41 protein-coding genes (1 of these 41 running past the window's edge) are annotated in these 57671 nt (G+C 68.9%); 23 read left to right on the top strand and 18 right to left on the bottom strand.

What is annotated here, in order from left to right; genetic code table 11:
* Positions 1 to 641 carry the beginning of an SDR family NAD(P)-dependent oxidoreductase gene (locus tag ACWGIC_RS13170; RefSeq protein WP_452076135.1) on the bottom strand. 4735 nt of this gene lie to the left of the window's left edge, so only the first 641 of its 5376 coding nucleotides appear in the window; the start codon lies at positions 639 to 641; its stop codon lies off the left edge, out of view.
* Between the two features lie 38 nt (positions 642 to 679).
* Positions 680 to 19528, bottom strand: coding sequence for a type I polyketide synthase (locus tag ACWGIC_RS13165; RefSeq protein WP_452076134.1), 18849 nt, complete (start codon positions 19526 to 19528; stop codon positions 680 to 682).
* Between the two features lie 391 nt (positions 19529 to 19919).
* Between ACWGIC_RS13165 and ACWGIC_RS13160 the strand changes: the two genes are divergently transcribed.
* Together ACWGIC_RS13160 and ACWGIC_RS13155 are read left to right on the top strand one after the other, a co-directional pair.
* Positions 19920 to 20672 (top strand): TylF/MycF family methyltransferase, encoded by a 753-nt coding sequence (locus ACWGIC_RS13160; RefSeq protein ID WP_452076133.1) that lies wholly within the window; start codon positions 19920 to 19922, stop codon positions 20670 to 20672.
* Positions 20673 to 20962: 290 nt separating this feature from the next.
* Entirely contained in the window at positions 20963 to 23809 is a 2847-nt protein-coding gene (locus ACWGIC_RS13155; RefSeq protein ID WP_452076132.1) for an RICIN domain-containing protein, read from the top strand.
* 13 nt (positions 23810 to 23822) lie between these two features.
* Here ACWGIC_RS13155 and ACWGIC_RS13150 read toward each other — a convergent pair whose 3' ends face one another.
* Positions 23823 to 24278: a MarR family winged helix-turn-helix transcriptional regulator gene (locus ACWGIC_RS13150; RefSeq protein WP_452076131.1), complete on the bottom strand. Its 456-nt coding sequence runs from the start codon at positions 24276 to 24278 to the stop codon at positions 23823 to 23825.
* Positions 24279 to 24374: 96 nt separating this feature from the next.
* Between ACWGIC_RS13150 and ACWGIC_RS13145 the strand changes: the two genes are divergently transcribed.
* Both ACWGIC_RS13145 and ACWGIC_RS13140 read left to right on the top strand, forming a co-directional pair.
* On the top strand, positions 24375 to 24704 hold the full coding sequence (locus ACWGIC_RS13145) for a rhodanese-like domain-containing protein (protein WP_452076130.1): 330 nt from the start codon (positions 24375 to 24377) through the stop codon (positions 24702 to 24704).
* Positions 24705 to 24732: 28 nt separating this feature from the next.
* A complete protein-coding gene (locus ACWGIC_RS13140; RefSeq protein ID WP_452076129.1) occupies positions 24733 to 25308 on the top strand; it encodes a YceI family protein in 576 nt (191 codons plus the stop codon).
* Positions 25309 to 25406: 98 nt separating this feature from the next.
* Here the strand turns inward: ACWGIC_RS13140 and ACWGIC_RS13135 are convergent, their stop codons facing one another.
* The 3 genes from ACWGIC_RS13135 to ACWGIC_RS13125 form a co-directional block, all read right to left on the bottom strand.
* Positions 25407 to 28247 (bottom strand): AfsR/SARP family transcriptional regulator, encoded by a 2841-nt coding sequence (locus ACWGIC_RS13135; protein ID WP_452076128.1) that lies wholly within the window; start codon positions 28245 to 28247, stop codon positions 25407 to 25409.
* Between the two features lie 99 nt (positions 28248 to 28346).
* Positions 28347 to 28898: a GNAT family N-acetyltransferase gene (locus tag ACWGIC_RS13130; RefSeq protein WP_452076127.1), complete on the bottom strand. Its 552-nt coding sequence runs from the start codon at positions 28896 to 28898 to the stop codon at positions 28347 to 28349.
* On the bottom strand, positions 28895 to 30130 hold the full coding sequence (locus ACWGIC_RS13125) for an amidohydrolase family protein (protein WP_452076126.1): 1236 nt from the start codon (positions 30128 to 30130) through the stop codon (positions 28895 to 28897). The genes ACWGIC_RS13130 and ACWGIC_RS13125 overlap by 4 nt, the downstream gene beginning before the upstream one ends.
* A 79-nt stretch (positions 30131 to 30209) precedes the next feature.
* Between ACWGIC_RS13125 and ACWGIC_RS13120 the strand changes: the two genes are divergently transcribed.
* Both ACWGIC_RS13120 and ACWGIC_RS13115 read left to right on the top strand, forming a co-directional pair.
* A complete protein-coding gene (locus ACWGIC_RS13120; RefSeq protein ID WP_452076125.1) occupies positions 30210 to 30653 on the top strand; it encodes a MarR family winged helix-turn-helix transcriptional regulator in 444 nt (147 codons plus the stop codon).
* A 55-nt stretch (positions 30654 to 30708) separates the two neighbouring features.
* Complete coding sequence (locus ACWGIC_RS13115) at positions 30709 to 31485, top strand: IclR family transcriptional regulator (RefSeq protein ID WP_452076124.1); 777 nt, start codon at positions 30709 to 30711, stop codon at positions 31483 to 31485.
* 58 nt (positions 31486 to 31543) lie between these two features.
* On the opposite strand, the gene ACWGIC_RS13110 is transcribed toward ACWGIC_RS13115, so the two are convergent.
* Positions 31544 to 31816 (bottom strand): hypothetical protein, encoded by a 273-nt coding sequence (locus ACWGIC_RS13110; RefSeq protein ID WP_452076123.1) that lies wholly within the window; start codon positions 31814 to 31816, stop codon positions 31544 to 31546.
* Positions 31817 to 32017: 201 nt separating this feature from the next.
* Between ACWGIC_RS13110 and ACWGIC_RS13105 the strand changes: the two genes are divergently transcribed.
* Genes ACWGIC_RS13105 through ACWGIC_RS13090 form a run of 4 tightly spaced genes read left to right on the top strand, consistent with a single transcriptional unit; the run spans position 32018 to position 35637 of the window.
* Entirely contained in the window at positions 32018 to 32746 is a 729-nt protein-coding gene (locus tag ACWGIC_RS13105) for a creatininase family protein (protein WP_452076122.1), read from the top strand.
* A gap of 4 nt (positions 32747 to 32750) precedes the next feature.
* Complete coding sequence (locus ACWGIC_RS13100; RefSeq protein ID WP_452076121.1) at positions 32751 to 33629, top strand: amidohydrolase family protein; 879 nt, start codon at positions 32751 to 32753, stop codon at positions 33627 to 33629.
* Positions 33626 to 34528 (top strand): dihydrodipicolinate synthase family protein, encoded by a 903-nt coding sequence (locus ACWGIC_RS13095; RefSeq protein ID WP_452076120.1) that lies wholly within the window; start codon positions 33626 to 33628, stop codon positions 34526 to 34528. The genes ACWGIC_RS13100 and ACWGIC_RS13095 overlap by 4 nt, the downstream gene beginning before the upstream one ends.
* A complete protein-coding gene (locus tag ACWGIC_RS13090; protein ID WP_452076119.1) occupies positions 34525 to 35637 on the top strand; it encodes a mandelate racemase/muconate lactonizing enzyme family protein in 1113 nt (370 codons plus the stop codon). The genes ACWGIC_RS13095 and ACWGIC_RS13090 overlap by 4 nt, the downstream gene beginning before the upstream one ends.
* Here the strand turns inward: ACWGIC_RS13090 and ACWGIC_RS13085 are convergent.
* Together ACWGIC_RS13085 and ACWGIC_RS13080 are read right to left on the bottom strand one after the other, a co-directional pair.
* A complete protein-coding gene (locus ACWGIC_RS13085; RefSeq protein ID WP_452076118.1) occupies positions 35621 to 37207 on the bottom strand; it encodes a N,N-dimethylformamidase beta subunit family domain-containing protein in 1587 nt (528 codons plus the stop codon). The two genes, ACWGIC_RS13090 and ACWGIC_RS13085, sit on opposite strands and share 17 nt — an antisense overlap.
* The gene (locus tag ACWGIC_RS13080; RefSeq protein ID WP_452076117.1) at positions 37204 to 38550 is read right to left on the bottom strand and encodes an MFS transporter; all 1347 of its coding nucleotides are present in this window, start codon (positions 38548 to 38550) and stop codon (positions 37204 to 37206) included. Before ACWGIC_RS13080 ends, ACWGIC_RS13085 begins: the two co-directional genes overlap by 4 nt.
* Before the next feature lie 202 nt (positions 38551 to 38752).
* On the opposite strand from ACWGIC_RS13080, the gene ACWGIC_RS13075 reads away from it, so the two are divergent.
* Complete coding sequence (locus ACWGIC_RS13075) at positions 38753 to 40183, top strand: FAD-binding oxidoreductase (protein ID WP_452076116.1); 1431 nt, start codon at positions 38753 to 38755, stop codon at positions 40181 to 40183.
* A 46-nt stretch (positions 40184 to 40229) separates the two neighbouring features.
* Here ACWGIC_RS13075 and ACWGIC_RS13070 read toward each other — a convergent pair whose 3' ends face one another.
* Positions 40230 to 40676: a VOC family protein gene (locus ACWGIC_RS13070; protein ID WP_452076115.1), complete on the bottom strand. Its 447-nt coding sequence runs from the start codon at positions 40674 to 40676 to the stop codon at positions 40230 to 40232.
* 105 nt (positions 40677 to 40781) lie between these two features.
* On the opposite strand from ACWGIC_RS13070, the gene ACWGIC_RS13065 reads away from it, so the two are divergent.
* The 3 genes from ACWGIC_RS13065 to ACWGIC_RS13055 all read left to right on the top strand — a co-directional run bounded on the left by ACWGIC_RS13065 (position 40782) and on the right by ACWGIC_RS13055 (position 43148).
* Positions 40782 to 41951, top strand: a complete 1170-nt coding sequence (locus tag ACWGIC_RS13065; protein WP_452076114.1) for a winged helix DNA-binding domain-containing protein — start codon at positions 40782 to 40784, stop codon at positions 41949 to 41951.
* A gap of 97 nt (positions 41952 to 42048) precedes the next feature.
* Complete coding sequence (locus tag ACWGIC_RS13060) at positions 42049 to 42204, top strand: hypothetical protein (RefSeq protein ID WP_452076113.1); 156 nt, start codon at positions 42049 to 42051, stop codon at positions 42202 to 42204.
* Between the two features lie 41 nt (positions 42205 to 42245).
* Positions 42246 to 43148, top strand: coding sequence for a S66 peptidase family protein (locus tag ACWGIC_RS13055; protein WP_452076112.1), 903 nt, complete (start codon positions 42246 to 42248; stop codon positions 43146 to 43148).
* Here ACWGIC_RS13055 and ACWGIC_RS13050 read toward each other — a convergent pair.
* Positions 43145 to 43606: a dihydrofolate reductase gene (locus ACWGIC_RS13050; RefSeq protein ID WP_452076111.1), complete on the bottom strand. Its 462-nt coding sequence runs from the start codon at positions 43604 to 43606 to the stop codon at positions 43145 to 43147. The two genes, ACWGIC_RS13055 and ACWGIC_RS13050, sit on opposite strands and share 4 nt — an antisense overlap.
* The gene (locus ACWGIC_RS13045; RefSeq protein ID WP_452076110.1) at positions 43606 to 44403 is read right to left on the bottom strand and encodes a thymidylate synthase; all 798 of its coding nucleotides are present in this window, start codon (positions 44401 to 44403) and stop codon (positions 43606 to 43608) included. The genes ACWGIC_RS13050 and ACWGIC_RS13045 overlap by 1 nt, the downstream gene beginning before the upstream one ends.
* Positions 44404 to 44510: 107 nt before the next feature.
* On the opposite strand from ACWGIC_RS13045, the gene ACWGIC_RS13040 reads away from it, so the two are divergent.
* Together ACWGIC_RS13040 and ACWGIC_RS13035 are read left to right on the top strand one after the other, a co-directional pair.
* Positions 44511 to 45719 carry a cytochrome P450 gene (locus tag ACWGIC_RS13040; RefSeq protein ID WP_452076109.1) on the top strand — a complete coding sequence of 403 codons (1209 nt, stop codon included), beginning with the start codon at positions 44511 to 44513 and terminating at the stop codon, positions 45717 to 45719.
* Positions 45720 to 45780: 61 nt separating this feature from the next.
* On the top strand, positions 45781 to 46677 hold the full coding sequence (locus ACWGIC_RS13035) for a hypothetical protein (protein WP_452076108.1): 897 nt from the start codon (positions 45781 to 45783) through the stop codon (positions 46675 to 46677).
* A 7-nt stretch (positions 46678 to 46684) separates the two neighbouring features.
* On the opposite strand, the gene ACWGIC_RS13030 is transcribed toward ACWGIC_RS13035, so the two are convergent.
* A complete protein-coding gene (locus ACWGIC_RS13030; RefSeq protein ID WP_452076107.1) occupies positions 46685 to 47191 on the bottom strand; it encodes a DUF1453 domain-containing protein in 507 nt (168 codons plus the stop codon).
* A 77-nt stretch (positions 47192 to 47268) separates the two neighbouring features.
* On the opposite strand from ACWGIC_RS13030, the gene ACWGIC_RS13025 reads away from it, so the two are divergent.
* From ACWGIC_RS13025 to ACWGIC_RS13015, 3 genes are all read left to right on the top strand, one after another.
* On the top strand, positions 47269 to 47868 hold the full coding sequence (locus ACWGIC_RS13025) for a TetR/AcrR family transcriptional regulator (RefSeq protein WP_452076106.1): 600 nt from the start codon (positions 47269 to 47271) through the stop codon (positions 47866 to 47868).
* Positions 47869 to 48121: 253 nt separating this feature from the next.
* Entirely contained in the window at positions 48122 to 48802 is a 681-nt protein-coding gene (locus tag ACWGIC_RS13020) for a papain-like cysteine protease family protein (protein WP_452076105.1), read from the top strand.
* Between the two features lie 9 nt (positions 48803 to 48811).
* Positions 48812 to 49594, top strand: a complete 783-nt coding sequence (locus tag ACWGIC_RS13015; protein ID WP_452076104.1) for a hypothetical protein — start codon at positions 48812 to 48814, stop codon at positions 49592 to 49594.
* Here ACWGIC_RS13015 and ACWGIC_RS13010 read toward each other — a convergent pair.
* Together ACWGIC_RS13010 and ACWGIC_RS13005 are read right to left on the bottom strand one after the other, a co-directional pair.
* Entirely contained in the window at positions 49581 to 50447 is an 867-nt protein-coding gene (locus ACWGIC_RS13010; protein ID WP_452076103.1) for a helix-turn-helix domain-containing protein, read from the bottom strand. The genes ACWGIC_RS13015 and ACWGIC_RS13010 overlap by 14 nt on opposite strands.
* Positions 50448 to 50804: 357 nt before the next feature.
* Positions 50805 to 51695 carry a LysR family transcriptional regulator gene (locus tag ACWGIC_RS13005; protein WP_452076102.1) on the bottom strand — a complete coding sequence of 297 codons (891 nt, stop codon included), beginning with the start codon at positions 51693 to 51695 and terminating at the stop codon, positions 50805 to 50807.
* A 107-nt stretch (positions 51696 to 51802) separates the two neighbouring features.
* Here ACWGIC_RS13005 and ACWGIC_RS13000 point away from each other — a divergent pair, with 107 nt between their 5' ends.
* Together ACWGIC_RS13000 and ACWGIC_RS12995 are read left to right on the top strand one after the other, a co-directional pair.
* Positions 51803 to 52192: a hypothetical protein gene (locus ACWGIC_RS13000; RefSeq protein ID WP_452076101.1), complete on the top strand. Its 390-nt coding sequence runs from the start codon at positions 51803 to 51805 to the stop codon at positions 52190 to 52192.
* On the top strand, positions 52189 to 53763 hold the full coding sequence (locus tag ACWGIC_RS12995) for a multicopper oxidase family protein (RefSeq protein WP_452076100.1): 1575 nt from the start codon (positions 52189 to 52191) through the stop codon (positions 53761 to 53763). The genes ACWGIC_RS13000 and ACWGIC_RS12995 overlap by 4 nt, the downstream gene beginning before the upstream one ends.
* 24 nt (positions 53764 to 53787) lie before the next feature.
* Here ACWGIC_RS12995 and ACWGIC_RS12990 read toward each other — a convergent pair whose 3' ends face one another.
* Complete coding sequence (locus ACWGIC_RS12990) at positions 53788 to 54324, bottom strand: dihydrofolate reductase family protein (RefSeq protein ID WP_452076099.1); 537 nt, start codon at positions 54322 to 54324, stop codon at positions 53788 to 53790.
* Positions 54325 to 54415: 91 nt separating this feature from the next.
* On the opposite strand from ACWGIC_RS12990, the gene ACWGIC_RS12985 reads away from it, so the two are divergent.
* Both ACWGIC_RS12985 and ACWGIC_RS12980 read left to right on the top strand, forming a co-directional pair.
* Complete coding sequence (locus tag ACWGIC_RS12985; protein ID WP_452076098.1) at positions 54416 to 54919, top strand: MarR family winged helix-turn-helix transcriptional regulator; 504 nt, start codon at positions 54416 to 54418, stop codon at positions 54917 to 54919.
* 361 nt (positions 54920 to 55280) lie between these two features.
* Positions 55281 to 55769 (top strand): hypothetical protein, encoded by a 489-nt coding sequence (locus ACWGIC_RS12980; protein WP_452076097.1) that lies wholly within the window; start codon positions 55281 to 55283, stop codon positions 55767 to 55769.
* 45 nt (positions 55770 to 55814) lie between these two features.
* Here the strand turns inward: ACWGIC_RS12980 and ACWGIC_RS12975 are convergent, their stop codons facing one another.
* On the bottom strand, positions 55815 to 56951 hold the full coding sequence (locus tag ACWGIC_RS12975; protein WP_452076096.1) for a PucR family transcriptional regulator: 1137 nt from the start codon (positions 56949 to 56951) through the stop codon (positions 55815 to 55817).
* A 71-nt stretch (positions 56952 to 57022) separates the two neighbouring features.
* Positions 57023 to 57553 carry a hypothetical protein gene (locus ACWGIC_RS12970; protein WP_452076095.1) on the bottom strand — a complete coding sequence of 177 codons (531 nt, stop codon included), beginning with the start codon at positions 57551 to 57553 and terminating at the stop codon, positions 57023 to 57025.
* Positions 57554 to 57671: the final 118 nt, after the last annotated feature.

Below are 57671 nucleotides of genomic sequence, written 5' to 3'. Positions count from 1 at the left end.
GCCAGATGCAACGCCACCAGAGAAGACGAACAAGCCGTGTCCACGGTGACCGCCGGGCCTTCGAACCCGTACACGTACGACAACCGCCCGGAGGAGACCGCGCCCGAACTGCCGGTCAGCACATGGCCGTCAGCCTCCGAGTTCCCGGCGAACCCGTTGTCGTAGCCGGAGTGCCCGGCACCGATGAACACTCCGGTCGTGCTGCCCCGCAACGACTCCGGCGCGATCCCCGCCCGCTCGAACACCTCCCACGACGTCTCCAGCAGCAACCGCTGCTGCGGATCCATCGCCAGTGCCTCGCGCGGGCTGATCCCGAAGAACCCGGCGTCGAACTCGGTGGCGCCGTCGACGAAGCCGCCGGTGCGGACGTAGGACTTCCCGGAGCGGTCCGGGTCCGGATCGTAAAGCTCCTCGACGTCCCAGCCGCGATCGTCCGGGAACCCGGTGAGCGCGTCCCGGCCCTCGCGCAGCAACGCCCAGAATTCCTCCGGGGTCCGCGCGCCGGGAAGGCGGCAGCCGAGCCCGACGATGGCGATCGGTTCGTGCTCGCTTTCGCGCAGCTCGCGCAGCTGCCGGCGAGTGTCGTGGAGATCCGCGGCCACTCGCTTGAGGTACTCGCGGAGTTTGCCGTCATTCGACATGGAACCCTGCCTTGTCCGGGGTCGGCTGCGTCTGCTGGTCAGCTGAGCTCGTTGTCGACGAAATCGAAAACCTCCTCGTCCGAGGCGGATTCCAGGAGTTCGGCGGCGGAAAGCTCGCGGGTCTGCGTGCCGTCGTCCAGCGTGCGCAGCAACGCGGTCAGGCGCGCCCGTGCGGTTTCGCGTTGGCCGGCATTGCTCGCCAGCGCGGCGACGGCGTCCGCCAGCCGGTCCAGCTCCGCCTCGACTGCCTGCTCCGGGTCGCCGGCCAGCTCGGCACGGAGCAGCCGGGCGAGCGCGTTCGGGGTCGGCTGGTCGAACACGACGGTCACCGGAAGCGCGAGGCCGGTGGCCGCACTCAACCGGTTGCGCAAATCGACCGCGGTGAGCGAGTCGAATCCCTGGTCCTTGAACGCCAGCTCGGGATCGACCGAGTCCTGCCCGCGATGTCCGAGGACGGCCGCCACCGTCGAGCGCACCAGGTCCAGCAGCAGTTCTTCCTGCTCGCCCGGAGCCATCGTCGCCAGCTGGCTCGCGAGCGAACCGGCGCCGTCGGTGTCAGGCCCGGACGGCTCGGCGGCGGCGAGGATTCGCTGCGCGTCCGGCAGTTCGTCCAGCAGCGGCCGACGCCGGGCCGAGGTGAAGCGCGGCACGAAGCGTTCCCAATCGACATCGGCGACCGCCAGGAACGTCTCGTCCCGGGCCACGGCCTGCCGCAACGCGTCGAGCGCGAGGTCTGGAGACATCGGGAGGACACCGCGTCGGCGCAACTGCTCCTCGGCCGAGCGTTCCGCCGCCATGCCGGTTTCGCCCCACGCACCCCACGCGATCGACGTCGCCACCTGACCGCGGTCGCGCCGCGCTTGGGCGAGCGCGTCCAGGAACGCGTTGGCGGCCGCGTAGGCGCCTTGGCCGCCGCTGCCCCACACACCCGCGTTGGAGGAGAACAGCACGAACGCGTCCAGCTCCCGTTCGCCGAGGAGCGCGTCGAGGTTGATCGCGCCGTCGACCTTGGCGGCCAGCACCTCGGCGAACTCGGCGAGACTGGTCTCGGCCAGCGGAGCCATCGCGACCGCACCGGCGGTGTGCACGACGGCACGGACGTCAGAATGCTCGTCCAACAGGGCCGCGAGCGCCGCCCGGTCGGCCACGTCGCACGCGGCGACAGTCACCCGGGCACCCAGTCCTTCCAGTTCAGCGCACAACTCGGCCGCACCGGCGGCGTCCGGACCGCTCCGGCTGGTCAGCACGAGGTGTTCCGCGCCGTCGCGGGCCAGCGAACGCGCGACCCGCGAGCCGAGCGCACCGGTGCCTCCGGTGATCAGCACGGTTCCGCGCGGCTCCCAGCGCACCACGGGCTCGGTTTCCCGTTCAGGCACCCGTACCAGCCTGCGCGCGAACGTCCCCGACAGCCGCACCGCGACCTCGTCCTCGACCGGGTCGCCAGCGAGCAGGTTCGCGAACTGATCCCGGGCGCGCTGGTCGAACACGGCGGGCAGATCGATCAATCCACCCCAGCTGTCCGGGTACTCCAGTGCGACCACCCGGCCCAGACCCCAGACCTGCGCCTGCAGCGGATGGGGCAACGGCTCCGTCGCGCTGGTGGACACCGCGCCGTGCGTCACGCACCACAGGCGCGCTTTCACTCCGGCGTCGGCGAGCGCTTGGACCGCGAGCGCGGTCGCCGCGAGGCCGAGTTCCACTCGATGCTGCGGATGGTGTCCTTCGGCGAACGCGAGCAGCGACAGCACACCCGCAGGCGGCTCCGCGTCGAGCACGCTGCTGAGCCGATCGGCGAGCGTTACCCGGTCCAGTTCCGTCGCGTCGACCACCACTGGGGTTGTCCTGGCCCCGTGCGCGGACAGCGCGCCCAGCACTGCCGTCACCAGCTCGCTGTCCTCGTGTCCCGAAGGCACGAGCACCGGCCAGCTACCCGACAGCGGATTCGCCGTGGTTTCAGCGACAGGACGCCATTCCACCCGGTACCGCCAGCTGTCCACAGTGGACTTTTGACGGCTTCGTTCGCGCCAAGACCGCAACGCGGGCAAGACGGACTTGAGCGCGGTCTCGTCCACCTCCAGCAGGGTGCCGAGCTGCGCCGGGTCTTCTGCCTCGACGCTTTCCCAGAACCGGTCGTCGGCGAAGGACGGCGCGGCGACCGACGCGACTTCCGGCCAGTACCGCTCGTGCTGGAACGCATACGTCGGCAGGTCTACCCGGCGGCCCGAGAACAACGCGCCCCAGTCGACCGGCATACCGTGGACGTGCGCCTCCGCGAGCGACGCGAAGAACCGTTGGGCGGCACCGTCATCCCGTCGCAAAGAACCCACGACCGTCGCGGAAACTTCCTGTGCGGCCAGGGTTTCCTGGAGCGCGAGGGTCAGCACCGGATGCGGGCTGGTCTCCACGAAGACCCGGAACCCGTCGTCCGCCAGCACCCGGGTCGCCTTCTCCAGTTCCACGGTCTGGCGCAGGTTGCGGAACCAGTAGTCCGCGTCGAGCGCGGTGGTGCCCAGCCAGCCACCGGTCACTGTGGACAGGAACGGCACCGTCGCCGGAAGCGGGGTGATCGAACCGAGCAGCTCGGCCAGCTCCGCGCGGATTTCGTCCACGTGCGCGGAATGCGAGGCGTAGTCCACCGGAATCATCCTGGCTCGGATGTCCTCTCCGGACAGTTCCGCGCGCAGTTCCTCCACCGCACCCGGTTCGCCGGACACCACCAGCGAGCCCGGCCCGTTGATCGCCGCGACGGAAATCCGGTCGTCCCACTTCGCCAGCCTCGGCAGCAGTTCGTCCAGCGGCAGTGCCACCGACATCATCGCGCCCCGGCCGCTCAGCTCGCGCAATGCCTTGCTGCGCAACGCCACGACCTTGGCCGCGTCCGAAAGGGACAGCGCCCCGGCAACGCAGGCCGCCGCGATCTCTCCCTGGCTGTGCCCGATGACCGCGTCCGGTTCGACCCCGCACGCACGCCACAACCCGGCCAGCGACACCATCACGGCGAACAACGCGGGCTGGACGACGTCGACCCGGTCCATCGGCGGCGCGTCCGGCGCTCCCCGCAACACGTCGATCAGCGACCAGTCGACGTACTCCGACAAAGCCGCCGAACATTCCGCGATCCGCTCGGCGAACGCCGGGGAGGCGTCCATCAGATCGAGCGCCATCCCAGCCCACTGCGAACCCTGGCCCGGGAACACGAAGACGCACTTGCCCGCGTCCCGTTCCCGGCCCCGGACCAGACCCGGCGAATCGCCGCCGTCGGCGAGCGCGGCCAACCCTTCGGCGAGTTCGCCGCGATCGGCAGCCACGACCACGGCCCGCTCGGCAAACCGCGTGCGGGCCGCCAGAGTCGCTGCCGCGTCGGAAAGCGCCAGCTCCGGCTGACTGTCCACAAGAGAACTAAGCAGCCGAGCCTGCGCGCGAAGGGCAGCGTCGTTCTTCGCCGACAACACCCACGGCGGGTTCGCGGCGAAAACAGGTGTCGCGACCGGAGTGTCGACCGGCTGCTCCGGAGCTTGTTCGAGGATCACGTGCGCGTTCGTTCCGCTGATCCCGAACGACGACACCCCCGCACGCCGCGGCCGTCCCGCCTCCGGCCACTGCCTGGCCTCGGACAACAGCTCGACCGCGCCGGCCGACCAGTCCACCTGCGCCGAAGGCTCGTCGATGTGCAGACTCTTCGGCAGCAAACCGTGCCGCATCGCCAGCACCATCTTCATCACCCCAGCCACGCCCGCCGCGGCCTGCGTGTGGCCGAGATTCGATTTGATCGACCCGAGCCACAACGGCTCGTCCCGGTCTTGCCCGTAAGTCGCCAGCAACGCCTGCGCCTCGATCGGGTCGCCCAGCTTCGTCCCGGTGCCGTGCGCTTCCACCACGTCCACATCGGACGGTTTGAGCCCGGCGTTCGCCAGCGCCTGCCGGATCACCCGCTGCTGTGACGGGCCGTTCGGCGCCGTCAAACCGTTCGACGCGCCGTCCTGGTTCACCGCGCTGCCGCGCACCACCGCGAGCACTTCATGCCCGTTGCGCTGCGCATCCGACAGCCGCTCCACCAGCAAAACCCCGATGCCCTCGGAGAAACCGGCCCCGTCAGCGGCCGCCGCGAACGGCTTGCACCGGCCGTCCGGAGCCACACCCCGCTGGCGAGAGAATTCGGTGAAAATCCCCGGGGTCGACATCACCATCACGCCGGCGGCCAGCGCCAGCGAGCACTCCCCGGACCGCAGCGACTGCGCCGCGAGGTGCAACGCCACCAGCGACGACGAGCAGGCGGTGTCCACGCTGACCGCGGGCCCCTCGAACCCAAAGAGGTAGGAAAGCCGTCCGGACAGCACACTCGGCGAGTTGCCGGTGCCCACGTGCCCCGCCGATTCCCCGGAGCCCATCGCCATCAGGTTCATGTAATCCTGGCCGCTGGTCCCGGCGAAAACCCCTGCATCGCGCAGAGTCTCCGGAGCGATCCCGGCCCGTTCGAACGCCTCCCAGGAGGTTTCCAGCAGCAACCGCTGCTGCGGGTCCATCGCCAGCGCTTCCCGGGGCGAAATCCCGAAGAAGGTCGCGTCGAACTCGGCCGCGCCGGACAGGAACCCGCCTTCCCGGGTGTAGCTGGTGCCGTCCCCGTCCGGATCCGGGTCGTAGAGGGCGTCGAGGTCCCAGCCTCGGTCCGCGGGGAACCCGGAGATCGTGTCGATGCCGTCGGCGAGCACCCGCCAGAGGTCTTCCGGCGACCGCACGCCGCCGGGGAAACGGCAGGCCATTCCGACGATCGCCAGCGGCTCTTCGGACCTGGCCGCCGCTGCGGCCGGCACGGCGGCGGGCGAATCGTCGCCGAGCAATTCAGTGCGCAGGTACCCGGCTACCGCGACCGGCGTCGGGTAGTCGAAAACCAGCGTCGCGGGCAACCGCAGCCCGGTGACGGTGTTCAACCGGTTGCGGAGTTCGACCGCGGTCACCGAGTCGAAGCCGAGGTCCCGCAGCGCCTGGCGCGGCTCGACCTCCTCCGGACCGGAGTGCCCGAGCACGATCGCCGCCTGAGTGCGGACCGCGTCGAGCAGGAACCGGTCTCGGTCGGCTTCCGGCACGCGGGCGAGCCGTTGCGCGAAGGACGTTTCGTCCGTCCCTGAGTCCTCCGAGGCAGCCTCAGCACGGTCCGCTCGCCGGAGGTCCGGCAGGTCGGCCAGCAGCGGGCTCGGCCGGGTCGCGGTGAACGCGACGTGGAACCGGTCCCATTCGATGTCCGCGACGACAAGGTTCGTCTCGTCGTCACTCAACGCCTGATCGAGAGCGGCGAGCGCGAGGTCCGGCGCCATCTCGGGAACGCCGTGGCGTCGGAACACTTCCCCGACCGAACCGTCCGCCATGCCGCCGTCCGCCCACGGACCCCAGGCGATCGACGTCGCGACCAGCCCGTTCGCCCGCCGGTGCTCCGCCAGCGCGTCCAGGAACGCGTTGCCCGGCGCGTAGTTGCCGAGCCCAGGCGTGCCGACCACCGCCGACGTCGCGGAGAAAAGCACGAACATGCGCAGATCACGGTCTCGGGTGAGTTCGTGCAGGTTGACCGCCGCGGTCGCCTTCGCGCGCAGGACCGCGTTCATCCGCTCCGGGGTCAGCGAGGTGACCACGCCGTCGTCAAGCACCCCCGCGGCGTGCACGATCCCGTCGACCGGGATCCGGCCGAGCAGGTCGGCCGCCGCCTCGCGGTCCGCCACGTCACAGGCCGCGATCGTCACCCGGACGCCGAGCGCGGCGAGTTCCGCTTCGAGCTCGGCGGCCCCTGGTGCCGCAGGACCGCGACGGCTGGTGAGCACCAGATGCTCCGCGCCCCGTCCGGCAAGCCACCGCGCCACCCGTGCGCCCAGAGCGCCGGTTCCGCCGGTCACCAGCACCGTCGACGGTGCCCGCCACCCGCTGTTCCGGGCGGCTCCGGCGCGCACCAACCGGCGTCCGAACACGCCGGACGCGCGCACCGCCACCTGGTCCTCGGTGCCGCCGAGCACCGCCGCCAGCCGGGCGAGCGCACGCTCGTCCAGCGTTTCCGGCAGGTCGATCAGCCCGCCCCAGCGATCCGGATGCTCCAGCGCCGCGACCCGGCCCAGGCCCCAGGCCATCGCCTGCGCCGAGCTGGCCTGCTGGTCGAAGCGATCGACCGACACCGCACCCCGCGTCACTGTCCACAGTGGCGCAGAACTGTCTACTGTGGTCAATGCGCGAAGCACGTTCACCGTTGCGGCCAGCCCGCGCGGCACCGCGTCGAACTCCGCCAGCGGCCGATCGTCCAGCGTGAGCAACGACAACACTCCGGCCACCGGTCCGTCCGCCAGCGCCTCGGCCAGCTGGTCGGCCACCGTCTCCGGATTGTCGACCACTACGCGACGGCCCGAGATTCCGTCCACCAATGCGCTGGCCCATTCGTCGTGCTCGGCCGGGACGACGACCAGCCACGTGCCTCGCGTGGCCGCGGAGATGTCCGGAAGGCGCTTCCATGACACCCGGTAGCGCCACCGGTCCACTGTGGACTCCTGTTGCCGCCGCTGCCGCCAGGACGACAGCACCGGCAGCACCGCCTCCAGCGACTGCACCTCGTCGCCCTCGACCGCCAGTGTCGCAGCTACCGCGTCAAGATCCGCGCGTTCGACGGCCTCCCAGAACTCGGCGTCCACCGGCTCGGCCGTCGCGGGCTCGACCGGTTCCGGCCAGTAGCGCTGCCGCTGGAAGGGATAGGTGGGCAAGTCGGCTTTGCGGGCCCCGGTCCCGGCGAAGAAGACATCCCAGTCGACGGTGCCGCCGTGCGCGAAAACCTCGCCAAGGGAGGCGGTGAACCGGTCCAGGCCGCCCTCGTCCCGGCGCAGCGTGCCTACCGCCGCCGCGGCCGTGCCGTCGATCGTCTCCTGCAATCCGGGAACCAGCACCGGATGCGGGCTGACCTCCACGAACACCCGGTAGCCATCAGCCAGCAGCTTGCGGGTGGCTTTCTCGAACTCCACGGTGTTGCGCAGGTTCCGGTACCAGTACTCCGCGTCCATCCCGGCGGTATCGAACAGTTCGCCCGACACCGCCGAGTAGAACGGCACCTCACCGGACACCGGAGACACCGGAGCCAGCACCTCGCGGAGTTCTTCATGGATCTGCTCGACGTGCGCCGAATGCGAGGCGTAGTCCACCGGGACCTTCTTGGCCCGCACACCATCCCGTTCGCACTCCGCGATCAACTCGTCCAGTGCGTCCGGATCGCCCGACACCACCACGGAGCCCGGACCGTTCACCGCCGCCACCGAGAGCCGGTGACCAAGCCGCGCCCGCACCTTCTTGACCGGCTCAGCGACCGACACCATCCCGCCCTTGCCGGACAGCACCGTCAACGCCTTGCTCCGCAACGCCACGACCCGCGCGCCATCCTGCAAAGACAAACCACCAGCCACCACCGCAGCCGCGATCTCACCCTGACTGTGCCCGACCACCGCAGCCGGACGCACCCCGTGCGCCCGCCACACCTCAGCCAACGAGACCATCACTGCCCACAGGACCGGCTGTACTACATCCAGCCGCTCCAACGAGGATCCGTCCCTAAGGACGTCGAGCAACGACCAGTCCACAAAGGACTCCAGAGCCGCCGCGCACTCACTCAGCCGCTCCGCGAACACCGGACTCGACTCCAGCAACCCCAGAGCCATCCCGACCCACTGCGAACCCTGACCAGGGAAGACGAAAACAACATCCCCAGCCTCCGCAGCCACCTCCGACGGCCGGTCACCCGCAGCCACCGCGTCCAGACCCCGAAGCAACTCGTCCCGGTCACGACCCACCACGGCAACCCGGCGATCCAACGCAGCACGAGCCGTCGCCAACGAAAACGCCACGTCAGTCAGACTCGCCCCGCCCGGCAGCCCAGCCGCCAGCCGACGAGCCTGCTCCCGCACCGCCGCGTCACTCTTGCCCGACAGCACCCACGGCACCACGGCCAACTCACGGCCAGGCTCTGCGACAGACTCGTCCGGAACCTGCTCGACAATCACGTGCGCGTTGGTCCCGCTGATCCCGAACGAAGAGACCCCGGCCCGGCGCGGCCGGTCGTCCGGCCATTCCCTGGACTCCGTCAGCAACTCCACCGCACCAGCCGACCAGTCCACATGCGACGACGGCTCGTCAACATGCAAGCTCTTCGGCAACAAACCGTGCCGCATCGCCAGCACCATCTTCATCACACCGGCGACACCCGCAGCCGCTTGGGTATGCCCGATATTGGACTTCACCGACCCCAGCCACAACGGCTGCTCCCGGTCCTGCCCGTAAGTCGCCAGCAACGCCTGCGCCTCAATCGGATCGCCCAAAGTGGTCCCGGTTCCGTGCGCCTCCACCGCGTCCACATCAGACGGTTTCAATCCAGCGCTGGCCAACGCAGAACGAATCACCCGCTGCTGCGAAGGGCCATTCGGAGCCGTCAACCCATTCGACGCGCCATCCTGGTTCACCGCCGACCCACGCACCACCGCCAGCACGGAATGCCCATTCCGCCGAGCGTCCGACAACCGCTCCACCAAAAGCAGCCCGACACCCTCGCCCCAGCCAGTGCCGTCCGCAGCCTCCGCGAACGGCTTGCACCGGCCGTCCGCGGACAACCCGCGCTGCCGGGAAAACTCCACGAACGTCTCCGGAGTCGACATGACCGTCACGCCACCGGCCAACGCCAGCGAACACTCCCCAGACCGCAACGACTGCACCGCGAGATGCAACGCCACCAACGACGACGAACACGCGGTATCCACCGTCACCGCAGGGCCTTCAAAGCCGAACACATACGACACCCGCCCCGACAGCACGCTCGCGGCGTTCCCGGTCAGCCGGTGCCCCTCGGCCTCGTCGTCAGCCCGGTCGAAGCTTCCGTACCCGGAAGAGCCCGCCCCGACGAACACCCCGGTCGCGCTGCGGCGCAACGATTCCGGGTCGATGCCCGCCCGCTCGAACACCTCCCACGACGTCTCCAGCACCAACCGCTGCTGCGGATCCATCGCCAGCGCTTCCCGGGGAGAAATCCCGAAGAACCGCGCGTCGAAGTCCGTTGCCTCGTAGAGGAATCCACCTTCGCGCGTGTAGCTGGTGCCGCGGTGCTCCGGGTCCGGGTCGTACAGCGTCTCGACATCCCAGCCCCGGTTTCCGGGGAAGCCCGAGATCACGTCGGCCCCGCTGGAAACCAGGTCCCAGAACTGCTCCGGCGAACTCACACCGCCCGGATAGCGGCACCCCATCGCCACGATCGCGATCGGATCGTCAGTGACCGCACCGGCCGAGGCGACCACGGGCGTCTCCGCTTCGGCTCCGACCAGTTCCGCGCGCAGGTGCTCGGCGAGCGCTCGCGGGGTCGGATGGTCGAACACGACCGTGGTGCTCAGCCGGACTCCGGTCACCGCGTTCAACCGATTGCGCAATTCGACCGCGGTCAGCGAATCAGCGCCCAGCTCCCGGAAGGTCTTGCCCACCTCGACCGACTCGGCCGAACCGTGCCCGAGAACCCGCGCCGTTTCCTCCCGCACCAGCCCGAGCAGCAGCCGATCCTGTTCTCCCCGGGACTGGCCCGCCAGCCGCTGTTCAAGCGACGACTCAGTACGACGTCCGGCCGCGGAACGCCGGACCGTCCGCCGGACCAGGCCGCGGAAGATCGAGGCGACAGTCTCCTGGCCGCTGAGATCGACCGGCACCGGCGCGAGAAGCGCGCGACCGCTGCTGAGCGCCACGTCGAACAGCGCGAGGCCTTCCTCGTCCGACAGCGGCCGGATCCCGTCCCGGGCGAGCCGGGCGAGGTCGGTTTTGCCCAGCAGGTCCACCATGCCGCCGGAGTGCTCCCACACGCCCCACGCCAGCGACACCGCCGGCAGTCCCTGTGCGCGACGCTGCTGCGCGAGAGCGTCCAGGAACGCGTTCGCGGCGGCGTAGTTGCCCTGTCCGGGCCCGCCGATCAGGCCCGCGATCGAGGAGAACAGGACAAACGCGCGCAGGTCGTGTTCGCGGGTCAGTTCGTGCAGGTTCAGCGCCACGTCGGCCTTCGGCCGCATGACCGCGGCCAGCCGCTCCGGGGTCAACGATTCGAGGAGACCGTTGTCCAGCGCACCGGCGGCGTGAACGACACCGGTCAAGGGGTGCTCGGCCGGAATCGCGCCCAGCACCCGGGCCAACGCGTCCCGATCCGCCGCGTCGCAAGCCACCGCAGTCGCTTCCGCCCCGAGGGCGGCCAGCTCTGCCGTCAACTCCGCCGCTCCCGGCGCGTCCGCGCCCCGGCGGCTGGCCAGCACGAGGTGCCGGACCCCATGCGCGGTAACCAAATGCCGGGCCACCAGACCGCCGAGCGCACCCGTGCCGCCGGTGATCAGCACCGTTCCCTCGGGAGCCAGCTCGACAGCCGAACCCTCACCAGCCGGTACCCGCGCCAACCTCGGTGCCCGCAGCACACCTTCACGCACCGCGAGCTGCGGTTCGCCCACGCTCAGCGCTTCAGGCAAACGCTCCAGCGAAGCCGGGCTGTCGTCGAGGTCAAGCAACACGAACCGGCCCGGATTCTCCGACTGCGCCGACCGCACCAGTCCCCAGGCCGCGCCCGCCGCGAGGTCCCGGACACCCTCCTCCGGCTCCACGGCCACTGCACCGCGCGTCACCACCACCAGCCGCGAATCCGCGAACCGTGCCGTGCCCAGCCACGTCTGCGCCAGAGCCAAGAAGTCGGCGGCCGGACGGCACTCAATGAACACCACGTCCGGCGTCGCACCGCTGTCGACGAGCGCCGCCAGATCCGGATACCGGTCCGCGTCGATGCCGAGTTCCCCCAGCACCGCCCAATGACCGGTCTCGGCCGCGGCACCCGTCGGCACCTCGGCCCACTCCACCCCGAACAACGACTCCACGAACCCGGCCGGGCGGCCCAGCTGCCCGTCCGCCGGACGCAGCGTCAGAGATTCGATCGAGGCGACCGGCGCGCCCGCCGCATCGGCGAGTTCGACGGAGACCGCGTCCGGACCGAGAGGAGAAAGCTTCACCCGCAAGGCCGACGCCCCCGAGGCGTACACGGTCACGCCCGCCCAGGAAGCCGCCAACTGCGGCCGGTCAGCCCCAGCGGCGAGGTGCAAAGCCGCGTCCAGCAGCGCCGGATGCACCGTGAACGCACCGGCTTCGGTCTCGTCCGGCAACGCGACTTCGGCGAACACCACGTCGTCCTGCCGCCACGCTGCGGTCAAACCCTGGAACATCGGCCCGAAAGCCAAGCCCAGCTCAGCCTGCTGGCGGTAAAAGTCCTCGACCGGCACAGCGGACGCACCTCGCGGCGGCCATTCGGTCAGCTCGAACTCCGGCGCGGCACCACCCGGCGAAACGAAGCCGGTGACCTGCTGGGTCCACGGTTGCTCACCGTCGTCCGGCCGGGCGTACACCGCCAACGGCCGGGCTCCGGTCGAAGCGGGTTCGCCCACCTTGACCTGAACCTGGACCCCGCCGCGCGAAGGCAGCACCAGCGGCGCCTGCACGGTCAGCTCGTCCAGCGTCGCGCATCCGACCTGGTCAGCGGCCCGCACCGCCAGCTCCACGAAACCGGCCGCCGGGAACACCGCCGACCCCAGCACCTCGTGCCCGGCCAGCCACGGATGGGTCTCCACCGACAACCGGCCGGTCAGCACCACCCCGTCCGAATCCGGCAACGCCAGCGCCGCGCCCAGCAACGGATGCCCGGCCGGAGCAAGCCCCATGCCGCGCGCGTCTCCGGCGGTATTCGGCAAGAGCCAGTACCGCTGCCGCTGGAACGCATACGTCGGCAGCGAAACCCGGCGCGCGCCGGTGCCCGCGAAGAACGCCTCCCAGTCCACTGTGGACCCGGACACGAACAACTGGCCGACGGCCTCGGTCAACGCCGCTGTTTCGCCGCGGTCCTTGCGCAGCACCGGAATCAGCGCTGCGTCGGAATCGAGGGAATCCCCGATCATCGCGGTCAGCACACTGCCGGGGCCGATCTCAACGAAGCGCGCGACCCCTTGTGCCGCCAGCTCGCGGACCCCGTCGCCGAACCGCACGGTCTCGCGGACGTGCCGCACCCAGTACTCGGCGGAGAACTCGGCGATCAACTCACCGGACACATTGGACACGACCGGAACGCGCGGTTCGTGGTACTCGACGCTCTCGGCTACCCGGCGGAACTCGGCGAGCATCCCGTCCATCCGGTGCGAGTGGAACGCATGGCTCACCCGCAGGCGTTTGACCCGCCGTCCTCGCGTTTCCCAGTCTCCGGCGATCTCCAGCACCCGGTCCTCATCGCCGGAAACCACCACCGAACCGGGCGCGTTGACCGCCGCGATGCTCGCGCGCGCGTCCGGGCCGGACAGCATCGGCGCCACCTCGGCCTCGTCGGCCTGGATCGCCACCATGGCCCCGCCCGGCGGGAGGGCCTGCATCAACCGGCCGCGCGCGGCGACCAGCGCGACCGCGTCGTCCAGGTCGAGCACCCCGGCGAGATGCGCCGCCGCCAGTTCGCCGACCGAATGCCCGCCCACGAAATCGGGGGTGATCCCCCACGACTCCAGCAGCCGGGCCAGCGCGACCTCGATCGCGAACAACCCGATCTGGGTCCATTCCGTCTGATGCACCAATTCCGCGTCCGGCGAGCCCTCGGCGGCGAACACGACGTCTCGCAACGCCCGTGCCGACGAAGGATCGAACCGCTCGCACACCGCGTCGAACGCCTCGGCGAACACCGGGAACCGCTCGTGCAGCTCCCGGCCCATCCCCGGACGTTGCGAGCCCTGACCGGCGAACACGAACGCGGTCTTGCCTTCGACGGGCGTCCCGGCAGCCACAGAGTCCAGTCCGGCCAGCAGCTCCGCGGTGCTCTCGCCGGTCACGACGGCGCGGTGTTCCAGCGCGGCCCGCCCGGACGCCAGCGAGTACGCCACATCCACCGCCGAGTGTCCGGCAGCGGAGGCAAGTCGGCTGGCTTGTGCCCGCAACGCTTCGGGAGTCTTGGCCGAAAGCACCCACGGCACCACGTCCAGCGTGCGGCTCGGCTCTTTTTCGACCGTCGGCGCTTCCGGAGCCTGCTCGACGATCACGTGTGCGTTGGTCCCGCTGATCCCGAACGAAGAAACCCCGGCCCGGCGCGGCCGGTCGTCCGGCCATTCCCTGGCCTCGGACAACAACTCCACCGCACCGGCGGACCAGTCCACCTGCGACGAAGGCGCATCGATGTGCAGGCTCTTCGGCAGCATCCCGTGCCGCATCGCCAGCACCATCTTCATCACCCCGGCGACCCCCGCCGCGGCCTGGCTGTGCCCGATGTTCGACTTCACCGACCCCAGCCACAACGGCCGTTCCCGGCCCTGCCCGTAGGTCGCCAGAATCGCCTGCGCCTCGATCGGATCACCGAGCCGGGTACCCGTCCCGTGCGCCTCGACAGCGTCCACATCGGACGGTTCCAGTCCGGCATTCGCCAGCGCCGACCGGATCACCCGCTGCTGCGAAGGACCGTTCGGTGCCGTCAAACCGTTCGACGCGCCGTCCTGGTTCACCGCGCTGCCGCGAAGCACAGCCAGCACTTCGTGTCCGTTGCGCTGGGCGTCGGAAAGCCGCTCCAGCAAAAGGATTCCCACGCCCTCGGAGAACCCGGCCCCGTCCGCGGCCGCCGAGAACGACTTGCACCGCCCGTCCGACGCCAGCCCGCCGTTGCGCGCGAACTCCTCGAAAACCGTGGGATTCGACAACACAGTCGCCCCGCCGGCCAGCGCGAGCGTGCATTCGCCGGATCGCAGCGACTGCGCCGCCAGATGCAAGGCCACCAACGACGACGAACACGCCGTGTCCACGGTGACCGCTGGCCCCTCGAAACCGAACACGTACGAAACCCGGCCCGACGCGACGCTCCCGGCGCTGCCGTTGCCCAGATAAGCCGCTACGCCCTCGGGAACCGAGCCGAGCCGTGCGCCGTAGTCGTGATACATCAGGCCCGCGAACACTCCGGTCGCGCTACCCCGCAACGACTCCGGGTCGATGCCCGCCCGTTCGAAGACCTCCCACGACGTCTCTAGCAGCAACCGCTGCTGCGGATCCATCCCCTGCGCCTCGCGCGGCGAAATCCCGAAGAACGCGGGATCGAACTCCCCCGCACCGGACAGGAACCCGCCCTCGCGAGCGAATCCGTTGCCGGAACTCGGTGTCTGCCAGCCACGGTCGGCAGGGAACGCCGACACCGCGTCGCGTCCTCCGTCGAGCAGTTCCCAGAAGGCTTCCGGGGTATCGATGCCAGCGGGGAAACGGCAGGCCATCGACACGACGGCGATCGGTTCGTCCGGTGCCGCGCGCACCACCGCCGGTCCGGTCGGCGCAGCCTCGGCACCGAACAGCTCCGCACGCAAGAACGCGGTGACCGCGGCCGGGGTCGGATGGTCGAATTGCAAGGTGGTGGGCAGCCGCCGCCCGAGAGCGGTCACCAGCTGGTTGCGCAGTTCGACGGCGGTGAGCGAATCGAAACCGATCTCGCGGAAGGTCAGATTCGGTTTGATCGCCTCGGCGTTTTCCCGTCCGAGCACAGCAGCGGCGCGGGACCGCACGAGGTCGAGCAGCGCCTCCTTCTGCGCGGCCGGCGACATCGTGGTCAACCGCCGGACGAACTCGGTGCCGTTCACGACGGATTCCGCGGTGTCGTCCGCGCCTCGCAGGACGCGCGCGGCGGACGGCACCTGGTCGAACAGCGCGCTGGGACGGCTGGAAACGAAGGCCGGAACGAATCGCGCCCAGTCGACCTCAGTGATCGCGACCGCGGTCTCGCCACGCCCAACCGCCTGCGCCAGCCCGGCGAACGCGGTGTCCAGGTCCATCAACGGCAATCCGCGACGGCGCACCGACTCACGCCGGTTCGGTGAGTCGAGCATGCCCCAGGCGATCGACGTCGCGGTCTGCCCACTGTCGCGACGCTGCCGGGCCAGGGCGTCGAGGTAGCTGTTCGCGGCGGCGTACGCGCCGAGATCCGCTCCGCCCCACACTCCGGCGACCGACGAGAACAGCACGAACGCGTCCAGGTCCTGGTCCCGCAGCAGAGCGTCCAGGTTGGCGGCACCGCCTGCCTTCGCCGCGACGCTCTCGGCGAACTCCTCAGGACTGCTCTCGGCCAACGCCGCTGGCCGCAGCACCGCAGCCGCGTGGACCACGGCTCGCACCCGGTCCCCGTCCGCGGCCAGGCCGGACAGCAGCGTCTCCAGGGCGTCGCGATCGTTCACGTCGCACGCGGCGAGCGTGACCCGCACGCCAAGCTCCGCGCGCAGCTCGGCCATGCCCTCCGCCGCCTCGCCCCGGCGGCTGACCAGCACCAGATGCTCCGCCCCGTGGCGGGCCAGCCACCTGGCGATCGACGGCCCGAGTTCCCCGGTCGCCCCGGTGACCAGGACGGTTCCCCGCGGCACCCAGGTCTCGCGGCTGTCTTCGCCGAGCGGGGCGGGTTCGAGACGGCGGCCGAACAACCCGGTCGAACGCAGCGCGAGCTGGTCCTCGCCCTCGATTCCGCCCAGCGCGCCGGCCAGCCGGGCTCGGGCGCGGTCGCCGAGGGTTTCCGGCAGATCGATCAACCCGCCCCAGCGAGCGGGGTGTTCAAGTGCGGCGACCCGGCCGAGCCCCCACGCCATGGCCTGCACCGGACTGACGGAATCGGACTCCGCCGCCGAAACCGCACCGGCGGTCGCCACCCAGATCCGCGCGGGCGCGCCGACCCGGATCAGCGCGAGCGTCCCGGCCAGCCCCACGCTGAGCGCCGGGTGCCGGGAATGCGGCCGCTCGTCCAACGCCCACAGGGACAACACCCCGGCGAACGGTGCCGATTCGAGCAGCGCGGCCAGGGTCTCGGTGTCCTCGGTGTCGTCTTCGGTGACCTCGACCAGCCGGGCTTCCGCGCCGCGCTCGGTCAACGCGCGAACGCACCCGTCCGCACGCGGGTCGTCAGCCAAGCCTTGCGGCACGAGCACCAGCCACTGCCCAGCCAGCGCGTCCGCCGCCCGGCCGGTGACCGGCCGCCAGCCGACGCGATGCCGCCAAGAGTCCACTGTGGACGTCTGCGTCTTCCGGCTGCGCCAGGACGCCAGCGCGGGCAACGCGTCGTTCAGTGTCGTCGCGCCGTCCACGTCCAGCACCGAAGCCAGCTCACCACGGTCGACCGCGTTCCAGAACTCGTCGTCGAGCGGACGCTGACCCGATTCGGCAGGCACTTCCGGCCAGTACCGCGCGCGCTGAAAGGCATACGTCGGCAGGGCGACCCGGCAGGCGGCGGGCAAGGCGGCGGTCCAGTCGATCCGAACGCCGCGAACGTGTGCCTCCGCGGCCGAGGCCAGCAACCGCTGGTGGTCGCCCTCGCCGAGGCGGAGGGTGTGCACCGCGGCGACCTGCGCGCCGTGGTCGTCGGCGATGTCCTGGACCGGGACCGACAGCATCGGGTGCGGACCCGGTTCGACGAAGACGTCGAAGCCCTCGTCCAGCAAGGTCCGCACGGCCTGGTCGAAGTGCACGGTCTGGCGGAGATTCCGGAACCAGTAGCCGGCGTCCAGTTCAGCGGTGTCCAGGAACCCGCCGGTCACGGTCGAACAGAACCGGATCGGCGAACTCCGCGGCACGATCCCGCCGACCGCTTCCCGCAGTTCCGCGCGGATCGACTCGATCTGCGGCGAGTGCGAGGCGAAGTCCGCCTGGATGCGAGCCGCCCGCACCCCGGCCTCGGCCAGCGTGTCCGCCAGCCGGTCGACGGCCTCCGGGCTGCCCGCGACAGTGACCGTGCGAGGCCCGTTCACCGCGGCGACCGCCAGTCCGTCACCGGCTTCCGCCAGCAATGTCTCGACCTCGGCCACCGGCGCGGACACCGACAGCATCGCGCCGTGCCCGGCCAGCTTCGCCGCGATCAACTGGCTGCGCGAGGCGATCAGCCGCGCCGCGTCCTGCAGCGTCAAGGCCCCGGCGACGTGCGCCGCAGCGATCTCTCCTTGGGAATGCCCGATCACCGCGGCCGGCACCACGCCCAGCGAGCGCCAGACCGCCGCGAGCGACACCATCACCGTGAACAGCGCGGGCTGCACCACGTCGACCCGCGACAACGGCGGGGCGCCTCGACGCCCGCGCACCACATCGATCAACGACCAGTCCAGGTACGGCTCGAACGCCTGCGCGCACGCCTCGACCGACTCCGCGAACACCGGCGACGAGTCCCACAGACCCGCGCCCATTCCCTTCCACTGCCCACCGGCCCCGGAGAACACCAGCACGGTCCGGCCGCTGGCCTCGGCCGCACCGCGAACCACGTCCGGGTGCGCACCGCCGGTGGCCACGGCGTCCAGCCCGGCCACCAGGTCGCCGCGATCAGCTCCGACCACCACAGCGCGCTGCTCGAACGCCGACCGGCCGGTGGCCAGCGAATACGCCACGTCCGCCGTCGCCAGTTCCGGATGCTCCCGGACATGCTCGGCCAAACTCGCCGCCTGCGCGCGCAACGCCGCCTCGGAACGGCCGGAAACCACCCACGGCACCGGAACCGTCGCGGCTTCCGTTTCGGGTTCCTCCGGTTGCGACGACGGCTCGGCGAGCACGACGTGACAGTTCGCCCCGCCCATGCCGACCGCGCTCACTCCCGCGATCAGCGGCCGGTCCGCCCGCGGCCAGTCCGCCAGCTCCCGCTGGACCCGCAAACCCAGTTCAGGCAGGGGAATCGCCGGATTCGGAGCCTCGTAGTTGAGGCTCGGCGGGATTTGCCGGTGCTTGATCGCGAGCACCGCCTTGAGCAGGCCCGCGATTCCCGCGGCGGCGCCGAGGTGGCCGATGTTGGTCTTGATCGAGCCGACCCGCAACGGGTCTTCCCGCCCGGTACCGAGCACCGCCCCCAGCGCGGCCGCCTCGACGGGATCGCCCGCCTTGGTGCCGGTGCCGTGCAATTCCACGTACTGGACGTCCGACGGCACGACGCCGGCATTCCGGTACGCCGACCGCAAGTTGTCTTCCTGCGCAACGGGATTCGGATCGGTCAGGCCGTTGCCGCCGCCGTCGTGGTTCACCGCGCTGCCGCGGATCACGCAATGCACGAGGTCGCCGTCCTCGAGCGCACGGGAGAGCGGCTTGAGAACGACCGCGCCGCCGCCTTCGCCGAGCACCGTGCCGTCCGCCCTGGCGTCGAAGACGAAACACCGCCCGGACGGGGACAACGCGCCGAGTTTCGCCAGCGTGGCAGTGTTTTCCGGCGTGACGGCCAGGTTCACCCCGCCCGCGATCGCCAGCGAAGCCTCGCCCCGGCGCAGGCTCTCGCACGCGAGGTGCACCGCTACCAGCGAGGACGCCTGAGCCGAATCGACCGTGAGGCTGGGGCCGTGCAGTCCCAGCACGTAGGAAACGCGGTTGGAGATGATGCCGCGGTTGATTCCGGTGGCAGTATGGGGCGTCAGCCCGGCCGACCCGGCGCGCAGCAGCAGCCGTTCGTAGTCCCCGGAACTCGCGCCGATGAAAACCCCGGTGCGGCTTCCGCGCAGGCTGTCGGCGGCGAGACCGGCTTCTTCGATCGCTTCCCAGGCCAGTTCGAGCATCAACCGCTGCTGGGGATCCATCGCCACTGCTTCGCCCGGCGAGATGCCGAAAAAGGCCGGATCGAATTGGTCGATCGCGTCCAGGAAACCGCCTCGGCGGTAATCTCCGAATCCGCTTCCGGGAAACTCCGCGTTAACCGGGGAGTCCGTTTCCCATCGGCCGGCCGGAATCTCGACGATACCGTCCGAGCCATGTGCGAGCAATCGCCACAGCGCGGCCGGTCCGGAAGCGCCCGGCAGCCGGCACGCGAGGCCGACGACCGCGATCTCCTCGCCGGTCAGATCCGGACTGGAGTTCTCCTCGCGAAACAGAGCAGTCACGGCAGTACTCGACCCCCACCATCCGCACGTCGTTGGCACATCCCAGCAACAGCGGCGACCGCGGCGTCCCGCCCGGGCAGTCGTCGCCGGATTTCGGCGGCATCGAATCTGGCCGCAACAATGCGATCGGAGACTTCGACGCGGCCGGTGAATCAAGAAACCGGATACTCTAATATTTCGTCGTCAAGTTCGCCAGCCCCAGTGCAGGTGATTGCCGATTTCCGTCAGTCTCCGCAGCTTGCGTGATCTTCCGCAGCTTACGTGCCGCCCTGTCGCCCGTAAAGGCGGCCGATCCGGCTCCGCGCTCGTCCGCACAATCGTCTCCTTGCGGCCGCGACGTTCAGTCGCAATCGTGGGCGGCACCGGCAACGGCCCCGAGAAAGGACCGAAAATGGAAGCCAGCGGCCAGCTGTACCTCGACCTCCTGGAGAAGGTGGTCACCAACCTGATCTACGGCGACGCCCCCACTCCGAACGCCTGGGTTCCCGAGACGTCCTTCACCCGCGAGCACCGGGAGAACGGGCTCGACTGGCCCAGCGCCGCGCACACCATGGTCGGGCTCAAGCGGATCCGCAACGTCCGCTCGTGCCTGGAACAGGCTCTCGCGGACGGGGTTCCGGGCGACTTCATCGAAACCGGCGTCTGGCGCGGCGGGGTCTGCATCTTCGCGCGCGGAATCCTGAAGGCGCACAACGTGACCGATCGCCGGGTCTGGCTCGCCGATTCCTTCGAGGGCATCCCGGACACCGGCCCGGACGGGCACCCGATGGACAAGGAGATGGCCCTGCACCAGTCCAACGAGGTGCTCGGCGTTTCGATGGAGACGGTGAAGGACAACTTCGCGCGCTACGACCTGCTCGACGACCAGGTCCGCTTCCTGCCCGGCTGGTTCGAGGACACGCTGCCGACCGCGCCGGTGGAGAAGCTCGCCGTCATGCGCCTCGACGGCGACCTCTATTCGTCCACAATGGACGCGCTGGTCAATCTGTACCCGAAGCTGTCCCCTGGCGGCTTCGTGATCATCGACGATTACGTGATCCCGGCCTGCCGCAAGGCGGTCGAGGAGTTCCGGGAGACCGAGGGCATCGAGGACCCGCTGGAAGCGATCGACGACTACAGCGTGTTCTGGCGGCGGAGTGCCTGACCGGCACGGGCGCTGAGAGGCGAAAGGTATGCCACGCGCGAGTCTTCGCGGCGAGCGCGTGTCACACCGCCGTCTCGGCTGGCGCACGCTGTTCAAGTGCCGGTTCCGCAGGGGTTGAACGCACCCGCTTTCGCGGCACTCACGGTAGTTAAACACACCGGGAAGGCACCGGCAAGAAGCCGCTGTCCACCGGACATTTCCAGCTACGGCAAACGGCGGTTGCCCGTCGTCTCCGCACCGGGTACTTCTATTTTTACAACGTTGTAACGCCCGAGTGGAGGCTGGTCTCCATGCCGCTCAACCGCAGGCACTTCGTCGCCGGGACCGTCGCCACTCTGCTCGCCACAGCGTCCGCCGGAACCGCTGAAGCCGCACGCGGCCGTAAGCGGGGCGGTTTCTACACGCCCAACGCGGCCCCGCTCTCGCCCACCGCGTTCCTGAAACTCCCGCCCGGTGCGGTCAAAGCGCGGGGCTGGCTGGCGGGGCAACTGCGGCTGCAGCTCGACGGCCTCTGCGGCCACTACCCCGAGACCTCGCACTTCCTCGACTTCACCACCACCGGCTGGGTGCATCCCGAACGTGGCGGCTGGGAAGAACTGCCGTACTGGCTGCGCGGGTACGTCGACCTCGCCATCGTGACCGGGGACAGCACCGCGCTGGACTCGGCCCGGCGCTGGATCGACGCGATTCTCGCCACCCAGCAAGCCGACGGATTCTTCGGACCGAACGAACTGCGCACCGCTTTCCGGGGCGGCCCGCACTTCTGGCCGTACCTGCCGATGATCCAAGCGTTGCGCTCTTGGCAGGAATACACCGGCGACGCGCGGATCATCCCGCTGCTGACCCGGTTCTTCCGTTACCTGAACGCACAAGGCACCGACATCTTCGACGCGGACTGGCTGAACGTGCGCTGGGGCGACGGCCTGGACAGCGTCTTCTGGCTGTACAACCGCACCGGCGACACGTTCCTCCTCGACCTCGCCGACAAGATCCACCGCTACGGAGCCAACTGGGTCGGCACTCTGCCGAGCCTGCACAACGTCAACGTGGCACAGGGCTTCCGCGAACCGGCCCAGTACGCACTGCGTTCCGGCGACGCGAAACTGATCCAAGCGTCCTATCAGGACTATGACCAGGTCATGGCGGAGTACGGGCAGTTCGCCGGCGGCGGGTTCGCCGGGGACGAGAACGCGCGTCCCGGCTACGGCGATCCGCGGCAGGGCTTCGAAACCTGCGGGATCGTCGAGTTCATGGCGAGCCACCAGCTGCTCACCCGGCTGACCGGCGACCCGGTGTGGGCCGACCGCTGCGAGGACCTCGCCTTCAATTCGCTGCCCGCCGCGCTCGACCCGGCCGGACGCGCGGTGCACTACATCACCAGCGCGAACAGCGTCGATCTCAATAACGTCCCCAAGACCGAGGGCCAGTTCCAGAACGGCTTCGCGATGCAGGCTTACCTGCCCGCCGTCGACCAATACCGCTGCTGCCCGCACAACTACGGCATGGGCTGGCCGTACTTCACCGAAGAACTCTGGCTGGCCACCCCGGACCACGGTCTCGCGGCGTCGATGTACTCGGCGAGCAGCGTCACGGCGAAGGTCGGCGACGGCACGTCGGTCACCATCGAAGAAGACACCACGTATCCGTTCTCGGAGACGATCACCTTCACCGTCCGGACGCCGAAACAGCTGAACTTTCCGTTGTACTTCCGGATTCCAGCCTGGTGTGCGACGCCGCAGCTCACCGTCGCAGGCGCTCCGGTCGCGGTTCCGGCCGGGCCTGCGTACACGAAAGTCCAGCGCGCCTGGCGACACGGTGACGTCGTTACGCTGACCCTGCCCCAACGAACCTCAGTGCGAACCTGGCACGCGAACCACGACTCCCTGTCGGTCGACCACGGCCCGCTGACCTATTCACTGCGGATCGGGGAACAGTACGAGCGACTCGGCGGTTCCGCACAGTTCCCGGAGTACGCCGTCCACGCGACCACCCCGTGGAACTACGGGCTGGCCGTCGACCCGTCAACGGCCGCCTCGGCGATGACGTTCGCGGCCACCGGCGGACCGTTGCCGGACAACCCCTTCACCCCGGACACCGCCCCAGTCCGGATCACCGCACCTGCGCGGAAGATCGCCGAATGGACGGCGGACGACCAGAATGTCGTGACCCCGTTGCAATCGTCGCCAGCACACAGCACCGCGGAGGTCGAGGCGGTCACCCTGATCCCGATGGGCGCGGCTCGGCTGCGGATCACGTCCTTTCCGGTCGCATCGCCCGACGGCACTACGTGGCTGCCCGGCGGCAGCGGGGCCGGTTTCCGGATCGTGAACCGCAACTCCGGCAAAGTCCTCGGCGTCGATCTCATGTCCACTTCGGACAGCGCGCCAGTCGTCCAGTACACCGACAACGGCACCGCCGACCACGTCTGGCACCTGACCCCGAACGGCGACGGCTGGTATCGGATTCGCAACCACAACTCCGGCAAGGTGCTCGGCGTCGACCGAATGTCTACTTCGGACAGTGCACAGGTCGTCCAATACGCCGACAACGGCACCGCGGATCACCTCTGGCAGCTCATCGACAACGGCGACGGCTGGTTCCGGGTCGTCAATCGCAACTCCGGCAAGGTACTCGGCGTGGACCGGATGTCCACCGCGGACAGTGCCCGAGTGGTCCAGTACACCGACAACGGGACGGCGGACCACCTGTGGCAGCTGGTGCCGGACGGCCAGGTGCGGATCGAGAACCAGAATTCGGCGAAGATACTGGGCGTCGACCGGATGTCGACCGCCGACAGTGCCCGGGTCGTCCAGTTCGGCGACACCGGCACCGCCGATCATCTGTGGACTTTCGAGGCGGTCGGAGGATGGCTGCGGATCCGCAACGTCAACTCCGGCAAGGTGCTCGGCGTCGACCGGATGTCCACTGCGGACAGCGCACAGGTCGTCCAATACGCCGACAACGGCACCGCGGATCACGACTGGCGGCTGCTCGACGACGGCAGCGGCTGGTTCCGGATCGTGAACCGCAACTCCGGCAAGGTGCTCGGCGTCGATCGAATGTCCACTGCGGACAGCGCACAAGTCGTCCAGTTCAGCGACAACGGAACCGCGGACCACCGGTGGCGGCTGCGTTAATCCGGCCGCGAAATCAATCCAGCCGCACGGCCTTCCCGCTCTCGGCGACCCGCAACAACGCCTTCCCGATCACCTTGGCCTCCTCGTCGCTGACGTGCGCCGAGAAATGCCGCTCGATGCTCTGCAGGTAGACCGGCGCTGTCTTGCGCAGCGCGCGGGCGCCTTCGTCGGTGATCACTGCCCAGCTGACCCGGCGGTCGTCCGGCTCCGGACGCTTCGCCACCAGCCCGGCGCGCACCATCTCGTCTACCAGCCTGCTCACCCGCGTCCGGCTGAGCACCACCCGGTCGGCGACCTCGCTCATCCGCAGCCCCTTCTCGCCGGCCGCGTTCAGTTCCAGGAGGACGTCGTACCAGGCCAGGGGCACGGTTCCGCCCCGCTGCACGTCGGTTTCGATGGCTCGCACCGCGGCGCTGTGCGCGAGCAGCATCGCGCGCCAAGCCTCCAGGCCGATCTTCGGATCGCTCACGTCCCTCAGTGTAGGTCATTGCGTGCGGGCGCACCTAATGTATAGAGTGCGTGCGTACGCACCTAAATCCGCACAGAGGATTCTCCAGGAGGACCGATGGTCAAGCCCATCACGCTCGAAGAGGTCAAACAGCGGATCGACGCTGGCACGGCAACCGTCGTCGAGGCGCTTCCCGCCGACTACTACGCGAAGGCGCACCTGCCCGGCGCGCTCAACCTGCCGGTCGACGACGTCGAGAAACTAGCCCCCGCTCTCCTGCCGGACAAGAACTCCCCGGTGATCGTCTACTGCGCCGACTCACCGTGCCAGAACTCGGCCAACGTCGCGAAGCACTTGGCGGAACTCGGGTACACGCAGGTGTTCGACTACGACGAGGGCAAGGCCGGCTGGATCGCCGCCGGGCTGCCGACCGAATCCGGCAACTGACGCCGGACAGAGAGAACTGGATCACCCCATGACAGAAGCAACAGCGGCCACCCGCGTCGTCGCCGGAACGGAACTTCCCGCCGCGGGGACCTGGAAGGTCGACCCCGGGCACGCTGAGGTCGGTTTCGTCGGCAGGCATTTCCTGCTCACCAAGGTCCGCGGCCGGTTCACCGGCGTGGACGCCACCCTGGAAATCGGCGAGCGGATCGAAGACACCACCGTGCGCGCGGTCATCGAAATGGCCACAGTGGACAGTGGTGACCAGACCCGGGACGACCATCTCCGGTCCGGCGATTTCTTCGACGTGGAACAGCATCCGCGGGCGACCTTCGAATCGGCCTCGGTCACCGCGGCCGGAAACAAGGCGACCATGGTCGGGAACCTGACCATCAAGGACGTCTCGCGTCCGGTCACCCTCGCCGTGGAGTATCTCGGCCACGCGCGCGATCCTTGGGGAAACGACCGCGTGGTGTTTTCCGCGCGCGGCAAGATCAACCGCGAGGATTGGGGGCTGGTCTGGAACATGGTCCTGGAATCGGGCGGCCTGCTCGTCTCCAAGGAGATCGAACTCGTCCTCGAGGTCGAGGCGGTCCGCGCGACCTGAGGCGTCGATCCGGGCCGCGGCAGATTTCACCGAACCGCGCCGAATGCCGCGAACCGGCCGGGTTGCCCACCCCGGCGACCCGGCCGGGCGCGGATCGATCAGTGCGCCTCGACCTCGGCCAGCACCGCGGCGGCAAGCTCGAACTGTTCCCGCGCCGCCTCTTCTTCGCCCCGAGCCTGCCGGCAGGCGCCCAGCCGGTTCCGGACCTCAATCTCCGCCCACGGCGACATCTGATCCGTCAACGCGCCCAGCGCGCGCAGGTGATACGAGAGCGCGACCTCCAGGTTCCCCAGTTCCTGCTCCGCGGTACCGAGCCGCGACAGCGAACTCACCAGCAACAGCCGGTCCTCGACCCGCTCGGCCAGTTCGACCGCCTGCCGCAGGGATTCCGCCGCTTCGGCAGCCCGGCCGAGATGCAGCCGGACACTGCCGATGTGGCTGGAAACCCGGCCCAGCATCGCCGGATTGCCGGTCGAAACCGCGACGTCGGCCGATTCGGCGAAACAAGCGAGCGAGCGTTCGTACTCACCCTGTTTGAAATGCACGTAACCGAGCCCGGACACCGCCCGTTCGACGAGCCAGCTGTCCGCCACCTCGGCGGCCAGCGTTTTCGCCTCGCTCAGCACCTGTTCCGCTTCGTCGAGCGGTCCGGCGAGCATCGTGACCATTCCCAGCCCGCACAATCCACGCGCGGTTTCCCGCCGGTCGCCGGTTTCCCGGCTGATCCGCAACCCTTCCTCGCACCATCGCCGGGCTTGCGCCGAATCCCCCAGCGCGAGGTACGCCCAGCCGAGCCCGAACCGGAGCGCGGTCGCCATCCGCCCGTCCGCCACGTTGTCCACTTCGGACAGCGCGACTTCCAGCAGGGCCAAGCATTCCCGGTACCGGATGCGCCGCACGAGGTAGTCGACGGCACCCTCGGCGATCCAGCACGCGTAGTCCGGATGGCCCGCGGCGACCGCGGCCGAGACCACTTCCACCAGGTCGCCCGCTTGGTCCAGCCAAGCCGAAGCGTCCACCAGCCCGGCGAACGGCGAGCCGGTGGGCACCGGGCCGCTGGGGAAGCCGGGTTCGCCCCATTCGCTCGCGGCGCGGCAGGCGTGCAGGTACACCCCCAGCCCGCTGGCGACGTCGGGTTCGTCCCCGGCGAGGCGGCGCGCGTATACCGCGACCAGGTCGTGCATCCGGTACCGGCCCGCGGCGGGCGCCTGCACCAGGTTCGCGTCGACCAGGTCTTCGAGTACGTTTTCCGCGGCCCGCCGGGAGCAGCCGAGCATCGCGGCGAGGACCAGTTCGTCGAATTCCGGCGCGGGCGCGCGGCCGAGCGTGCGGAAAGCGCGTTGTGCGTCCGCCGGAAGCTGGTCGTAGGACAGCCGGAACGCGGCCTCGACACTGCGTTCCTCGGCGGTCAGTTCGCCGAGCCGTCCGGTGTCGTCGGCGAGCCGGTCCGCCAAGTCCCGGAAGGTCCACATCGGACGGTTCTGCAGCCGGGCCCCGGCGATGCGCAGCGCGAGCGGAAGCCGTCCGCACAAACTGGCCAGTTCGCGCACCGCCTCGCGTTCCCGGCTCGCGCGCGCCGGGCCGACGATGCGGCTCAGCAGCCCGGCCGCGGCGTCGGAAGTCAGCGGCCCCAGCGAAATCCGGCGCTCGACGTCCAGTCCGGGCAGCCGGCGGCGGCTGGTGATCAGCACCCGGTTGCCGGTTCCGCCGGGCAGCAGCGGGCGGACCTGCTCGGCGCTGACGGCGTCGTCCAGGACCAGGACCAGACGCAACGGAGCGGTGGCGGCGCGCCAGTTCGCGGCCAATTCGTCCAGATCATCCGGAATGTTCTGGTCGTTGACGCCCGTCGAACGCAGCAACCGGCGCACCACCCGCACCGGAGCGAGCGGTGCCCGGCTCGTGCTGTGCCCGTGCAGGCCGACGAACAGGCAGCCGTCGGGATGTTCCTCGCGCAGCAGCTGGGCCGCGCGCACCGCCAGTGCCGTCTTTCCGGCGCCGGGCACCCCGTCCACCGCTGACACCGCACTCCCCGGCGCGGCGAGCCGGGCCAGTTCGGCGTCGCGGCCAGCCAGCTCCCCGACGTCGTGCGGCAGCTCGTCCCGGATCCTGGGCGGCGCGGCCGGCCGCGCCGCGACACCGAGCGCTTCGTCATCGCCGCGCAGCACCGCCTCGTGCACGCGACGCAGGTCTTCGCTGGGTTCGAGCCCCAGCTCGTCGAGCATCCGGACGCGGAACTCGCGCCAGGTGTCGAGCGCGTCAGGCTGCCGTCCGGCGCCGTAGAGGGCCCGCATGAGCAACCCGGTCAGCGGTTCGCGATCCGGATGCTCGGCGAGCAGCGCCGACACCTCGCTGATCGCCGATTCGTAGTCCCCCAGCCGGATCAGCGCGTCCGTCCGGCCTTCGACCAGCCCGACCCGGCGCTCGACGAACCGGCGCCGCTCCCGTTCGGCGAACGGACCGGGCAAGCCGGCCAGCGGGACGCCCTCGTAAAACGCCAGCGCCTGGCCATACGCTTCGGCCGCGGCAGCGAGCGCCCCGGCCGCGGCCGCCTTCTTGGCACGGGCGGCGATCTCCTCGACCCGCACCGCGTCGACCCCGACACCAGCCCCCGCGAACCGGTATCCGCCCGGGTCGGTCCGCAACACCGCTTTCGCGTCCGCACCGGCCGCGGCCAGGGATTTCCGCAGCTGATAGATGTAACCGGGCACACCGTCGCTCTCCGGCGGATGCTCGCCCCACACCCGGTCGACCAGCTCGGCCCGGCTGACCGTCACGTCCGGCCGCAGGAGCAGCGCGACCAGCATCGTGGTCCGCAGCACCGGCCCGAGCTCCAGCGGCTGCCCGCCGTACCAGCCGCGGACGGGTCCGAGCACCGCGAACTCCAGCCGGGCCCCGGGCTCCGCCCCTCCCCGGCCGGTTCCCACGGCACCCGATGACATACCGGGAGTTTAAAGCAGCTCTCTCCGCGGTCGCCGGGACAGCTCACCGCAACCTTCCGGACCGTCCTTGGCACCGCCCCGTCACGTCCTTCGGGACAGCTACGCCTTGGCCGCCCACTTGTCCCGAGTCAGCTCATACTCGACCTCGCCGTGCTCCGTGCCCGGCAACGGATCGTCGAAATGCAGATGAAACGTGCGGACGTAAGTCAGTCCCGACCGCTCCATCACCCGGCGCGACGGCGTGTTCACCGCCATCGTCTGCGCCCACACCCGTTGCGTGCCCCATTCGGTGAATCCTTTGTGGATCGCCGCCCGCGCGCCCTCCGTCGCGTAGCCGCGGCCCCAGGCTTTCGCCATCAGCCGATAGCCGAGTTCCAGCTCCGTCGTGCTGCCGTCCTCCGGTGGCCGCAAGGAAATCCAGCCGAGGAACTCGCCGCTCGCCCGCTCGATCGCCGCCCATTGCCCGGCTGGCCCGCGCTCGTATTCGCTGAGGATCGCGGGCAGCACCTTGCGCTCGATCTCAGCTCGCGGCGTCGGCTTTCCGGTGAGAAACCGCATCACCTGCGGATCGCTGTCGAGCTCCACCAAATTCTCGGCATCGGCCTCGGTGAAACGCCGCAACAGCAACCGTTCCGTCTCCAGGATTTTCATTCGACCGCCCATCCCGCCGCCGCCGCGATCCGGTCGCGCGATTCCAGCAGCCGCGCCCGGAGCTTCGGCAGATCGGCCCCCAGCAACCGGCCGTTCCGCTTCACCGCCCGCCCCTGCACGAAAACACTGTCCACCAACCCTGGATGTCCAGCCGTGACCACTGTGGACACCGGATTGCCGACCGGAAACACCGACAAGTCCTCCGCGTCGATCAGCAGCAGATCCGCGTCCTTCCCGACACTGATGCTCCCCGTCCGGTCTTCCCGCCCACAGGCTCGAGCACCGTCCACAGTGGCGAACTCCAGCAGATCGCGCGCGACGAGCCCGCCGTCGAGACCGCGCTGCGCGGCGAACGCGGTACGCATGGCCGAAAACATGTCACCCCCAGCGGACGGGCAATCGTCGATCGACAACGACGGCCGGATCCCGGCAGCCAGCAGCCGCCCGGTTTCCGGCCACCCGAACCCCATCTTCACCTCGACGTCCGGGCTGATCGTCACCGAGCACCCCGTGTCCGCGAGGATCGCCAGGTGTTCGTCGGCGAGACCGTTGCCGTGAACTATCGTCGTCCGGTCGTCAAGCAGTTTTCGCTCGTGCATCTCGGGAATCGAAGCGCACACCGCGCCGTGGACGTGCACGCTCACCCGCAACCCGAGTTCCCGCGCCAACGCGACGTCTTCGGCTGTCTCGTCCATTGTGGTCAGCATCGGCCCACGCAAGCCGAACGCCATGCCGTCACCCGGAATCCGCTCTCGCACCCGGACCACATCTTCAGGTTCCATCGCGCAGTAACAAAAGATCGACTCCCCAGGAGCCTCGTCGAGCGCGTCGATCGCCGCGTCGGCGTTCTCCGGGCGGTCCGAGCAGTGGAACCAGTCGAGCATGGTCGTCACACCCGAGTTGAGCGCTTCGAGACGGCCCAGCAAATTGCCGAAGTACACGTCTTCCGGCCGGTAGTGCGGCCGGAGCGTGCCGTGCATGGCAGCGCGATACTCGGCGAACGTCCAGTCCGCGCCCATCCCGCGAAACGCCGTCTGCCACGTGTGCCGATGAGTGTCCACGAACCCCGGCAGGACGATCTTGCCCGCCGCGTCCACGATCTCGGCATCGGCCCGGAGCGCGGGACCGACCGCCGCGATCCGCCCGTCCTCGATCAGCACGTCCCCGCGCGGCAGTTCCCCCACCGCCGGATCCAGGCTCACGACAGTCCCGTTCCGGAGCAACGTCCGCATGACCCCTCCCAAAAGTTGATGCGTCAACTCTCGGGCTGTGCGAGTTGACGAGTCAACTCCCCAGGTACGCTCCCGTGCCATGACGCCCGACGACTGGGAGCTGTGGAACGCCTGGGTCCGCGCACAACGCCTGCTCACCCGCGAACTGGACCGCGGACTGCAGCGGTCCTGCGGCATCTCGAAGACCGAGTTCAGCGTCCTGGTCACCCTTTGGCGAACGCCCGGCCGCGAAGCGCGCGTCGCCGACCTCGTCGACGCCCTCGGCTGGGAGAAGAGCCGCGTCTCGCACCAGCTGACCAGGATGGAGGCCCGCGACCTGGTCACCCCCACCCGCAGCGGCCCCAGCGGCCGGCGCACCGGAATCAGCCTCACCGCGCACGGCCGTTCGGTCATTCAGGAGGCCCTGGTGGTCCACGGCGCCAATATCCGCCGCCACTTCCTGGAGACGCTGACCCCCGCGCAGACCGCCGCCATCCGGTCCTGGACGGAGCAGACCATCGAGCGCATCGAGCCAGGTCAGTGACCGGACGCTACCGTGTTCCGAAGATGACTACAGGTATCCGAAAGGTTGATGCCGGATGAGCGACGGCAAAGCAGCGTCGCCGGCCGCGGACCGGACGTTGACCGTTCTCGAGGCACTCGTACGGGCCGAAGAACCGCTGACGCTGACCGCGCTCGCGAAGGCCGCCGGGGTACCGCTCGCCACCTGCGCGTCCATCGCCTACACGCTGGAGCAGCGGGGATACGCCGTGCGCCGGGTAGTCGGCCGAAGCCACTTCTGGCGGCCGACCCTGCGCCTCTACGGCCTGGCCATCGAACTGGTCCGCAAAGTCGACCTGCCGTCCCTGGTCCAAGCCGACCTGCGGCGGCTCGCGGAAAGCCTCGGAATGCCCGCGCACGTCGGAATCCTTGAGGACGCTTCGGTAGTCTATGTCGCCAAGGCTTCTACGCCTGGTTTTGTCCAGTTCGATACTTACCGCGGGAAGGTCGCGCCTTTCGACCTGACCGCGCTGGGGCGGGCTATTGCCGCGCATCTTCCGGAGGCGGAACTGGAGCCGTTGCTGTCCCGCCTTTCGCGGGGCGTGGGGCCGAATGCTGTTGCTCCCGATGCGACCAGGTTTCTCGCGTTGCTGGCGAAGGTCCGGGCGGATGGATACGCGATCGAGAGCGAGGAGGAGCAGCCTGAGATCGCTTGCCTCGCCGCGCCGTTCTTCGACGCCGAGGGCGCGGTCGCGGGGGCGGTAGGGGTGACGGGGTTTGCCCGGCAGTTGGTCGGGGAAAAACGGAAGGCCGCGGCGCGGGGCGTGGTTCAGGTCGGGCAGGAGGTTTCGCGGCGGTTGGGGTTTGCGTCGTAAGCCTTGCCGGGTTTAGCCCACCGGGCAACGTCCGCCCGCGCTCTGCCAGCTGAAATCGTTATTCTTTGTCGCCCAAGTTTCGCGCAGATTTTTCTGTTCGCCGCTGGAAGCGTTCGTCGGGGTACTTCGCATCAGCCCAGGCCGACGAGTTATGAACGAGCAGCTTAGCCTCACCGAGCTGAATTTCGGCGATCCTCGACACGACATCCATGCAACCGACCTTAGGGCAGCCCATCCTGCGCAGTTCGGCTATCAACTCCTCAAGACTGACGCCTTGCCTGAGCAACCGTCGGGCATCTTCATCATATTCATAGAAGTCGACCTCTTTCATTTTGTACAATTCTCGGTCTGCCATCACCGCCTCCTGCCTTCATCCTCCACCGCCCGGCCGCGCCTCGACCTGCGGCAGACTCCCTCCCGCGCCCCTCGCCAACGCCATTGCGCCTCCTCCCCGGATCGACTATCTTCCTGAATCAGGAAGACTTCTACGAAATACCGGAAGATAGGCCAACCGGAGTATCGGGGAGACGTCGTGGGCGCACTGGTGCGCTGGGCGGAGGCCGACCGTGCCGCGGTGCGCGGGGTGCTTTCCGAGGCGCTGGTCCTGCTGCCCATCGGCGCGACCGAGCAGCACGGGCCGCATCTGCCTACCGGCACGGACGCTTTTCTCGCGGCCGCCGCCTGTGAGCGCGCGGCCGAGCTGGCCGCACCGCGGGCCGAACGGACGTTGCTGCTCGCGCCGCCGATTCCGTACGGGGCTTCCGATCATCACCTTCCCTTCAACGGCACACTTTCCCTTTCCGCACAGACTTTGTTGCAGCTGCTCGACGACCTGGCCCGGTCGATCGCCGTGCAGGGCGGGCAGCGGGTCGTCGTGGTCAATGGGCACGGCGGCAACGTGGGCGTCTGCCACGCGTTCGCCGGAGCTGCCTCGACCCGGCACGGGCTTGCGGTGGCGCATATCGACTACTGGCGCGTCCTCGAGCCGGAGGACATCGTGCCTGGGCACGCGGGCGAGTTCGAGACCTCGATGATGCTGGCGGTCCGCGGCGAGCTGGTTCGCAAGCCGACGGCTCGGGAGAAGCCGAAGCAGACCGCGAAAGTGTCCGATATGGACATCCATTCCGGACAGATCTGGCGGGAGATCGACGGGTATACCGACCAGCCTGAGTCAGCCACGGAGAGCCGAGGCAACAGGTGGTTCGAGACGATCACCGCGGGGCTGGCCGACCGGTTCGCCGCACTGGCGAAGGTGTTGTGAAGCCATGATCGTGGACGTGCACACTCACACTCCGACGCACCAAGCCGCGGTGCCGGAGGACGAGCGGCGCGTTTACGAGGGATGGCGCACGGACCGGCCGGTGGTCACCACGAATTCCTGGGCCGACTACGACCAGGCAACGGAGGCGGCCGATCTGTCCATTGTGTTCAACATCGCGGTCGACAATCCCGAGGAAGCGACGGGGCTGCCGTATCGGGCGGAGGACACCAATACCGCGACCGCGGCGTTCGCGGCGGCCGACCCGGAGCGGCGGATCGGGTTCATGTCGGTGAATCCGACCGTGCCTAGCGTGTTCGAAGAGGCTGATCGGTGCCGGGAGATGGGGCTGGCCGGGGTAAAGCTCGGGCCGAACTATCAGAACTTCGACCCGCTGGCTCAACCGGCGTTGGACTTTTACAGCTATTGCGAGCGGCACGGGTTGCCGATCTTGTTCCATCAGGGCGCTTCACCGATTCGGCAGGCACCGTTGCGTTACACGTATCCGCTCGTCACGGACGAGATCGCGTTGCAGTTCCCGGAACTCCGGATCGTCATGGCACATATGGGACATCCGTGGGGGCGCGAGACGGTGGTGACCATCCGCAAGCATCCCCACGTCTATGCCGACGTTTCGTCGATCTACCTCCGGCCGTGGGTCTGTTACGAATCACTGCTCGCGGCGCAGGAGTGGGGCGTGCCGCACAAGCTGTTGCTCGGGTCGGACTTTCCGATCGCCACCACGGCGGAGGCGATCGCAGGGATCCGGCGGGTCAATGACATTGTCGCGGGCACGGCGTTCCCGAAGATCTCCTCCGAACTGGTCGAGGGGATCATCCACGCGGATGCGGTCGCTGCGCTTGGGCTGGAGAGAGGAACTCGATGACGCCGATCCGCGGAGTGTCGCCCGTTCTCGAAGTGCCCTTTGCCGACGACGGCGAAATCGATGTTTCCGGTTTTCGGCGCGTGGTCCGGCATGTGCTCGGGACCGGGGTCGGCAGTGTGATGTTCCCCGGCTTCGCCTCGGAGTTCTACAAGCTGGAGGAACGGGAAAGGCACCTCCTCACCGAGGTGCTGCTGGCGGAGACCGCGCCTCGGGCGGATGTGCTGGCCATTGTCGCGGTTCAGGATCACGCGACCCGGATCGCCGTGCGGCGGGCTGCCGAGGTGGTCGCCGCGGGAGCGGATCTGATCAATCTTCTCCCACCGCATTATCTGCGACCCTCCCGGCGGGCGTTGATCGCGCATATCCGGGAGGTGCTGGACGCGGTGGCCCCGACGCCGGTGGTGCTGCAGTACGCGCCCGCGGAGACCGGCACCAGCCTCGACGCGGACGTGCTTCGCGAGATCGCGGCCAAACATGCCAATCTGCAGCTGGTCAAGGTCGAGTCCAGTCCGCCGGGTCCGTTCATCGCCGAGCTGGCCGCGGGGGTTCCGCCGATCCCGGCGGTCGAGGGGTACGCGGGAGTTCAGTTGCCGGACGCGATCCGGCGCGGGGCGGTCGGGACGCAGCCGGGATGTTCGTTCACCGAAATCTACGTGGAGATCTGGCGGCGTTTCGAGAACGGGGACGAAGCCGGCGGGGACGAACTGCACCGCAGGCTGCTGCCCTACATCTCCTACTGGATGCTCGACACCGAACGGATCATCGCGGCGGAGAAGCTGATTTCGGTGCGCCGCGGGCTGTTCGCCAGCTCGTACTGCCGCGCGCCCGCGCATCGGCTGGACACCGAGGAGATCCGGATGATCGACCGGTTTCTCGACGAGTTCCGAGATTTCCTGTGACCGCGGTCGAGGACATCGAGGTCACCGCGATCAGTCCGGTCGTCCGGCCGGAACTGGTCGTGGCCGGGGCTCGCGGGACGCACGACCGTTCCGACTTCCTGCTGGTCCGGGTGACCACTTCGGACGGTACGACCGGGGTGGGCGAGGTCAGTGCGACGCTGCAGTGGAGCGGCGAGGACGCTGGCACGGCGGAGTATTTGATCCGGCGGGCGCTCGCTCCGGCGATTCTCGGTCAGCCGCTCGTCCCGGTCGCCGGTCTTGAGCGGCGCATGGACGAAGCGGCGGCCGGTGCGCCGTTCACCAAAGCGGGGATCTCGACGGCGTTGTGGGACGCGTACGCACGCACGCTCGGGGTCCCGCTCGCGGTGGCGCTCGGCGGTCCATTAAGGACCGAGGTACCGGTGAAATGCTCGCTCAGCGGCAGCGGGCAACGACTCAGCGATGTCTACCAAGCCGCATTCGAGGCTGGTTTTCGCAGCTATAAGCTAAAAATCGGCTTCGAACCCGAAGAGGACGCGCGTCGTCTTGCCGAGGCCCGCGCGCTGATCGGGGCGGGAACGTTCCTCGGGTTGGACGCGAACGGCGGCTATCGGCCTGCGGACGCTGCTCGAGCGATCGAGTTGATGCGCGACCAAGATCCGGCGTTTCTTGAGCAGCCAGTGGCAGCTGGAGATCTAGCCGGAATGCGGGCGCTGCGCGGGCGTGGACTGTCCATTGTGGCTGATGAAAGCGTGTTCGGCACGGACGATCTCGTCGCGGTCCTCCGCACCGGCGCGGCGGACGTGGTCAGTCTGTACATCGGCAAAGCGGGCGGGCCCGGGCGGGTGGTGTCGATGGCACACCTTGCCAACGCGTTCGGGCTGGATGTCGTGCTCGGATCCAATGGCGAGCTGGGCATCGGCGCGGCGGCGCAGCTCCACGCGGCGTGTGCGGCACCTGGGCTGTCAGCCAGGATTCCCTCCGACATCATCGGCGCGCACTACTACGAGCGTGACATCCTCAAGACTCCGTTGAACAGCGACGGGCAAAAAGTCCGGCTCGGCGACGCACCTGGCCTCGGCGTCGAGGTGGCCGCCGACATCGCTGCCGGGTTCACGAGCGTCCGCTGAACCGGTCGAGCACGTTGGCCGTCACGGCGGATACCCCGTCGTCCACGAGCACTGCTGACGACCAGGCGATCGAGCCGACCGAGAACACCTCGCCGCCGCTGGCCGTGGCGTAGCAAGCGATCTCGCCGCCCCCGTCGCCGGGATTCAGGCCGCGCGCGAGCACACGAGTCCCTTGTGGACTGTACGGTCCGGTCTTATCGGTTTCGTGGCCGGAAGCGCCACCAGGGCACCGTTCGTGCAGGCTTCGAACGCCGAACAGGTCTCCCTTGTCCAGGCCGGTGCCTCGGAACGCCCAATGGCTGGGGTCGATCACCTCGTACGGAGCGCCGGTCATCGCGCCCGCACTGGTGAATACCACGCCGAACAGCTCCGAGGTCGGCCGGAACGTGCGGTGCATCCGGCTTTCATACGCGCCAGCGGGATCGACGGCCTGGGTGCGGAAGCGCAGTGCGTCCGAGGAGAAGGCCACCTCGCAGTCCGCGACATTGCCGCCGAAGTTGGCCAGCTTTCCGCCGCGGTCGTGCACCCAGGAATAGACGGCGGAGTACATCTCGCGCGACCAGTACTCCGGATGCGTGCTCAGGACCAGCACGCGGTAGCTGTCCGGCGGAAGGGTGCCGTCGTGCAGATGTGCGTCCGAGTACAGGTCGTAGTCGTAACCGTGGCGTTCCAGCCAGCTGAGCAGCCGCCATTCCGCAGCCGCCAGATGGCACGGCTGCCTGCCGCGGATCGGATCCTCCGGCTGGGCGTCCACGCTGAGCTGGTTCAGCGGTTCCGGGCGTTCGAAGGACAGCGGCGGGTACGCATCGTCCGGCAGCGTATGTTCGCTGAAGCTTGATTCAAGGTAACGCGGCATCTCCAGACGGGGCACCAAAACTGGTGCTGACGGCAGTCCGGAGGCGTTGATGTAGTTGCTGCGGCCGCCGAAATTGTTGTAGGCGTTCCAGGTGTTCGTGGAGGCGACGACGGCGATCGGCGCGGTCGGCTGGCGGGGCGCGACCACCCACGGGAACGAGAATTGGGCTCCGGATTCGCCTTCGGCGTGGAAATAGTACAGACCGCTGCGGTCCGGAGCCGTGACGTACTGGCGGTGCGACGGGTCCGCGTAGCCCTTTTCGTTGAACCGCACGCCGGTTTGCGTGTAGTCGCCATCGGGGGTCACCTGCACGGTGGCTCGCGGCGCGTGTTCGTCGAACCAGCCGATCAGCGCGGTCTCTTCGGCCGTCGCGCCGTGACGCCACAGGCTCAGCCGGTACGGCTCGGGACTGTGGATCCGGAACTCGCCCTCGTCGCCGCTTCGGGCCCATTTCGGCCAGACGTAGCCGAACATCTGGTCGGACAGCAGCCGGAACTGATATGGCAGTCCAGGCCCGAGGAAGACGTCGACGTGCTTGGCGCCGTAGCCGTCCTTGGCGAGCGTGACGCGGTAGTCGCCGGGCGGAACGTCGGCGTGGAGCGCGCCGGTCGCGGTGGAGCGGGCGGTCCAGTGCGACTGGTGGTCGCTGATCTCGACGGTCACGTCGGACAGAGCGAGATAGCGTTCGTCGCTGACGTATCCCAGCAGGGTCATACGGTCGCGGCTTTCGGCTCGTCAGCCGGTTCCGGCAACGGCTTTCCGGCCCGTTCGGGCAGCAGCAGCATCGCGATCGCGCTGAGCACGCAGCCGGCGATCACGTAGATGCCGACACCCCACACCGCACCGGTCGCGCCGACCAGCCACGCGCTGAGGTACGGCGCGAACCCGCCGCCGAACACCGCGGTGAGCTGATATCCCAGGTTGACGCCGGTGACCCGCGAGCGGGTGTCGAACAATTCGGACAGGATCGTCTGGGACAGCGCGGACATCGCCATCACGAACACCGAGAAGCCCAGCACCATCGCGACCGCCACGAGGATCGGGTTCTTCGTCTCGAACAACCAGAACACCGGGAAGATCACCACGGCGAGCCCGGCACAGCCACCGAGGAACACCGGCTTCCGGCCGATCCGGTCGGACAACGCGCCCCAGGTGGGCGCGAGAATGATCTGTGCTCCGGCGGCGACCATTGTCGCGGTGAGCGCCACGGACGCCGGCATGCCGAGATCCTTTTTGACATACGAAGCGCCATACGTGGTGATGACGTAGCCGCCGATGCTGTTGGCGAAACCGAACAAAACGCCGTAGATCACATTGCGGGGACGGCGCAAAACGGCGAAAAGCGGAATGCGCCCACCGGCGTCCTTCTTGCGGGCGCGTTCGAACTCCGGCGTTTCCCCTACTCGCATCCGGATGATCAAGCCCGCGATCAGCAGGACGAAGCTCAGCAGGAAGGGGATCCGCCAGCCCCAGGCCAGGAAATCCCGGTCGGGAAGCGTCGCGAACAACGCCATCAGCCCGGACGAAATGAGCAGCGCGACCCCGGCCCCGGAAAGAAGCAGGGCGCCGTAGAGACCGCGTTTGCGCGGCGGGGCGTGCTCGACGGCGAGCGAGATCGCGCCGCCCATTTCGCCGCCGGTCGAAAAGCCCTGCAGCAGCCGCAGGATCACCAGCAGGATCGGGGCCGCGACGCCGATCTGGCGGTATCCGGGCAGCGCGCCGATGAGAATCGTGGCGATGCCCATCAGCACGATGGTGAGAACCAGCGCCTTCTTGCGGCCGAACCGGTCCGCGATGTGGCCGATCACGATGCCGCCGACCGGCCGCAGCACGAATCCGACGGCGAAGGTGGCGAACGACGACAGCTGTCCGGTGAGCGGATCCGCGGACGGGAAGAACACCGCCGGGAACACCACGGCGGCAGCTAGGCCGAACAGGTAATAGTCGTAGTACTCGAGCAACGTGCCGATACTGGAAGCCAGCACCGCGGACCGGCGTGCCGGGCGCGCCGGGACCGAGCCGTCCGGACCGGCCGAGCCGGAACTTTCTGTGCCCATGACGCCCGCACCTCGCCTCATCCGATGGCGGATCAAGGCCAGCCTCGACCCGGAAGCCCCCGAATCCCGCATTTTCGAGATACCGTAGATACGTCTTCTATTTCGGAAAGATTAGTCTATGCTGGCGGCGTCGGACAAGGGGAATCTCGGGGCGGGCCGACGGGTTTCTGCCGCTGGCCGCTGAGCCGTGGAGGGGTCGTCCATGACGTTGAGCCGTCGTCGTCTTTTGCAGTTGTCCGCGGTCGCGGCGGGCGCGGCCGCGGTCGGAACTCCTGCCGTCGCCTACGCCGCCGGAAAGGAACCGGACTGGGCCGCGTTGCGCCGTCGGCTGCGCGGTGCGCTGCTGCGGCCGAATGACGCCGGTTACACGGAAATCCGGCCGCCCTTCAACCTGCTCTACGACGATCGTTATCCACCGGCGATCGCTCGCTGCGCCGATGCCGACGACGTCCGTAAATGCCTGGATTTCGCCGGGGAAAACACGATCAAGTTCGCGGCCCGCAGCGGCGGGCACAGTTACGTCGCGTATTCCACTCCCGGCGACGGATTGGTCGCGGACCTCAAGCTGATGAACCGCGTCGAGGTCTGCCGGAACGGCACCGCGGTCGTCGGTGCCGGCACCCGGCTGATCGACGTTTATCACGCGCTCGCCGCCGAAGGCCGCGCACTGCCCGGAGGCACGTGCGGTTCGGTCGGCATCGCCGGGCTCGCGCTCGGCGGCGGAATCGGCGTCATGATGCGGAAATACGGACTCACCTGCGACCACCTCGCCGGTGCGAAAGTGGTGACCCCACGCGATCTTCGGGTGCATTCGGTCGACCCGGGTTCGGATCTCGGCTGGGCGCTCACCGGCGGGGGCGGCGGCAATTTCGGGATCACCACGGAATTCACCTTCCGCACCGTGCCCGCGCCGCCGCGCGTCACGGTGTTCGTGGTGAACTTCCCCGAAGGATCGGCCACCGACGTCTACGGTGCCTGGCAGGACTGGGTCACCGCCGCGCCAAGGGAATTCTGGTCGAACATCTCGGTGCTCGGCGGCCCGAACCCGGCCGCGGGCGTCCCCGGCTGCCTCCTCGGCGGCGAACAGCAGGCCCGCGAACTCATCGCCGATCTGGAACGCCGGGCCGGGGTCAAGGGCACCGTCAGCGGCTTCCAGGAAACCGACTGCCGGGGCGCGATGGATTTCTGGTCCGGAAGCACGCAGCGCCGCCGATTCATGGCGGCTTCCCGGGTCCTGTCCCGGAAAGCGGACCCGGCACAGCTGACCGCCCTCGTCACCGGCGAGACCAAGATCGCGCTGGAAGTGAACCCGCTCGACGGCGCGGTCTCCGACGTCCGCCCGGCGGACACCGCCTTCGCCCATCGCGGCGTGTTCGGCGACGTGCAGGTCTACCTCACCGCCGACCCGGGCGTCGACCGGGAGACCGCGAAGCGGGAAGTCAGCGACGTCCAGGCACGGCTGGCGAAATTCGCCACCGGCGGCGCGTACGTCAACTACATCAACGACGACCAGAAGGACTGGGCCACCGCGTACTACGGGGTGAACCTCGGGACACTCCGGGCAGTAGCGGCGAAGTACGACCCGAGTGGGGTGCTCGCGTTCGAGCAGGGTCTCTCGCCGCGTCCGGTGTGAAAGCCGGTCTGCGGCCGGCGCAGGACTCCGGCCGCAGACCGGCGGGCTAAGCGGCGACGTCCAAGACCCAGGTGACGCCGAAGCGGTCCCGCAGCATCCCGAACGCCGGGGCCCACTGCGACGGCCCGAACTCCTCGACGACCTTCGCGCCCTCGGACAGCTTCTTCCAGAACTCGCCGACCTCGTCGACGGAATCGCCGCTGACGGACAGGAAGAACTTCTCCGTGGTGAGGGTCAGGCCGTTCTCGCGGCTGGTCTCGCCGACCGGTGCGGCCGTGGGGTTCCCGGGAACGTCGTAGGCCATCACCCGGAACCCGTTCTCGCCGACGACCTGGCCGAAGACGACCTTGCCCGCGTCGGGCGCGTCCTCCGGCATGCCGAAGTCGCCGTAGGTGGCGATCCTGGCTTCCCCGCCGAACACCGACCGGTAGAACTCAAGCGCCTCCCTGGCCTCGCCCCGGAAGTTCAGATGGGCGACGGCGTGCACTGCCATGATTTCGACTCCTAGTTTTCCGGCCGGACCCGTTCCGGCGCCGGAAGCGAGACTCGCAGCAGTAGCGGTCAGGCAGTGGCCGCTACTTCGGGCATGATCGAAACCATGCGAAAGGTGACCGACGACGAGCGACGGGACCGGATCGGGCTGCGGCACGCCTTGGCGACCGTCGCGTCCGGAGTGGAGGCCGCCGTCCGCGCGGTCACGTGCTTGCACGCCACCGAAGCCAGCAGCATCTACCTGTCCGCGTACGCCCGGTCCCGTGCCGATCGGGAGTCCATTTCGGACGCATTGTTCGGCCAGCGGACTGTGGTGCGGCAGTTGGCGATGCGCCGCACAGTCTTCGCGTTCCCGGTCGATCTTCTCGGTGCGGCAAGGGGAAGCGCGTCAGCCCGGGTCACGAAACAACTGACCGCGCGGCTCGCCAAAGACGCCGAACTCGCCGGAATCGACGACGGCCCGGTGTGGGTCGCCCAGCGGTGTTCCGAGGCGCTCGCGGCGATCCGCGAAGAACCCGGGACCACCGCGCAGCTACGCGCCCGCGTCCCCGAACTGAGCACGCGGATCGCCGCCGAGGGACGGCCTGCCGTGCTCGCCCCGGCCGGCTCCCGGGTGCTTTCCGTGCTCGCGTCGAGCGGTTCGGTGGTCCGCGGGGACAACGCCGGCCGGTGGCAGGTGTCGCGTCCAGTGTGGACGGCTGTGGAACAGTGGCTCGGCGAAGATCCGGGCGTCCTGGACGAACGGGACGGCTACCGGGAGCTGGTGCGACGGTGGCTGTGGTCGTTCGGGCCGGGGACCGAGGACGACCTGGTGTGGTGGCTCGGCGCGACGAAAACCGCGGTCCGCCGGGCGCTGGACGACGTCGGCGCGACGCCCGCCCTGCTGGAGGACGGAACCCCGGCGTGGCTGCATCCCGCCGACGAGGACCCGGTCCGCCTGGACGGAGACTGGGCGGCGCTCCTCCCGACCCTCGACCCGACGACGATGGGCTGGCGCCGCCGCGACTTCTACCTCGGCGACCACGGACCGCACCTCTTCGACGGCGCGGGCAACGCCGGTCCGACCGCATGGTGGAACGGACGCATCGTCGGCACCTGGACACAACAACCGGACGGAAACGTGGAAGTCGTCCCGATCGAGCCACTGCCCCACGCCGCCACCGCAGCGCTGAACGAGGAGGCAGCGAAACTCACCGCCTGGTTCGACGGCGAAGTGGTCGCGACTGGATACGTGCCACCGATCGTCCGCGGCCGGGCCAGCCGTTCGGCCCGGTAAGCCTCCCCAGACCGCACAGCTCGGTCTGGGGAGAGTGGGGCAGTGACCGGCCGACCGAGTGGTGGAACGAACGGATCGTCGGCACCCGGACGGAAACGTGGAAGTCGTCCCGATCGAGCCACTGCCCCGCGCTGCCACCGCAGCACTGGACGAGGAGGCAGCGAAACTCACCGCCTGGTTCGACGGCGAAGTGGTCGCGACTGGGTACGTGCCACCGATCGTCCGCGGCCAGGCCAGCCGTTCGGCCCGGTAAGCCTCCCCAGACCGCACAGCGCGGTCTGGGAGAGTAGGGCAGTGACCGACGTCGTGCTGCCGCCGAGAATCCGGCCCGGAGACCGCGTCCGCCTAGTCTCCCCGGCGAGCTGGCCCAGCGCCGAACTGCTCGCGGAATCCGTGCGCACGCTGGAAAACTGGGGCCTGATCGTCGAGGTAGGCAAACACGCCCTCGACCGGCACGGGTACCTGGCCGGGCTCGACGAGAACCGGCTCGCCGATCTCAACGACGCCTACCGCGACCCCGGCGTACGCGCGGTCATCGCGACCCGGGGCGGGGCCGGGGCGTATCGGATCGCCGACGGCATCGATTTCGCCGCCGTGCGCGCGGATCCCAAGCCACTCCTGGGCTTCAGCGACATCACCAACCTCCACCTCGCGCTGTGGCGGCATTGCCGGATCGCCGGGATCCACGGTTTCCTCTCCGGCGCGCGCTCCGCCGAATCGACCCGGCGGCTGCTGTTCGAAACCGAACCCGTGACGCTGCACCGGGACCCGGACGCGCTCACCGCCGCGATCGCGTTTCCCGGGACGGCCACCGGGAATCTGGTCGGCGGCCATCTCGGCACCGTCATCGGGTTCATCGGAGCCGGACTGCCCAGCCTCGACGGCGCGATCCTGTTCCTCGAAGCCCCGCGCGCGATCGGCCTCGGGCAGGTCGACCGGCAGCTGACGCACCTCATGCGGTCCGGTTCGCTGCGCGGTCTGCGCGGGGTCGCGCTCGGCCGGTTCCCCGGGTTCGAGGACTACACCGACCGGGGCTGGACGGTGCTGGACGTGCTGCGCGACCGGCTCGGCGCGCTGGACGTCCCGGTGCTCGGCGGCATCGACGCCGGGCACGGCGACTCGCCGCTGTCGGTCCCGCTCGGGCCGGTCGCGAAGCTCGACGGCGACACGCTCACCGTCGGGCCGGCGGTCAGCTAGGAGCGCCAGCTGAGGAACCGGTAGCGCAGCCCGTTCTTCGACTCCTGCCATTCCCCGACCGTGTCCGGCTCCCGGCCGATCTCCGGCGCGTAGACGTCGCCCTCGAAGGAGTCGGCCAGTTCGGTCACTTCGATCCGGTCCGCGAACGGCAGCGCCTCCTGGTAAATCCGCGCGCCGCCCATCACCCACACGTCGCCGTCGGCGGACGCAAACGCTTGCTCCAGGCTGGGGAACGTCTCCGCGCCTTCTTGCGGCGTGCTGGACACCACCAGGTTGCGCCGCCCCGGCAACGGCCGGACCCGCTCCGGCAGCGACTCCCACGTGCGCCGCCCCATGAGCACGGTCGCGCCCGCGGTCACCGTGCGGAAGTGCTTCATGTCCTCCGGGATGTGCCACGGCAGGGCGTTGTCGCGCCCGATGACACGGTTCGCCGACTGCGCCCAGATGAGTCCGATCATCAGACAGCCACCGGAGCCTTGATGCCGGGATGCGGGTCGTAGCCTTCCAGCGCGATGTCCTCGTAGTCGTACTCGAACAGGCTCTGCGCCGGTTTCAGGCTCAACGACGGGAACGGCCGCGCGTCCCGGGAGAGCTGCTTGCGCACCTGGTCGACGTGGTTGTCGTAGATGTGACAGTCCCCGCCGGTCCAGACGAAATCACCGACGCGCAGGCCGACCTGGTCGGCGATCATGTGCGTCAGCAGGGCGTAGCTCGCGATGTTGAACGGCACGCCGAGGAACAGGTCCGCGCTGCGCTGGTACAGCTGGCAGGACAGCTCGCCGTCGGCCACGTAGAACTGGAAGAACGCGTGGCACGGCGGCAGCGCCATCCGCGGGATGTCCGCGACGTTCCACGCCGAGACGATGATCCGCCGCGAATCCGGGTTCTCGCGCAGAGTGCGGAGGACTTCGCTGATCTGGTCGATGTGCCCGCCGTCGGGCGTCGGCCAAGACCGCCACTGCACGCCGTACACCGGGCCGAGGTCGCCGTCCGGAGCCGCCCATTCGTCCCAGATCGTGACGCCGTGGTCACGCAGCCAGGTGACGTTCGAGTCGCCGCGCAGGAACCACAGCAGTTCGTACGCGATGGAGCGGAAGTGCACTTTTTTCGTGGTGATCAGCGGGAAACCGTCCGCCAGCCGGTAGCGCAGCTGGTGCCCGAAAATCGACCGGGTGCCCGTACCGGTGCGGTCTCCCTTCCGGGCACCGGTGTCGAGCACGTGCTGAAGCAGGTCTTCGTACTGCGTATCCGGCATGCCCGGATCGTAATCGAGACGGCAGCCGAGTCCAGGGAGGCGGTATCAGCGGTATGTCAGTGGCCACAACGACGCTGGTCTGACCACCACCGACGAAAGGATCGCCGATGACACGCCCGCCCGGCCTGCCGCTCGACCGCGACGCAGGCCCGTTCGCCCCGCCGTCCGCCATCACCCGGCTGCGGGAGGCCCGGCCGGTGAGCCCGCTGAAGTTCCCGGACGGGCACGACGGCTGGCTGGTCACCGGCTACGACGCGGCCCGTCAGGCGCTCGCCGACCCGCGGTTCAGCTCGCGCCAGGACCTCGGCGCGGTGCACGTGCCCTACGAAACGCCGAGCATGCCCGAGGCGCAGGAGGAGTTCGATCCGTCGCCGCAGGTGCCCGGCCTGTTCATCACGATGGACCCGCCGGATCACACCCGGCTGCGCCGGAAGCTCACCGGCACCTTCACCGTCAACCGGATGAAACAGCTCGAAGCGCACATCACCGAAATCGCCGAACGTCAGCTCGATCATCTCGCCGAATGCCCGAAACCGGTCGATCTGGTGCAGGAATTCGCGCTTCCGGTTCCGTCGCTGGTGATCTGCGAAATGCTCGGCGTTCCGTATTCCGACCGGGACATGTTCCAGAAGAACTCCGCGCAGATGATGCTCCGGGACCAGAGCCTCGAGGACAAGATGGCCGCGTGGACGGCGATCACGACATATCTCGGGAAGCTGGCGTCCGACAAGCGCGCGGATCCCGGCTCCGACATCCTGTCCGACCTGGCCCGCGACGACGACCTGAGCATCGAGGAACTGGTCGGGATCGGTTTCCTGCTGCTGCTCGCCGGGCACGAAACGACCGCGAACATGCTGGCGCTCGGCACTTTCGCCCTGCTGGAGAACCCCGGGCAGCTTGCCGCGCTGCGTGCCGATCCGGACCTGATCCCGGGTGCGGTCGAGGAATTGATGCGCTATCTCGCGGTGGTCGACATCGTCTTCCGTTACGCGTCCGAGGATCTCGAACTCGGCGGCGAAACAATCCCCAAGGGGTCGACCGTTCTCATTTCGATGCTGGCCGCCAATCGCGATCCTTCGCATTTTCCCGAAGGCGAAGCCCTGGAGGTCGAGCGGAACGCGCGCACGCATCTGTCCTTCGGGCACGGTGTGCACCAGTGTCTCGGCCAGCAGCTCGCCCGGATCGAAATGCGCGCCGGATTCGCCGGGCTGCTGCGCCGCTTCCCGGCGCTCGCGCTCGCGATCCCGCCGGACGAGGTGCCGCTGCGGACCGGCATGAACATCTACGGCGTCCACGAGCTGCCCGTGACCTGGTAACTCCCGGGCTCGTCAACGGATCAGTTGACAGTCATGGGTGTCAACGCATACGTTGACACCCATGATCGACGACCCGCTGCAGACCATGGCCACCCGGTACTTCCGGCAACGCGAAAACCCCTTCCTCAGCGAACTGGTGCGCGCGGCGAGATCGGGGGACCACCCCGGCGAAGATCTCAGCGCCGAGGACGCGGCGGGGGCGTTGCACCTGGTCCCGGACGTCCGGAGCGACCTGGACCGGGCCGAGGTCACGCTGATCGAATCGGTTCTGGATCGAGGCTGGACCTGGGAACAGCTGGGGGCGGAGTACGGCAACCGGTCCAAACAGGCGATGCAGCAGCACTACCGGCGGCGCGGCGGGACACGTTCCTGGCCGGCCAAGGAACGCCCGCCGCGCACCGAGTCGCCGCACCGGCTGACCGACGAAGACCTCGACCCGGCCGACGTGGCGAAGGTGCGCGAGGCGATCAGCGCCTTGCTCGCCACCGCGCACGACGTCGCCGAAACCCACACCGTCGACGGGACGTGGACCGCGGGCGAGCCCATCCTGGAGGAGATCTCGACGGTGGGGCTGGATCCGTTGCCCCGCTTGGAAGTCGCGTGCCGCACCGCGGCCAAGGCCATCGAGGACATGGTCGTCGCGGGCTGGGAACGCCGCGATCCGGGCCGGGCGGCACGGCGGCGGCAGTCGTGGACAGTCCGGCTGGAGGACGAGACACGAGACCTGGCGGCCTGGCTCGACCGGGGACCGCAAGGGCGGCTCCTCCCTCGGGTCGACCGCCCGCTGGTCGTCGGGACAACCACCGCCGAACGGGCGGACCACATCGAGATCGCCGCCGAGGACGTCGAACAGGTGCAGGAGTCGGTCGGACTGGCTCTCGCCCGGCTCGAAGCCCACCGCGCCGTGTTCGACCAGGTCATCGACGAACTGCGGCGGCGGCAGGCCGAATTGTCCTGAGCGGGGTTTACCGGACCCTCGACCGCAGCCAGTTGTCCCACGGCCGCGGTTTGTCCTTAGCGAACGGCACGTCCGAGAGCAGCCCGCGAGGGATGAGCACCAGCGCTTCCCCGGCGAAGCTGACGCCGATCGCTAGCTGATACGGCCTCGCCTGTTCGTGCATGCCGGATTTCACCGCCAGCACAGTGAATCCGATCGACGCGCCCACGCCGAGCACGAACAGTGCGAGGCTCGACTGGCGGTAGCGCTGCCACAGTTCGCCCTTCTTCTCATACAGCCGGATGGTCGCGCCGCGCGCCGCGCCGAAGGCCAGACCAACCGCACAGCTGCCGACGATCCACCACACGTCGGTACTGGTCAGCCCTTTGAAGCTCACCACCCCCGCGACGCCGATGGCGATCAGCACCACCGGCGGCGCGAGGGTGTCGCGCCAGTTCAGCGGTTCCCCGGCTATCCGGAACGCCAGCATCGCCACGACGCCGACGATCAAACTCACGAGCACCCACCCGCTCATCGCGGACCCCCTTGCCCAACCTATTTAGCACCATCAAGCTAAATCCATCGTGGCACTGTCGTGCTATAAACGCAACCATGCCGAAGATCGTGGTGCCGGAAGACCGGCGGAAGGCCGTGAGCGAGGCCGTGGTCCGGGTTGTCCGCCGCGTCGGCGTCGAGGGGGCGACGCTGGGCAACGTGGCCAAGGAGGCAGGCCTGGCGATCGGGTCGATCCGGCATTACTTCGCCGACCACGAAGAGATGATGATCTTCACTATGGACCAGCTCGGCCATCGGATCGGCGAGCGCGTCACGGCTCGCGCGGACCGGCTCCTCTCTTCAAAAGCCGACGCCGACCGCCGCACCCTCGTCGAAGACCTCCTCGCCGAGTTCCTCCCGCTCGACGACGACCGGCGCGACGAAGCGGTGGCGTGGCTCGCGTTCACCGTCGCCGCCCGCACCCGGCCGGCGTTCCGCGCGAGCGCCGACGCACAGCACCAGTACCTGCGCGACCTGATCGCGCGGATCCTGCGCGAGGCCGTCGCACTCGGCAAACTCCCCGAAGAACTGGACCTGACCGTCGAAGCGGTCCGGCTGTCCGCGCTGCTCGACGGACTGACCATGCAGGCAGTGCTGCACCCGGAATCGACACCGCCGGAACTGCTCCGGGACGCGCTGCGGCGAAGCCTGCCGTAACCCTCAGTCCCTTGTGGACCGACCCCTGCCCGGCGCGATTCATCGGCTGTGAACGCGCTGTGAATATTGCGAATTACCTGTCGCCGCGGTGAGCGAAACCGCGGCGGTGCCAGTCATTTTCCCGCAGAACCGGCTGTGAACGCTCACACCGTGTGCCAGGGCCGTTGCTCTGCGGGAACGGGCGTGCCCACAGTGATGCTCGGCCGGGTCCACCCCGGCAAGCTCCCTTCCCCGTCTGGCACAAGGAGATTCGATGGATTACCGACCCACCCGGCGGACAGTCCGGATTACGGTGGCGACCGGGGCAGCCGCGCTTGCCATGGCGCTGCTGCCAGGAGCCGCGCTGGCTCAGTCGAACACCGACGCGCACCAGCCGAACGGCCTCATCAAGACCGCCACGCACACCCAGGTGCGCGAAATCCAGCCGGTCGGCGCGCGCACCGCGCACGCGCTGCCCGCGTCGAAGCAGCTCGAATACAACCAGCAGGTGCAGGAAAACGACCAGTGGTGCTGGGCCGCGGACGGCTCCAGCATCGAGCAGTCGCAGGGCGGCACCGCCACGCAGGCCGATTTCTGCGCGGCGGGCAAGGGCACGCAGGCCGGGTATTGCCCGAACGAAGGCGGGCAGATCTACGAGATCGTGCAGGGCTTCCAGGGCACCGGGTTCTCCGCGCAGGACGCGAACGGGCCGATCAGCTATTCGTCGATCCAGAACCAGGTCAACTCCGGAATCCTGAACCTGACCGGCATCTACTGGACCTCCGGCGGCGGGCACGCCGAGGTGATCTACGGATACGACAGCTCGAACCAGTCGCTGATGGTCGGCGACCCGTGGCCGAGCTACGAGCGGTACCAGACCTGGGACTACAACTCCTACCGCAGCAACGGCCAGTTCACCTGGAACGACACCATCGTCAACATCAAGAAGGGCTGACGAGCCGCCATGGGTGAGATCTGCCGGAAGTTCGCCGCCGGCGCGGCGATCGCGGTCGCGGCGCTCCTGTCCGCCGGTCCCGCCGAGGCCGCCGGGGCCTCGTGGGTCGCGCCGCCGTCGGAGCAGGACGTCGCGGCCGCGGTCAAAGCCGCGGAAACGGCGCGTGCGATCAGTTTCGCCACGTCGAACTTCCGGCAGGTCGGCCACGCCGAGCCAGGCCGGATCACGCTGGAGCACAAGGGAATCCCGGTTTACACGCTCAACCCCGATTTCGTCGCCGCGAAACCGGGCGCACCGGCGGGCACGCTGCGGGCGATCGCGGTGACGGCCACCGCGGCCACCGGCGCGAAAGCCACCCTCCGCGCCGCGCCCGACCATTCCGCGCCGGGCGGCTGGTCGGTCGGGAACGTGTTGTCCGGCAACGACGAGGAGACGCTCAGCGCCCGGTTGAAACCGGGTTCGGTGCTGTTGAACGAACCGCAGATCAACGGGTGGTACGACCTCAGCCGGGACGGCGTCGTGCTGCTGCAGGCCAGCCTTCCCCAGTCGCCGGTCGGCGAGTTCACGCCGATCGCCGAGTACCAGCAGCAGGTGCATTCGCGGTACGCCGACAAACTGCCCGGTTCCGATTACCAGCAGCGCGGCGGGATCGGGTTCAAGCAAACCCTCCAGCGCGACTCGGGACCGGCCGGTTCGCTTGTCGCCGGGCTGATCATCTTCGGCTCCGCGTTGGTGGTCGGCGCCGGATTCCTGTTGTGGCGCTGGACGAAACGCCGGATCAATCCCAAATGAGGTCGACCCCGGCGATGCCCACGCCCAGTTCCTCGAAGTAGGCGCTCACCGTGTTCCCCGGCCCGCAGAACAGCGGCTCGCGGACCAGCAGTTCCAGGTCCTCCCTCGGCCGGATGGTCCGCAGGCAGCGCGCGGGCAGCGCGGCCGGGTCGAAGCGCAGCCGCAGCAGGTACGCCGACATGCGGGAGCGCACGACCCGGTGGAAACTTCCCGGCCGGACCGAGGCGGCGGGACGCAGCGTGAACCCGAACGTGTGCGTCTCCCCCTCGGCGAGGCCGCGGTCGAAAAGCAGCTCGAACACCATCCCCGCCGACTGCACGCTGCGGCGCACCCGCCCGACCCGGCAGCCGTCGACCGCGACGATCGACGTCGCCGTGACGTCGCTGCCGTCCTCGTCCTGGTGCGTCACCAGGAAACTGTCCGGCCCGGACCGTCTCGCGCGTACCACCATGGTCGACGAGATCTCCTTGGTCCGGCCTTGCGCGCCGAGCGTCAGCACGTCGACCACCGTCGCGACGTCGAGGTCCGCGTTCTCCTCGCTGCCGGGCATCCCGCTCAGCTCGTCGCGCAGCGCGAACGTCTCGGCCCAGCTCTGCTGGAGTTCCGGCAGGGACGGGCGGCGGTCGGCGTCCGCGGTCCGGTGCGGACCGATCAGCACGACCAGGCTGTCCGGCGGCAGGTTCAGCACCGATTCCAGAGCGCGCACGACGTCGAGCGACCGGGGCGCGGACGGACTGCGCAGGCCGCGCTGCCAGTAACTCAGCGTGGACTCGGCGACCGAAACCCCGTGCGCGGCGAGATGCGCGCGAAGCCGCGAAAGGGACAACCCGCGCCGGTCTACGGCCTCGGACAACGCGCGATGAAACGGGCCGGACCGTACTGTTCGCGCCGACCACCGGACCGCCAAGCTCTGCTGCTGCATCTGGCTTCCCCTGCTCGTGCCGAATAGCTGTTCAGCATGAGCAGTTCGTGACCTGGCAACAACCGCCCATGGTCGAGAATCGGACAAATCCCCCCGCCTGGGCGGTTCAGCTGCTCCCGACGTCCCGCCAGACAGTGCAGCCGCTCGTCGTCCAGCCGGTCTCAGAGCAGAGCCCGCAGGTCTCCGCGATGGGCCACGGCGGCGGGTGTCTGCCGCCGATTGGCGGCGCTCGATCGGTCAGCGGATGCAGAACTGTGCGCCTTCGCCGGAGTCGCGGTGCGCGACGATTCACACCGCGAAGGACGGCTCCGCGAAGTAGGCCGTCGCGAACTCCGTGAGACGTTGGGCTGCTGCGGAAAGATACGAATCCGAGCGCTGGACCACGGTTAGGCTCCGGTAACAGTCCGGAGCGTCGACCACCAGCGTGACAGCCGTTTCGTCCTTGGCGGCCCGGCGGGCAACCTCCGGCACCAGGCCGATTCCCAGTCCGCTCGCGATCAGCTGCCCAGTCGCCCCGGGTTCGTCGCTCTCGCAGGAGTAATTCGGTTCCAGGCCCGCCTCGGCGAAGAGACGGTCGGAGAGGGTCCTCGGCCAGTAGCCGGGCCGGGTCGTCACCATGGGTTCGTTCGCGAGGTCCGCTATCCGCACGCGTTTGCGCCCGGCGAGCCGGTGGGTGCTGGGCACGGCCAGCAGCACCTCCTCGCGCAGCAGTTCCCGCGCCTCCAGTCCGGGCAGCCGCAGCGGCTGCGAAGCGAAGCACAGGTCGACCTCGCCCGCACACAGTTGCTGCGCCATGGTTTCCGCCGACGACTGGTACAGCCGCAGCTCGACGCCGGGGTGCTCCGCGCGGAAGGCGCTCATCAGGCCGGTGAGCGTGAGCAGGGTTTCCGACGCGACGGCGACTCGGCCGTGGTCCAGACCAGCCAGGTCGGAGAGTTCCTGGCGGGCGTCGTCGAGTTCGCGCAGCGCCCGGTCGACGCGGCGCAGGAACGTGGTGCCGAAGTAGTTCAGCCGCAGCCCGCGCCCGGCACGCTCGAACAGCGGCACGCCGAGATCCGCCTCCAGCCGCGCGATCGCCCGGCTCAGCGACGGCTGCGCGATGTGCAGTTCGGCCGCCGCCTGGCTGAGATGGCCGCGGTAGGCGACCGCCTGGAAGTAGCGCAGCTGCAGCAGGTCCATTTCATAGCTCCGAGGTCATGAATACATGGCGATTTTGGTCTTGGACGGCATGAGAAGTTCAGCTTAGCGTCTGTCTGGGGGAAGACTTACGCGCACAAGGGGGAACGGTGGCCGAGGCGGCCCTGACACGCGGGCGGACGTTGCTGGTGGTGCTGCGGGTTTTCGTGACGGTGCACGCCGTCGCGATCCTGGGCCAGCCAGTGTTCGCCGGGCGGTATCTGATCGGCGATTACGGCATGCTGGCGATGCACGAACTCGGCGCCAACATCGTCTCGACGCTCGCGCTGGTGCAGCTCGTGCCCGCCGCGCTGTACTGGTGGCGCGGCGGCGTCCAGTGGCCGTTCTGGGCCAGTCTGCTGCTGGCCGGCGGCGAGACCGCGCAGTACTTCGCGGGTCTGGCCGGTGCCCTTGACCTGCACATTCCGCTCGGTGTCGCGCTGGTCGCGATCGCGCTCGGGACGCTGTTCGGCATCTGGCGGACTGGGGCGCGGCGATGAGCGGGATGTCGCGACGCCGGTTTCTCGGGCTGGCAGGCGGAGCCGGTGCGCTGCTCACTGCCGGGTTCGTCGCGCCGCGATTGTTGCGGCCCGCTGCGGCGACCGGCGAGCTGTTGACCAGCGAAGTTCCGCTGCCGCAACCGTTTCAGGCGCCCTTGCCGCTGCCGCCAGTGTTGCAGCCGGTATCGCGCGACGGCGGCGTCGACCGGTACGAAATCGTGCAGCGGGCGAGCACCGCGGAAATCCTGCCCGGACTGCGCACGCCGATCTGGGGCTATCAAGGCACTTTTCCCGGGCCGACGATCGAATCCCGCAGCGGCCGGACCACGATCGTCCGGCACCGCAACGAACTTCCGGTGCCGACGGTCGTGCACCTGCACGGCGGACGCACGCCGCCGGAGTCCGACGGCTATGCCACCGACCTCGTCCTGCCCGCTGACGGCCGTTACCTGGCCAGTGCCGGGCACGGACATGCGGGGATGGCCGACCCGGACGCCGTCGTCACCACGGGCACCCGCGAGTACACGTATCCGTTGCAGCAAAAGGCCGCGATGCTCTGGTACCACGACCACCGGATGGACTTCACCGGTCCGGCCGTGTACCGAGGACTCGCCGGACTGCACATCGTCCGCGACGCCGAGGAAGACGCACTGCCGCTGCCGCGCGGCGAGCGGGAACTGCCGTTGATGATCACCGACCGCGCATTCGCGGAAGACGGCTCGATGCGGTATCCGTCGCTGGATCCCTCACTTCGGACTGTTCCCGGTGTCGAAGATGCTTACGCCGCAGGCGTTCTCGGTGACGTACTCTTGGTGAACGGCGCGCCTTGGCCGGTCGCGGAAGTGGCGGCAGCCCGGTACCGGCTGCGGTTCCTCAACGGCTCCAACGCCCGCCGCTACGACCTCGCGCTCGACCCACCGCCGCCGAGCGGACCCGCGTTCATCCAGATCGGCTCGGACCAAGGCTTGCTCGACGCTCCGCGCGGCCACGAGCACCTGCCGATCGCTCCCGCCGAACGGTACGACACGGTGGTCGATTTCGGGGCCTACCCGGTCGGCACCGAGGTAACGCTGGTCAACCGCCTCGGCACCGGGACTACCGCGCAGGTAATGCGTTTTCGCGTCGCCCGCCGGGTGAAGGACGACAGCCGCGTCCCGGCCAAACTGTCCGAAGTGGAACGGCTCGACCGCGCCCAAGCGACGGTGACGCGCGAGTTCGCGTTCCGAAGTGGACAGTTCAACGGCAGGCACGGCTGGACCATCGGCGGGGAAGCCTTCACCCCGACCCGGATCGCGGCCCAGCCGAAACTCGGCGACGTCGAGATCTGGCGGTTCGTCGCGGATCTGCATCATCCGATCCACCTGCACCTGGTGCACTTCCAAGTGCTTTCCCGCGGCGGCAAGGACCCCGCCCCGCACGACGCGGGCCGGAAGGACACCGTGGACCTTCAGCCCGGCGAGGCGGTCGAGGTGATCGCCCGGTTCGACGGGTATCGCGGGCGGTACATGTTCCACTGCCACAACGCCGAGCACGAGGACATGGGCATGATGGCCACGTTCAAGACCGTCTAGCGCGACAGCGGGCAGCCGAAGTGGTCAGGACGCCGGGATGTAGGTCTGGTGGATCACTCCGGTGGGGAAAGTCTCGGCCGAAGCCAGTCGCAGTTCGACGGTGCCGAGGTCGTCGAACCACCGGGCGCCCTTGCCGAGGACGATCGGGTGGACGAAAAGCTGCAACTGGTCGAGAAGCCCGGCCGTGAGCAGCGCTCGCACCAGGGTGAGGCTGCCGGTCACGCCGATGTCCTTGCCCTCGCCGGACTTGAGCTCTCTGATCCGGCCCAGCACGTCGCCGCTGATGATCTCGGTGTTGTTCCACTCGGCCTCGGTCAGGGTGTTGGTGACGACGTACTTCTTCTGGTTGTTCATGAAGTCGGCCACCTCGTCCTCGCTGGCCGGCCAGAAGGCGGCGAACTGCTGGTACTGGACGCGGCCGAGCAGCATCGCGTCCGAGCCGGCCATGGCCGCGCCGACGGCGTTGCCCATCTCGTCGTCGAAGTAGGGGAAATGCCAGGTCTCGGGCGCCTCGGCCACGCCGTCGAGGGACACGAACAGGCTCGCGACGATCTTGCGCATGAAGTGCTCCCGGTGTTCGCTGGACCAATGTAGTTCGATGTCAAAATAGTACGGCGTCGAACTATCATGCGTCAAATAGTATGCTGGGGGCATGCGGGAGAGCGACGAGGTCGACACAGTGATCGAGCAATGGCGGCGGGAGCGGTCCGACCTGGACCTGTGGCCGGTCGAGGTCCTGGCGCGGGTGACGCGGTTCGCCGCGATCATGAACCGGTCCTTCGACGAGGTTTTCGCCCGCCACGGCCTGCGCAACGGAGAGTTCGACGTACTGGCCGCCATCCGCCGGTCCGGGCCGCCCTACGTGGTGACCCCGTCGGCGCTGTCCGAGCAGCTGATGCTGTCGCGGGCGGGAATGACCAACCGCCTCGACCGGCTCGACCGGGCCGGGCTGGTCAACCGGCAGCTGGACCCGGAAGACCGGCGCAGCTTCCTGGTCACCCTCACCGAAAAGGGCATGGCTGCCGTCGACGCGGCTATCAGCGACCACGCCGCGAACGAGGCCGCACTGCTGTCCGGGCTGTCCCACCGGCAGCAGCGGCAACTGGACGACGCGATGTACACCTTGCTGCGGACAGTCAAAAACCGCGGTATCTAACTGGGCCGAGCGCGGGCGACAGCGTCGCCGGACAACGGCCCGGAAGGTGAGCAACTTCGAAACCAGAACGAGGAGCCAACCACCGCGCCGCACATCCGATCCATTGTCCGGCAACGAAGTCTGCCGTCACGGAGCCTGACCGAAAGCGCACCCCGGCCGAACTCGCGGTTGCCTAAGCCCACTGCGAGCGGCAATGCCTCGACCATTGCTTCCGCGGGTGCCGCACCAGAGAGGTGAAGCGGTCACCTCGGTTCCCGACGGCTGGGTGGCCTCGTCACCGTGACCTCGCGCGGCGGCCTTCCTACGCTGATCGCGACGGTTTCCTCCGTCGGCAACCCTTTTCGAATCAGGAGGTGCGGCAATGGTGAACTCCGCAGGCCGGCTTGCCGGTGCGGCTCTGGGCATGTCCGCGGTGCTGGCTCTGACCGGGCAGACCGCCGCGACGGCCTCGCCCAGACCGGCGGCGACTTCGGTCCTCTGCAATTCCGGTCCGCTTCAGGTCAAGTTCTCCGAATTCCCCGGTTCCCCGCCGAACGTGTTCTGGTCGCTCGGCGTCTTTTGTTCCGCTCCGGCGCAAATCTCCCTGTCGTCGCGATTGACGACCGGGTTCGGCAACCTGGCCTTCGGCACTAATCCCAGTGCGTTCACCCAGTTGCTTTTCACCACCTCGCCCGGCAACAAGTCGGTGTCGGTGCCGAAAGGCATCCCGGTGGAAGCGCTGGCCACCGCCACGATCGCCAATCGCACCGGCGGCGTCGTGACCATCGGCGGTTCGGCGGGCGGGAACTGCAGCCCGAACAATTCCGTGCAGGTGACCTGCAATTACGCCAGCGGTTTCTTCCGGCCCTGACCGGGAGACCAGGACGTCGAGTGCCGGCGGCCGCGGCACTCGACGTCATTGGCGCGCGGACAGCGCGGCGAGGGCCAGGTGCAGCACGTGCAGGTCGTGGTAGTCGCTCACGGACAGCCCCGTGCGCTGCTCGATGTGCCGGAGCCTGCGGTCGAGCGTGTTCGGATGAACGTGCAGCTTGGCGGCCACCCGCCGCCGGTCCGCGTTCCCGAGAACCCAGCTGCGCAAGGTATCCACGAGTACCGGCGAATCGGCCAGCTCCGCGAGAAGACCGCGCAGGCGCTTCGCGAGGTCCGCATCCCACGACACCAGCCGATCGGCCAGCACGTGCGACAGGTCGTAGAACCCGGCCGGAAAGCCACGGCTGCGCACAAGCCGCCAGACCGTCACCGCTTCCCGGAACGCACCGGGAAGTTCCTGCGTCCGTCCCTTGGCCAGAGCCACCTGGACGCCCGGCCCCAGCGTGCCGAGGGCCGGTACCAGCGAGTGTTCCGGCACCCGCACCCCTGGCCCGTCGAACGCGGGCAGGGGATGCAGCAGGATGACGAAATGCTTGCGCGCCAGCACCAACGCGCCGCTTTCGAGCAGATCCTGTTCGATCCGGGCCAGTTTGGCTTTGGGCTCGCCGCGCGAGCCGGCGGGCGACACCAAGGCGATCAGATGCGCGGGAGCCCGCGTGCCCACCCCGGCGGCCGAACCGCTCAGCAGACTGCGGACCACCTGCTCGCGGTAGCGACCGGTTTCCGCCCGTTGCTGATGCCAATCGAAGAACGCGCCCAGCTCGGTGTCCTCGACCAGCGGGCCGAGCTGAGCCGACCAGCTGACCAGCGGCATCAGGGTGGCCCGGTCGCTCACCGACGCCTCGGCGAGCGCGATCCGCATCGCGGCGATATAGCTCGTCGTGACGCCCAGCCGCAGCGAATCCGCGGAAAACCCGCCATCGGCTACGACCTGGCCGAACTTTTCGTACGGGGACAGGGTTTCCGGCTCGGTGAGCTGATCCGCACGCGCGCAGTCGAAGGCGAGATCCGCGCCGAACCGGATGAGTTCGACCGAACGCGGGATCAGCGCGAGCGCTCCTGGCCCGTGCACGGCCATCGTGGTGTTCAGCTCGTTCCGCACTCCGGTCAGCACCCGGGGCAGGAGCCGTTCCAGAACAGCTCTGGTTTCTCCGCTACGCATGGCGACGGTTTCCTCCCGGCGAGGGGCCGCCCAGCATAGGGGTTTCCCGGCTGCGCTGAGAAGCTCCGGACCTACCCAGTCCGCACCCAGGATTTCGCGCGCCGGCCGGTCGCGAAAGCGCACACCAGCAGCGGCAGCACCCAATCGGCTTCGATGAGGAAGAACGACACGAACGACGCTCCGCCGACGCCTTCCGGGTCGAGCACCCGGGTGCCGTCAATAGGAACGAACGCGACGACGATAGCGACCACGACCACCAGCAGCCTGCTGCCCGCGCCGAGGAGAACGAGGGTCCGGCCGAGCGTGTGACGCAGCGCCAGGAGCATCGCGCCGGCGAGACAGCACACTCCGCAGAAGACCTGGCTGACCAGGCCGCCGAGCATGCTGACCGACATCGTGCCGTCGTCCGCCGGCACGAACATCGTGATCAACGACAGCGCGTCGACGGCGTCCCACCGGCTGCCCGGGCGGGTCGAAACCACCGTGGCGGAAGGCCAGATCAGAAACACTGTCTCCCGAACGGCCACCAGCACCGCGAATCCGATCGCGAGTGCCGCGCCCGTCGGTATCCGCCTGGTCCGCTCGACCGTCTGCTCTGTCACCTGGCTCCTCCTCCGCCCAAGAAGGCGGCCAAGATAGCGCGGCACGGGCGGGACCGGTCCCGAAAAGTCCGTGAAGGGCCCCTTGAGGGAATCAGATTCCCACAAGGGGCCCATGACG

The sequence above is a fragment of the Amycolatopsis sp. NPDC054798 genome (assembly GCF_053611505.1).
Note: the sequence above shows the minus strand (reverse complement) of the source record. Positions and strands in the feature narration are given on the sequence as shown.

Excerpts from the sequence above, each read along its gene's own strand:
- ACWGIC_RS13160 (WP_452076133.1), top strand. The coding sequence starts at position 19,920 with ATGGAAGCCAGCGGCCAGCTGTACCTCGACCTCCTGGAGAAGGTGGTC.
- ACWGIC_RS13155 (WP_452076132.1), top strand. The coding sequence starts at position 20,963 with ATGCCGCTCAACCGCAGGCACTTCGTCGCCGGGACCGTCGCCACTCTG.
- ACWGIC_RS13145 (WP_452076130.1), top strand. The coding sequence starts at position 24,375 with ATGGTCAAGCCCATCACGCTCGAAGAGGTCAAACAGCGGATCGACGCT.
- ACWGIC_RS13140 (WP_452076129.1), top strand. The coding sequence starts at position 24,733 with ATGACAGAAGCAACAGCGGCCACCCGCGTCGTCGCCGGAACGGAACTT.
- ACWGIC_RS13135 (WP_452076128.1), bottom strand. The coding sequence starts at position 28,247 with ATGTCATCGGGTGCCGTGGGAACCGGCCGGGGAGGGGCGGAGCCCGGG.
- ACWGIC_RS13130 (WP_452076127.1), bottom strand. The coding sequence starts at position 28,898 with ATGAAAATCCTGGAGACGGAACGGTTGCTGTTGCGGCGTTTCACCGAG.
- ACWGIC_RS13125 (WP_452076126.1), bottom strand. The coding sequence starts at position 30,130 with ATGCGGACGTTGCTCCGGAACGGGACTGTCGTGAGCCTGGATCCGGCG.
- ACWGIC_RS13120 (WP_452076125.1), top strand. The coding sequence starts at position 30,210 with ATGACGCCCGACGACTGGGAGCTGTGGAACGCCTGGGTCCGCGCACAA.
- ACWGIC_RS13115 (WP_452076124.1), top strand. The coding sequence starts at position 30,709 with ATGAGCGACGGCAAAGCAGCGTCGCCGGCCGCGGACCGGACGTTGACC.
- ACWGIC_RS13110 (WP_452076123.1), bottom strand. The coding sequence starts at position 31,816 with ATGAAAGAGGTCGACTTCTATGAATATGATGAAGATGCCCGACGGTTG.
- ACWGIC_RS13100 (WP_452076121.1), top strand. The coding sequence starts at position 32,751 with ATGATCGTGGACGTGCACACTCACACTCCGACGCACCAAGCCGCGGTG.
- ACWGIC_RS13095 (WP_452076120.1), top strand. The coding sequence starts at position 33,626 with ATGACGCCGATCCGCGGAGTGTCGCCCGTTCTCGAAGTGCCCTTTGCC.
- ACWGIC_RS13085 (WP_452076118.1), bottom strand. The coding sequence starts at position 37,207 with ATGACCCTGCTGGGATACGTCAGCGACGAACGCTATCTCGCTCTGTCC.
- ACWGIC_RS13080 (WP_452076117.1), bottom strand. The coding sequence starts at position 38,550 with ATGGGCACAGAAAGTTCCGGCTCGGCCGGTCCGGACGGCTCGGTCCCG.
- ACWGIC_RS13075 (WP_452076116.1), top strand. The coding sequence starts at position 38,753 with ATGACGTTGAGCCGTCGTCGTCTTTTGCAGTTGTCCGCGGTCGCGGCG.
- ACWGIC_RS13070 (WP_452076115.1), bottom strand. The coding sequence starts at position 40,676 with ATGGCAGTGCACGCCGTCGCCCATCTGAACTTCCGGGGCGAGGCCAGG.
- ACWGIC_RS13065 (WP_452076114.1), top strand. The coding sequence starts at position 40,782 with ATGCGAAAGGTGACCGACGACGAGCGACGGGACCGGATCGGGCTGCGG.
- ACWGIC_RS13050 (WP_452076111.1), bottom strand. The coding sequence starts at position 43,606 with ATGATCGGACTCATCTGGGCGCAGTCGGCGAACCGTGTCATCGGGCGC.
- ACWGIC_RS13045 (WP_452076110.1), bottom strand. The coding sequence starts at position 44,403 with ATGCCGGATACGCAGTACGAAGACCTGCTTCAGCACGTGCTCGACACC.
- ACWGIC_RS13040 (WP_452076109.1), top strand. The coding sequence starts at position 44,511 with ATGACACGCCCGCCCGGCCTGCCGCTCGACCGCGACGCAGGCCCGTTC.
- ACWGIC_RS13035 (WP_452076108.1), top strand. The coding sequence starts at position 45,781 with ATGATCGACGACCCGCTGCAGACCATGGCCACCCGGTACTTCCGGCAA.
- ACWGIC_RS13030 (WP_452076107.1), bottom strand. The coding sequence starts at position 47,191 with ATGAGCGGGTGGGTGCTCGTGAGTTTGATCGTCGGCGTCGTGGCGATG.
- ACWGIC_RS13025 (WP_452076106.1), top strand. The coding sequence starts at position 47,269 with ATGCCGAAGATCGTGGTGCCGGAAGACCGGCGGAAGGCCGTGAGCGAG.
- ACWGIC_RS13020 (WP_452076105.1), top strand. The coding sequence starts at position 48,122 with ATGGATTACCGACCCACCCGGCGGACAGTCCGGATTACGGTGGCGACC.
- ACWGIC_RS13015 (WP_452076104.1), top strand. The coding sequence starts at position 48,812 with ATGGGTGAGATCTGCCGGAAGTTCGCCGCCGGCGCGGCGATCGCGGTC.
- ACWGIC_RS13005 (WP_452076102.1), bottom strand. The coding sequence starts at position 51,695 with ATGGACCTGCTGCAGCTGCGCTACTTCCAGGCGGTCGCCTACCGCGGC.
- ACWGIC_RS12995 (WP_452076100.1), top strand. The coding sequence starts at position 52,189 with ATGAGCGGGATGTCGCGACGCCGGTTTCTCGGGCTGGCAGGCGGAGCC.
- ACWGIC_RS12990 (WP_452076099.1), bottom strand. The coding sequence starts at position 54,324 with ATGCGCAAGATCGTCGCGAGCCTGTTCGTGTCCCTCGACGGCGTGGCC.
- ACWGIC_RS12985 (WP_452076098.1), top strand. The coding sequence starts at position 54,416 with ATGCGGGAGAGCGACGAGGTCGACACAGTGATCGAGCAATGGCGGCGG.
- ACWGIC_RS12980 (WP_452076097.1), top strand. The coding sequence starts at position 55,281 with ATGGTGAACTCCGCAGGCCGGCTTGCCGGTGCGGCTCTGGGCATGTCC.
- ACWGIC_RS12975 (WP_452076096.1), bottom strand. The coding sequence starts at position 56,951 with ATGCGTAGCGGAGAAACCAGAGCTGTTCTGGAACGGCTCCTGCCCCGG.